We start from the raw sequence: 57,671 nt of genomic DNA, 5'->3' as shown, positions 1-57,671 counted from the left end.
TAAGGCGCATATCCAGTGGTCCAGCACACTGGAAAATACGCCAAAGGTTGAACGCGTTAAGAGTTTGGTCGTTGCGACATGTGTGAGCTTTCGGCCTGTACGCCAGCATTTCTGCGCCTGCCAGCAGGATAATTGAGAGCCACTGCGTCGCATAAGTCAATATGATGGAAAAACTGGGCCAGTCATAAATGGCGGACAAGCGCTAACATCAAGCATCCCGGATTATTAACAGGGCAGGGATATGCGTTTTTTCCGGGAGATAAAAATTTTCAGGTTTTCCTGAAAAAACAGCATGTCCGATCGTCTTTAAGGATAAGGGGCATAGTGCGGCGTATCGCTCATCGGGCGCAGGGGCCGACATGCTCATTTTTTTCGATATATTCGAAGGCAGCGGCATGATGGACCCGGTTGACGATGATCCGAAAAAAAGTTGCGACTCACTCTTACACGCAGTGGCAAGAACTCTGCTTCCACCGGTTTTCGTCCTGCCAGCCACACTGTCTCACACCCTTTCTCCCGGCTTGCTCTGGTTGTGGCCGGGTACCATGGGGGTGCTGACCCTTTTCGGATTGCTGTCCGCTCTTTTAGGCCAGCAGGGTCTGTGGCTGGTTCTGTCATGGGGCAGCTTGGCCATTCCTCTTATCACCACGGCCGCTTGCCTTGTTCGGGCATGGAGCAGACCGTCTTCCAAAGGAGGTCTTTCATGACCGAACTTGTTCCTGTTTCGTTTTCTCCATGGGAAATGTTTCTCGGTGCCGGCCCGGTTGTGCGGTGTGTCATGCTTTTGCTGTCCGTAGCCAGCCTGCTGACATGGACGATTTTTATAGCCAAATCTGTCGAACTGCTGCGCATAAAGAACAAGCTAGGAAAAGCTGAAACAGCGCTTGAAGACGCCAGTAATCTTGAACTTGCCGAGGAATGGACACGTGGAAACATGTCCATAGCCCATGCACTGGTTATGGCGGCAGGCACAGAACGCACCCGGTCGCAAGATATTCCCGGCGACAATGAGGGGATTAAGGAGCGTATTGTCCTGCATCTGGAGCGGCTGGAAGCCGCCGAAGGCCGCAGGCTTATGCGTGGCACCGGCGTGCTGGCCACTATCGGGGCGACATCACCCTTTATCGGCCTGTTCGGCACGGTCTGGGGTATTATGACAGCGTTCACCGGCATTGCCGCCAGCAAGGCAACCAGTCTGGCTGTGGTGGCACCCGGTATTGCTGAAGCACTGCTAGCAACTGCGCTCGGTCTGGTCGCGGCTATTCCGGCGGTGGTGATTTATAACCATCTCGCCCGCCAGACGGCGGCGTGCCGCGCGCAGGTGGCAGACCTGACTTCGCTGGTGTTGCGCCTTATATCGCGGGATCTTGGGCGCATGCAGGCACATGGCGCGAGCACGCAGGTCGTGCGGCTTAGCTCTTCACGGATTGCGGGGGAGTAGCGGCATGATCCGCATACGCCATACCGATGAAAACCCGCATGAAGCGAGTGAGATCAACGTCACGCCCTTTATTGACGTAATGCTGGTGCTGCTGGTGATCTTTATGGTTACCGCACCGCTTACTACGGTCAATGTGCCGGTTGACCTGCCATCCTCAACCGAAAAACCGACCCCACGCCCGGATGATCCCGTGTTCCTGACCGTCAAGGCTGACCATGGCCTTGCACTGGGTGAGGAGGATATCAGCACAGATACCCTGCCAAGCGCACTGGAGACAGCAACCAAAGGCAACAAGGATGAGCGTATTTTCCTACGGGCCGACAGGAGCGTGGATTACGGTACGCTCATGGGGGTTATGGATAAGCTGCGGTCTTCCGGTTATCTCAAGGTCGCACTGGTTAACCTGCAGGGGCAGGAAGAGGGTAGCGAGGCCGGGACGGCCCCCGCAGCTAATGTAGGTGAGACGTCTTCAGCCGGTTCTTCCAGGTCGAGCGCTGTACCGTGAGCCACGCAACCGAGATGGTGCCACAAAGTGGTGATGCTTATGCATCTTCCTTCGCTGGCTCCTTTGCCGACTGGCGGCGTGAGCAGTTACGCCGCGCCCGACAGGAGGAGGCCGTACGCTGGGGCGTATCCTTCCTGGCTGTGCTGGCACTCAGTGGTGGCGCTTTGTGGTGGGGGTTGCACCTGCCGACCCAGCCTGTGGCAGTGCCCGAGCCACCACCGGCTGCAATTGCCATCGATATGGCACCGGAGCCCGTTTCCACGCCCACACCACCTACCGATGTGCCGCCGGGTCCACAACAGACCCGTTCCATCCCTGACCCAACACCGGTAGAGCCACCCAAAATTACGGCCCCGCCTTCACCTGCCATCAATCCGCCGGTGCCTGTTCCAGCACCGGACAAGGCGCGTAAAATCGTTAAAAAACACAAACCGGTGCCAGTACACACGCAGCAGAAACCCGATCTGACACCGCCAGCAGATGCCACAACCGCACCGCCATCATCAGAAGCGCCGCCCGCGCCTGAGCAGGCGGCACCGGCTTCGGGGTCTTCTTCATCAAAGGCCTCGCACGATCCGGTTACGTGGCAGGGAGCCCTTCTGGCGCAGCTTGAAAAATACAAACGCTATCCGGCTGATGCCATGGCGGACCATCAGGAGGGAGTGCCAACTGTAACCTTCTCCATGGACCGCAAAGGGCATGTTCTGTCAGTTACGCTGGCCAGCAGTTCCGGCCACCCGTTGCTGGATCAGGAGGCCGTGGCCCTGCCGCAGAGAGCACAACCCCTTCCGGTGCCTCCGGATAGCGTTGCGGGGGATCCCATTACGCTAACAGTTCCTGTTGAATTCTACATTCATCAGAATTAACCGCATTTTTCCCAGTTTCTGACAGGGTTTTTGCATGACAGCTTTTTCTGAACACCGTCGCTCGCCTCCTGCACTTAATCAGATCCGTCCGGGTATGGGGGGAGACTGCCATGCGGTGCACGAACTGGAGCGCCGTTGCCTGGATGCCGGTATTAAAATGACTGATCTGCGCCGCGTGCTGATTCATGGGATTGTGGAAGCCGGACCACGAGTGAGTGCCGTGGAAATCTGGAAGACTCTGGGCAGTATGCTGCATGATGGCCATGCCCCTAGTCAGGGTTCAATCCAGCGTAACCTAAACCTGCTCGTGGAACGCAATATCCTACGGCGCGATGTTTCGCCTGACAGGCAATGGCACTACCGTATAGCACCAGAACGCAAGGCGGCTCTCACCATTACCTTTGTGGAGGCCGGAACCGGCCGAAAAATTGCCTGTGATTCACCAGAAATTGCTAATCTTCTACGCCGTGTCGCAGCTGAGCACGGGCTGGCCGTGCAGGGGGCATTCATTACCGTCAGCGCTGAGCATTAATGGCAAGCACATGCGCTTGGGAAAGGTGTATTCTGGCTAGACTGTCACGGCTTTCGTATGCTGTAACAATCGTGGAAAAACCGGCGGTATGGATGGAGGTCATCATGCAGCATTTCCCTCTCAACCGGGCTTTTACGCTGCTGGAGCCGGGGCCGGTCACGCTTGTTACTACGCATGACGGGCAGCGCGACAATGTCATGACCATTACATGGACCATGGTTCTGGACTTTGAGGCCCGCTTTGCCCTGTCTACAGGGCCGTGGAACTATTCGTGGCAGGCGCTTGTCAACACGCGGGAATGTGTGGTGGCCATTCCATCAGCCGAGATGCTTGATACTGTCGTGGGAATTGGCCTGTGTTCGGGCAGAGATACAGACAAGTTTGAAAAATTCGGCCTGTCCCGGCACAAGGCAGGCAAGGTAAAAGCGCCGTTGCTGAGTGCCTGCCTAGCCAATATCGAATGTCGTGTAGTCGAGGTCATAGAACAGTATGGGATTGTTGTTCTCGAAGGGGTCGCGGCTCATGCAGGCCCTCATCGTGAACAGCGCTCCCCACTGCACGCCATAGGCGACGGCACATTCGTAACAGATGGCCGTGTGCTCGACCGCCGTGTGATGATGCGACCCAAACTACCGCCCAGTGTGCTCTGATCAATTTGCTGCCGGTGGGGCAATCGGCATGCGGGCAATCGGCATGCGGGCGATCAGGTAAGGAGGGCGGCGCAGGTCCTGCCCGTTATGAAAAAGTGGCAGGCGGCTCCACTGCCCCAGAACGACATAAACATAATGGGCATTGGCAAAAATGCCGTCTGGCCAGACAAAGCGTGGGTCAGCAGCAATCAGGTCAAACGATCCATCAGTATTGCGGCGGAAAACCGCATCATGGTCGGCGGCCGTAGTGTAAATACGGTTCCATGGGTCGGTTGCCAGACCGTCAGCGGCCCCTTTTTCACCCTCATCAGTCACGAGATGCGCCAGTTCATCCGATGTGACGGAAAAATCTGCCAGCCGATCAGTTGGTAGGCTGTAGAGGCGACGGCTGGCCAATGGTGCATAGTAAAGCCGGGTTGAATCAGCCGAAAGGGTAAGGCCATCTGCCCCGCTGGCGGGGAAAGCGGGCTTTTGGGTATCCATATGCAGCACACGGCCATCAAGCACGGTCTGATAGCCATGGTCGGGCAGGATCGAGACCGTGTTTTCCAGCACACGGCGCTGGCGACCCGATGCCAGATCGACCACAACCAGAGCCGGATGTCCATCGAACGAACTGTCCGTGACATAGGCGGTGCCCTTGGCACCATGGGTCAGGTCGATCCGCAGGTCGTTCATATGGCTGCCGGGGCGCAGAGCCTCCTTAAGTGGCACCGAGGCAATCTGCTCCCCTGTACGTGGATCAAAGCCAACAATTTTTGCCCCACCTTCGGGAATGGCGTGGCCCTTGATCTTGCCATCATCAATAATCCACAGCTTACCACTGCTATCCGCTGTCATGCCATGGGGGGAAATAAGGGACTTCTGCGCGGCGGTGGATGGGAACGGTACAAGCTGGTTATTTTTCCATTCCCCCAGAACCGGGCCGGTGTGATCGCCATCATGTTTGGGGAAGGTAAGAAACAGCCGCCCGTCAATAACCGCGATCCCCGAAGGGTCAGGCTGTGGGATACGCGCGATGATTTCGACCTGCCCCTGAGCACCAAACCCGGGATCGAGATTATCCTCGACCACAGGGGCAGCAAGAGCGGGGGAGGAGAGAGCCACAAACGAGAGCAGCAGAGTAGAAAAACGTAAGTTCATGGTCAGTTCCCGTTATGTGACAGCGGGCCGGGAACGGATGTGCCGTTTTCCCATGTTTCAACAATCCTGTCCGCATCGCGGATGTCAGATGCAGGATTGCCTTCAACCACCAGCAGGTCAGCCCGCAGCCCCGGTGCTATGCGTCCGCGGTCGGTCAGTCCCATCAGGTCAGCAGCATTACCCGTTGCCAGTTTGATGGTTTCCAAGGGGGAGAGGCCCGCCTGCACGGACAGGGCCAGTTCCCGATGTTCCGCAATGCCGGGAACGCGCAGCGGCATGGCACCACTATCCGTGCCGAAACCGATCTTTACTCCTGCATCATGCAATGTTTTCAGGTTTTGCAGGTTGATGGCCAAAGAATCCCGCGCGAAACGCGCCTGTTTGCCGCTGGCATGCTGCTGGCGCCATGCGGGGTCAGTAATCTGCTGCTGCAAGGCGGTGGACAGACCCGCACGGGTAAAGGCAGTGCGCGTCCATGGGGCTTCATCCGCCCATGCGGTAGACGCCTCGTCCAGTTCGAGGGTCGGTATATACCAGATACCCTTTGTCCTGAGCGTATCGACAAAGGCGGGTGGCACGGGTTTGTCCCGCACGCCATGGGCCAGAATATTCACACCGGCCGCCACAACACGTTGTGCGTCCGCAAGGTCATGAATATGGGCTGCGACCCGTAGCCCCCGCCGGTGAGATTCCTCCACCACAGCGGTAATAATTGCCGGTTTCATTTTCACGGGCAGGCTGTGGTCAAAATCATCAACCCAGATTTTAACCAGATCCGTGCCATGTGCGGCCATTACGCCCACGGCTTCGCGGGCTTCGGTTGGTGTTCGTGGCCTGATAAGCTGGTCTGGCGCGACATTGACTGGTGGAGCGCCCCTTGGCACGCCAATACCCGCATCAACCCCAAACAGATCTGCGGGGAGCTGCCTTGCATGGGCCTCCTGTCGCAGGGTGTCAAAAAGGATGGGGGCGTTATTACCCAGAGCGGTCACGGTGGTTACGCCGTAACGGCGATACTGCCCGAGTTCGGCCGTTATGGTATCCCGGGTATAGAATTGTGGCCCAGTAGTGGTACCCCCGACCTGCCCAACATGACTGTGATCAGAAATAAGCCCGGGCATGACTGTATCGCCCGTTCTGTCCAGAACCTGCGTGCCGGGTGGCAAGGTCAGATTCTGCCCTACAGCGCGGATTATGGGGCCGTCAATCAATATGGTCATGTCTTCGGTCGGAGGGGAGCCGGTGCCATCGATCAGGCGCACATGGGTAAGCGCTACAGGATTGGCAATTGCGGGAGATGCGCCAAGCAGGGCAATAAAAACTGCGGCAAAAGCGGGTTTCATGGGGGCCTCCATAAAACGGGACACCGCATCATCAGGATCCGGCACAAAGGGGCAGAGCTGTTCAGCCTGCCTGTGGTGGCGGCATTATTACCGAGATGTCATGCAGGGGAAAGCACCAATTCCTGAACATAAAGTGAAAGCACAAAACACGCGGTCAGACGTAGGGAGACTGTACAGGGAATATGTCGCGTATTTGAAAGCGCAGGTAGTTCCGTTATGGTGCCAACAAAAGAGGGTAAGGAGCGGTTATGGATCTGCTGGCACGACTGGGCATGACAGTGCCTCTTGTTCAGGCCCCTATGGCCGGTGTTTCCACTCCCTCGCTGGCTGCAGCAGTTTCCAATGCCGGTGGGCTTGGTTCGATCGGATTGGGGGCGTCCAATACCGCCACCGCGCAGGAGATGATTCACGCAGTGCGTGCTCAGACCGAGCGCCCTTTTAACGTCAATCTGTTCGTGCATGCCACGCCCGTGCTCTCGCCAGAGAGGGATGCCGCATGGTTGAACTGGCTGGCGCCATTGTTTGCCGAATTTGGTGAGGCACCTCCCACACAGCTCAATACGCTTTACACCAGTTTTAATGATGACCCTGACATGCTGGACATGCTGCTGCATGTCAGACCGCCCGTTATCAGCTTCCATTTCGGTCTACCACCTGCCCAAACGGTTTTGGCTCTGAAAGCGACAGGCGCTGTTCTGCTGGCATCCGTCACCAGTCTGGATGAGGCCCGCGCGGCTGAAACCGCAGGTATGGATGCGGTGGTAGCGCAGGGGATTGAAGCAGGAGGACACCGAGGGATTTTTAACCCGGAGGGGGAGGATAATGCTTTAGGCATCATGCCACTCACCCGCCTGCTGGTAAAACAGGGGCGGCTACCCGTTATCGCGGCTGGTGGTATTATGGATGGAGCGGGCATTGCGGCTGCACTGGCGCTGGGCGCCTGTGCAGCGCAAATGGGCACAGCTTTTATTCTGTGTCCTGAATCCAGTGCGGATACAGGCTACAGACAAACCCTGTCTGGCCCGGCGGCATTTCATACCAGATTGACCTCCCTTGTTTCCGGCCGCCCCGCGCGCTGCCTTGGCAACAGATTTACCGCACTGGAAGCCATAGCCGACAAGCCCGTAACTCCGGCCTATCCTGTGACATATGATGCAGGCAAGGCGCTCCATAAAGCCGCCATGAAGCAAGGTGACTATGGCTATGGAGCATACTGGGCAGGGCAGGGGGCTCCATTGGCTCGGGCCATGCCTGCTCAGGAACTGGTTATGAAGCTGGTGGACGAACTGAAACAGGCCCGTGCTGAAAAATAGGCTGAAAACGCTGGCGGCATATCTCTGTTTATTTCAGCTTCTGTATCGCTTTATTGATGGGTCTCTAATACCCAGAAGTTCGCCCAGACGTACCAGATCGGCAAAAGAGCGCGTTTTCATTTTTTTCATGACACTGGCGCGGTGTATTTTAATGGAGACAATGCTCAGGGATAGGTGATCTGCTATCTGCTTGTTCAGCAAACCGGCAATGGCTAGTCCCATAACCTCTTTCTCTCTGCTCGAAAGCGCGGCAAAATTCCTTTTTGCTTCCAGCGCGACCTGTTCCTGCGCCTTATGAGTTTTCCATAAAATCAATGCCTCATTGATAGCCTGTAACAGGGCCTCATGAGAGAAAGGTTTGGCAAGGAAATCAATTGCCCCGGCTTTCATACCCCGAACCGCCATGGGCATGGTGCCATGGCCGGTCATCATAATTACTGGAATACCAAGGTCAGCCCTGTTGATTTCATCTTGAATATCCAGTCCGTTGATATTGCCAAGCTTGACATCCAGCAACAAGGGGTTTTTGGCAAATCCGTTTCCAAAAACATCAACGGATCGGAAAATGAGGATACCACAAACCCTTCGGCCCGTAGCAGACTATCAAGGGAGTTCCTGATCCCCGCATCATCATCGACAATAAGAATATGTCCCGGCACGGTGGTGTCTGACGTCATGACACAACCTGAGCAAGAGGAAGACGAACAGTAATCAATGCGCCAGAAGGCGTTGTGTTTTCCGCCCAGATTGTTCCACCATGAGACTCAACAATCGCCTGACAAATGGAAAGACCCATACCCATGCCGGATTTTTTTGTGGTGCGAAACGCTTCGAAATAAAGACTGGTTTCTGGGTCTTTGAAGCCTGTTCCGTGATCTTTTATGGTGATTTCGGCAAAATATTCTTTTTGGAATATAATCTGCGTCGAAATGACAATAGGTGAGGCGTAGTTTTTTGCCAGTCTGGATGCTTCGATCGCATTCAAAAGCAGATTGATGATCAATTGCTGGATTTCTGTTTTATTGCCATAAATAAAAGGTGGCTTGCCGTTATTTGTTTTTTGAATTTCAATGTTCTCCATAATATCACTGCTTTTCAGGAGGGATATTGCCTCTTGAATAACTTTTCTCAAATCGAGCAGGGTCTCGCGCTCAACCTGTTCGCCATGCATCATATCCCGAACATTGCGGATAATATCAGCCGCACGTCTGGTATTGGCATCAATCTGGTCCAGACAATACAGAGCCTCCTGAATATTCGGGGCGGGACGGCGTAGCCACCGGGCACCAGACTGTGCAAAGGTACCAATGGTTGAAAGTGGCTGGTTCACTTCATGCGCTATGGCAATGCCGATCTGCCCTAATGTTTTTATCCGGTCGGCTCGAGCGAGTATCCGCGCCTGTTTATCCAGCGCTTCGCGAGCTTTTTTGTTGCGTTCGGTAATAATGGTGACAATAAGGTTTGCAGTTACGCCGAGTGCCAGCCGGGCGACCCCTGCGTTAAAAAGGGTGTCGTTATGAACAATAAAGAAAGCGCTACATTCCAGTATCAGGCATCCAGCAGCAACCATGCGGAGCATTTTGATGGTGCATCGCTCGGCAACCAGTACGATAACCAACACGTATAGAACCCCGAAAGCATCATGCGCCGGAATGAGCGTAATCAAAAATACCAGAACGGCCATCCCGGTAGCGGAAAGCCATGTCCAGTAATGCATGAAAGAAACTCCTGAATGTGCTCTATAGAAAATGCCTGACCCTGTACAAACCATGGTTTTATCGAATGTTTGGTGGGCTTTGACTTTACCTAAAAGGGCTATTTTTATCATGGCGGCGCCAGTGAGCGGAACCTATACCAAAGTATATACATAAAAGTCATTGCATGCAATTGTGACTAAATCGCATTTGTGTTTTCTGTGATCCAAATTCCGGTCTGAAAGCACAGAAATGTCACGCCTTCTCACACCTAATAGAGTCCGCTCGACCCCACTTGTTGCAGGGGTAGCCCTGTTATGTTCCGGTCTACATGTTGAAAACACGGAAGCCGCAACGCCTGAAAAACCTGCCAAACCCTCTCAACGGCATAGCGGTACATCCAGCGGCACGAATAAACCCGGAACACATTCCGCAACCGACCATGCCGCTGCCACACATGATACCAGTGCGCAGCCCCTCAACGGGCCTCTTTCTGGTGGGCAGCATGCAGGCGAGCCGGGGGAGGAGCACATTACGGTTGTCGGCAGCCGGATGAATATCCTGCACGAGGATATTGGCCTCAGCCGTATGCCTACCGACGTCATGCACACACCGCAGACCGTAAACGTCGTGCCGCGTGCGTTGATGGAACAGCAAAATGTCAAATCCCTCGATGAGGCCCTGCGTAACGTGCCGGGCATTACAGCCTCGGTAGGTGAGGGCGAGGGCGGGATGTCGGGCGATCAGTTCCTGATCCGTGGTTTTCAGGCCCAGAACGATATTTATGAAAATGGCCTGAGAGATTTTGGCGTATATACACGCGACAGTTTTTATTACGACCATGTTTCCGTCATAAAAGGCCCATCGTCTGAAGTATTCGGGAACGGTACAACAGGCGGGGCGATCAATATCGTTACCAAGGCACCGCATGCTGGCAACTCCTATCAGGGCAGTTTTTCAGGCGGTTCCGGCTCCTATTATCGTGGAACGCTGGATATAAACCAGCAGATCAATGACAGCATTGCGGTGCGTCTTTCCGCCATGGGCAATGAAAATAACGTCGTGGGGCGGAATTACGTTTACTCTCACCGCTGGGGTATAGCGCCATCCATAACTTTTGGCATGAATAAGAAAATTTCCTATACAGTCGACTATTTTCATCAAAATGATAATCGTATTCCCGATTATGGTGTCTGGGTTGTCCAAAAACCGGGCACAGCCATTGCCAAACCCATTACCGAATACGGCGTAAACCGGAACAACTGGTACGGCACCACCTTCGATCAGGATGATATCAGCACCGACATGCTGACCGGACGCCTGACAGCAAAGGTAGCCCCTTGGCTCACACTGTATAACGACACCAAAGGCGGAATTTACCATCGTTATTATTCAGCATCGCAGCCCAATTGTAATGCAACCTGTGTTACCAAATATTTTGCAGGCGACCCCACGGCCTCCATTGTCAGAAACGGCGGTTTAGGTGGGCCTAACCCGTATAGCCAGAGTGACTGGTCCATTCAGAACGTGTTTTCGGGTATCGCGCGCTTCAACACAGGAAAAATCCGTCACGAAGTTATCGGCGGGTTCGATATCGAGCATGTTGAGGATCACAGACAGAATTTCGCGTATAATAAAACCCGTCCAGGCACGAACCTTGTCAACCCGTCCATGGATGTTTCGGGGCTGCAACGGGTAAATTGCTCGGAAAATCCCAATGGTCTGGCCTCTATTCCCAATGGGGTAGGGCGTAAATGCTACAAAGATGGCAGCGCGACAGATATCGGCTTTTTCCTGTCAGATCAGATATGGCTGACCAAATGGTTTGCCATCAAAGGCGGGTTCCGTCTGGATCAGTGGTATAGTTCCTATTCCGCAACCGGTGGTGTGAGCACAACGCCCGACACACATTTCAACCAGAACGAAACGACAGTTAACCCCACGGTTAACCTGATGTATATGCCTAACGATAATCTGATGGTGTATTTCAACTGGGCGGAATCAACCACGCCAACCAGCCTGTACGTAACAAACAGCAATGCGCCCTTTACCACCAGTTCGGGTTACGCGCCGGAGCGAAGCAGGCTGTATGAGGTCGGCGCCAAATATAATGCCTTCAAAGGCCGTATGGGCTTTACGGCGGCATTGTTCCGGCTGGAAAAAAACAACTCCACCATTACAGACCCAACCACGGGCGATGTCTCGGCCTCATCCGACAGTCAGCGCAATCAGGGGCTGGAGCTGAGCGCATCAGGCAACATTACATCTGACTGGAGTGTTATCGGCACCTATGCGTTTTATGATAGCCGGGTAACAGGCTCCCAGACAGCGGCAGATGTCGGAAAGCGTATTCAGTTCGTGCCGCAGAACTCCGCCACTTTGTGGAGCAGCTACAACATTGCTTCAAAAACGCCGTTTAATCTGACAGTAGGCGGAGGCATAACATGGCGGCAGGGCGTATGGCTGGACGCCGCCAATACGGCACGCGTGCCCGCAACTGTTGATTTCGACGCCATGATTTCACACAATTTTGGCAAGCACTGGCGTGTGGCCATGAACGGCTACAACCTCGCAAACCGGCTCAACTACAGCAACCTGTTCCAGAACCGCGTAACACCGGCGATTGGTCGCTCATTCTTGTTCAACCTTTCCGCCAGTTACTAAGCGCATAGGCGGTTACAGGAACACAAAAAAAGCCTGCATGCTCCAGAATTGCTCTGGGGGATGCAGGCTTTCTTGACGCGGTGGCTATTATTGTTTGGGGTAGTTCCTGCGGAACAGAGCCCATTCTTCTTCCACGGTGCCGTCGGGCAGGGTGCAGTATCCTACCTGTCCCTTATCGGTGTTCTTGATCGCGAGCGTTCCGCCGTGCTTGACGCAGTAAAGAGATGCCGGGTTGGGCATATTCAAGGGCCGCATAGGCCTGATCTGCGTTTCATCATGGTGTTCACACCCCGCAATTCCCAACAGGGCCAGCATAAGACCCGGGACCAGTGCAATACGTTTCATGGTGCGCTCCATCGTTATTGTGCGTCAGCATTCTCTCTCTGATAGAAGAGCATACGCGATGGCGTGTTGCCAGACCATGCCCTTCTGGTGTCGGTGGTCTTTATGTCGCAGCCCGAAGCCTTGCAAAAAGTGTGTCCGTGCTCTCTTCTGGCACTTCGCCATACCCATGTGAAATAAGGCTTTGGAGTTCGGGTAAGCCTGCGGTCGAGCGTATGCCTGTGGCTGCATAATTGCCCGGAAAACGAATGCCCGCATTTTCGGCTTTGGCAATAAAATCCGCAACACTGCCATGGTGGCCGGGCATGAACCAGCTTAGACGGGGGGCATGCTCCGTGCCGCAAAATTCCAATCGACCCAAAAAACGCTCCAGCGCAGCCATGAATGCCTCCCTACGCCGCATCATGACAACCCGTGTGCGCCGAAGAGCATTATCCAACTCGCCAGTATCAATCATGCGCGCCAGAGCTTCCTGCTCCAGCCAGGGCAGACCATTGCCTGTCAGCAATTTGGCCTCCAGCACGGCTGGCAACAACGCCCATGGCACGACCAGATAGCCCAGCATAAGCCCTCCCCCAAGGCAGGGCGCAAACAGCCCCGCATGCAGCAGATTGCGCCCTTCGGTTAAGGAAAGAAGCGAGGGCAGTGGCTTTTTTTCCAGCGACAGCAGATCATACATGGACTCCTCAAACACAAGGCAGCGGTCCTGCACGGCTAGGGAGGCGATCTGCTTGCGCCGGGGGAGCGAAAGCGTGACATTGGTGGGAATATGGCACCCCGGATTGACACAGAGCAGCCGAGCCTGTTCTGGCGCAAGCTCGGCCAGTTTCAGTCCTTTGCGGTCAATTGCACCATCTACGATGTGCATGCCGAGTTTTTCGTAAAGCTGGCGTTTGCCGGGGTAGCAGGGGTCTTCAAGAATGACCGAATCCCCTTTTTGCAACAGTGCATGGGCGATGATGGAATGGGCCTGCTGCAACCCGGTAATGACAAGAATCTGCTGTGGGTCGATAGCCACACCGTGACGCAGGTTAAGCCAGCGCGCCAAAGCCGAGCGCAGGAAAGGCAGGCCGGCGTTGGGTTGAAATTCGCCGCCTCGTCGCCAGTTATCTCGCAGGAGTAGGCGCTCGATCGTCTTCTGCCATGCAGGAAAGCGATAAAGTGGCATATCGCTGCCAAAGCCAAGGTTGAAAGCGCCGTCCTGTGTACCGCTATAGCGCGCCGGGTCGCCAATAAACGCCTGATCGGGCCATACTTGCCCCCCGAGTGAGGCGGCCTCCATGCCACGCTCATTACCAAGCATGACAACCGAACTGGTGCTGCATGGAGGTGAGGGATGCACGAACGTCCCGCGTGAAGGGCGTGTCTGCAGATAGCCTTCCGTTTCCAGATATTCAAAAACCAGCACCACGGTATTGCGTGATACGCCCCAGCGCACCGAGGCCTCCCTGATACCGGGGAGGGGTTCATCTGGCCTCAGTGACCCAGCTGCAATAGCCGCGATAATCTGGCGTATTATCTGTTTTTGAAGCCCCTCGCGTGAGGCTCTGTCTAGCTGCGGCATGAACATGCGGGGCCCCTTTCTCTGCATATTACACTATTTATAATAGTTTAAACCGTACCCATAAAATTCATAAAAACCGTCACTGCCGTAAAATTTATCCTAATAATACATATTAAGATAGTAAATGTCACAAACAACGCAGCGTGAAGCATGAACCAGTTTTCCTCTTTCCCGGTCTCCCGGTCTTTCCTCTCCCCGTCCGGGAGAGCCATGGCCTGCCTGTCCTGGCGGAACCGGCTCGCCTGCGCTGCGCTGCCGTCCCTTATGCTGGCATCGGGTGCGGTGGCTTTTGCCTCGACCGCGAGTGCTGAAAGCACGGCCAAGCCACCGAAAACCAAAGCGGTTGTTGCCGCCGAAAAAGCGCATCGTCCGCTCGCATCAGGGGGGCTGGAAACCGTCATGGTTACGGCTAACCGCCGTACGCAGGATATTCAGAAAGTCGCGGCAACGGTTACGGCAATCAGTGCTGCCACCATCGCCCGTCAGCACATGGATAGCGCTGCGGATATTGCTGCCTTTGCGCCCAACGCTCTGGGCTACAATTTCGATGGTCGCCTGCGCCCGCGTTATTACATTCGTGGTGTTGGCAACGGGAATGTGGCCAATAACGCCGTAGGCGCGGTCGCAATCTATGCGGATGATGTCTACCTCAACAGCCTGAGCTTTCAGGGTTTTCCCCTATTTGATCAGGCACAGGTTGCCATTCTCAATGGCCCACAGGGAACTTTGTGGGGCAAGAACGCGACTGCCGGTGCCATCCAGTTTACCTCCAAACGTCCTGAATTCCGCAAGGAAGGTCATGCGCAGGTCGACTTTGGCGATTATGGGCAAAAACGCGGTGAGCTTGTTATCAACACGCCCATTACCGCGCATACGCTGACCACGCGCCTGTCGGTCCGTCAGGAAAACTCGGATGGCTGGGCCAAAAATGCCTATACCAACAAGGATGTCGGCAATTTTGGCGACTTTGCCGCCCGGTTCCAGACTCTCTGGCGGCCATCAGACAGGCTTGAGTTTTTGCTCAATACGCATGTGCGAGACATGCAGAGTTCAAACGTGCCCTATTACAGCGCGCCTGCAACATCGGTTAACACGCCATTGCAGACAGGAAGCCGTGACTGGACAAACTCCAACGTCAACGGACGGCAGGCGCTGGTGTCCGAAGGGGTATCGCTGCACACCACATGGCATCCCGGTCACGGTCTGACATTTACGTCCATAACTGCATTCGAAAACGCGCAACGTCGCCAGAGTGGCGATGGTGATTACACTGCTCTGGAATATAGCCGCGCCTACGACAAACTGCACCCGACACAGGTCAGTCAGGAGTTTCGTCTGGCATCGGACCAGCACCAGAGGATTGCATGGATTGCCGGAGCTTATTATTTCCATGAAAATCTGGATGATCACTACGCAACGGTAACGCTACCCCCCGGGGCACCCACAACGCCCGCCATTATCGGGCAACCCGCTTTTGCCTCAACGCAGTACAGCCAGACAACCGACAGCTTTGCGGTATTCGGCAACACAACCATTCATGTCGTGCCATGGTTCCAGATTGCGGGCGGTGTGCGCTGGACACATGATCACCTGCATCTTGATCTGGATAGTGTTCAGGGCGCGGCCCCGGTCTCGTTTGCGGGGAATGCAACAAACTGGTGGAATGCCCAGAATGTTCTTTCATCCGTGGTCGGCATTGACAGTTATCATGGCGGAAAAAGCTGGTCGAATGTCAGCTTTGATGTAGAGCCGCAGTTTCTGGTTGGAAAAGACCAGATGCTTTATGTGCGTATCGCAGATGGGTACCGCTCCGGGCTGTTTAATACCCAGATTACACCTAACCCCGTTAACCGGGGCGGCACACCGTTGCAAACAGCACAACCCGTTAACCCGGAAACGCTTTTTTCCTACGAAGCAGGGTACAAGGGAAGCTGGTTTGATAAGCATCTAAGCCTGAGTGCGGATGGGTTCTATTCCACTTATGACAATATCCAGACCTCCTGGACCGCCACTGATCCGGCCACCAAATCAACCATTATTTCCCTGACCAACGCGGCGTCCGGTCGTAGCCTTGGTGGGGAATTCGCGTTTCAGGCCCGCCCGCTGGATGATCTGACGGTTTCTGGCAATGTTGGTGTTCTCAGAACAGAATTTACCGACTTCACAGCTCCCACAGGCGCTACCAGCCTGAAAGGGAACGAGTTCGCACGTGCCCCGCATCAGACAGCCAATATCTCCGTAGACTGGAATTTCCATACCGGCATCGGCAATGGCAGCGTGGGTACACACTGGAACTATACCGGCCATTATTTCTACCTGGTTTCAAACGAAAAGGCTTCAGCCCTCCAGCAGTCGGCTGTTTGGCTGGGCGATGTGCATGCCTCTTTCCGGCCGGGTAACAGCCGGTGGGAACTGAGCGGCATTGTCACCAACATTACGGGCAACCGCTATCTGGTTCAGGTGCTGCCGTATTCCGCTACCAGCCAGACCTTCACCTACCAGTACAGCAACCCCCGCATGTTCCTGCTTTCCGCCCGCGTGGACTTTTTCTGAGGACAACACATCATGACGGCTTATAGTTCAGTTATCGATCTGCACACGCACTGGTTTCCGCCCTCCACGCTGGATATTCTTGGCCGCAGGCAGGATGCTCCCCGTATCGGTCGGCAGGGGGATGAATTCGCCATCTGGCGGACAGGGCCGGGGGCTGGCAAAGGCGGTGCATTTCCGCTGGGTCCGCAATGGTATGATATTAAAACCCGTCTGGCACATCTGGATGATGTCGGCATAGCGCACCAGCTTCTGTCATGGCCAACCACGCTGGGGGTGGATGCAGCCCTCCCTTTTGCAGATACACAGGAACTCTGGACGCAATGGAACAACGATACGGCGGCCCTTGTGGCCCAGTATCCCGGCCGGTTCAGCGGGCTTGCCGCACTCAGCACGGATAATCTGGCTTGGTCAGCTCGAGAACTGGAGCGCGGGCATGAAAAACTAGGCTTGATCGGTGGCGTTTTGCCGGTCAACGGTTTTTTCTCACGCCAGTCGGCAGAGGCTTTCAGAGGAATTTTTGAGGTTGCGCAGGCGCATCGCAGCCATATTTATCTGCATACCGGCTTTGCTAGTTCCAAAATTCATGGACAGCCACCCGATATCGCACATGAGGATAACGAGGCCCTGCGCTGGGTTATCGATAATGGCTTCTGCTTTGCCTCGGCTGTCGCCACGCTGGCGTTCACGGATTTTCTGGCACCGTTCCCCGATGTAACACTCCAGATCGCGATGCTGGGCGGCACGGCGCTGGGGGCATTGGCTGCTGAGCAGGCCAAGGTTTCTCCTCGTGTACAGGTCGGGCCACTGAGCGAGCATTTCAAGCAGATCTGGCTTGATACTGGCGCGGCAGGCAGCGGTACTGCCGCTGTTGCGGCAGCGGTGCGGGTGCTGGGTTCCAACCGAATTGTTTTTGGCTCGGACTACGCCCCTGTGCCCGATATCCGGCCCACGCTGGAGCGCGTAAAGGCGGCAACAGCAGGCGACCCCGATGGCCAGAAATCGGTTCTTTCCAATAATGCAAAACAGCTTCTGGCACGCCACTGTGTCCATGTTGCTGGTCAGGAGTAAACAGTCATGACACGTCCGGTCATTCATTATACCCGTTGCCCCGCTGTCCCGACCATTAGTGCTCTGGCGGAAGCATGGGGCACCCTGCGTGCCGAGTTCGCACAGGAAACAGCGGCAGACTTCGTATTTCAGTCCGTGGGCTTTTCGCCAAAAACCGAATACTCTTACGATGAGCGCTTCTGGCTCCGCAATGCCGGGCATGCGCCAGCTATCTGGAAAAAAAGCCATGGGGTGGACTGCAAGGTTGTCGGGCTGGCTTTTCTGGAAGGCCGTTATCCGGTTCTGTCGCTCCATAGTTCAGGTGTGGCGGCACCGGAGGACCTGAAGGGCAGGCGGCTTGCGGTGTTCCATAACCCGGATAGCCCGTTTGACCTCATGATTGCGCAGCAGCTCAAGATTTATCAGACCACGCTGGCCACAGTGGGGCTGAGCCTTGAAGATGTCGAACTGGTACGTCTGCCCCGCACATTCTCTCCACAGGGGGGGCGTGACGGCTTTCTGCTCAGCGGGTTCCGCAGTGCGTTGGCAGCGCTGGAGGAGGGCGTGGTTGATGCCGTGACGGCCTCTATCCCACCTGATGGTGGCCTCTACCCCCGTCTGAACATCCTGTACGATACAAGGCTGTCGGCGGATCCGGTCGCGCGGGTCAATCCTTCCATCCTGCGTGGGCTGGTGGTCAGTACGGCGCTGATTGAAGAACAGCGCGAACTGCTGATCAGAATTGTAGCTACACTGGTTAAAACTGCCGACCGCGCGGCAGCCCAGCCGCTCGAGGCATTGCGGGCTCTGGCCTCTGATCTGGGGCAGGCTCCTGAAAGTCTGGCCTCTGTTTACGAGAATATCGCCCAAGACATCCGTCTTGATCTGAATGACGATTACCTTGCAGCCCTTGAAGCCCAAAAGGCCTTTCTGCTGCGTCAGGGGCTGATCGAACGGGATTTTGACCTGCAAAGCTGGGTCGAGCCTTCAATTCTGACGGAAGCAACAATCCTTGCTCGGCGCAGGGTTGGCAGCCCCGATACCACCTCCCACCCGCATCCACAGCCGGCATGAGGGAAAATCCATGTCCTCCACCGCGACGCCTCTTGCTCCCTCCACACCCGTCATGACGCCATCACCCGGCATTACGAGCCCCGAAGCTGTGGCGACCCGACATACCGCGCTGGCCCTGCTTTTGGCGACAGGAACCGTCTGCGCCATGGATACCATGGTGCTTTCCGGCCTGCTGACACCGATAAAAGCAGACCTGCACCTGTCTGATGCGGCTTTTGGCAGCGTGTCATCGGCGTCTACGCTGGCGGGTATTCTCGGCGCGCCTCTTTTTGCAGTTCTGGCAGCACGGTTCAGCCGCCGTTCGGTTCTGGTTGGCTCTATTGTCCTGTGGAGTCTGGCTTCAGCGGGCAGTGCCCTGTCCACAGGACTTGCCACGCTGGTTCTGTGGCGCACGCTCACCAGCTTTGGCATGGCGGCGTATCAGGGCATTGTACCCGGCTGGCTGGCCGATCTTTATAACCGTAAAGAACGGAATTTCGTCTTTGCGCTGTTCATGCTGCGCAACAAGCTGGGATCGGCTCTGGCTTTTGGTGTCGGCGGCTGGATTGCCGCACATTCCAACTGGCATCAGGCTTTTCTGCTGACAGGCCTGCCGGGGCTGGTGCTGGGTGTTTTGTTGCTGTTCGTACCAGAGCCTGCTCCCGGTCAGTCCGACGGGCATGTCGGGCGATCAGAACTGGTGCTGAACTGGCGGCAGCAGGTATCCGTCTTCCGTATCGCCCCTTACACCACACACCTGATTGCCCTGAGCCTGTTTTTTTCAGGGACCATCACGGCGCAGATGTGGCTTCCAGCCTTTTTGCACCGCGTGCATGGACTTGATAACCTGCATGCCACTGGTTTTGCCTTTACCGCCCTCATGGCCACACTCCCTGCCGGGCCTATCGGCGGCTGGCTGACTGGGCGATACCTTGCCGGCCGAACGGGTGCCATTGCTGTGTCGTTGGCACTCAGTGCTCTGCTGGCGGCATTTTTCTTCCTGATTGCGTTTACAGCGCCCTCTCTGCGGGTTTGCGAACTGTTCGCCCTGCTGGCCATCACCTCATTCGGGGCTACGGCGGGCAGTTTGACAACGCTTCTGGTGGAAACGGTTCCCCCTTCGCTCCGTACCATTTCGGGCTCTTTTGGCGCCATGGTGGCCGGTGGTGTTTCGGGCTTTTTTGCGCCGTGGCTACTGGGGCTGATTTCAGACCATGCCGGTCTCGCACGGGCCATTCTGATCGGGCCTGCCTTTTACGCCGTGTCCTCCATTTTCTGGATATGGCTTGCCATTCATTCGAAGAAAAACTCTCAGGGAAACTGAAACCATGACTGTTCTCGAAAAAAACAGAACCATTCCAGCACCTCGCAACGAACTTGTGCGCGCAACACGCCCGCAACAGATCGCACCTTTCCCACAGGATTGGGTAAAGAGTGCACGAGATCTCGCAAAGGAATTTGCAGCCGATGCCGTGCAGCGTGATCTGGAAGGCGCACGGCCGGTAGATCAGATCCGCCGCCTGCGCGAGACAGGGCTTGTCAGCCTGCTCTATCCTAAATCATTTGGCGGCGGCGGTGGCACTCTGAAGGACGCGGCACAAAGTGTTCTGGAAATTGCCAAAACTGATGGATCGACCGCAGCCCTTTTGGGGTTCAACTATTACAATTCACTCGTACCACTTCTAACCGACTATACAGGCAGCAATGATGCGATTGTACGTCAGGCAACGGAAAATCGTTTTTTCTGGGGGAATGTCACTCAGTACGTAAACAAGGAGTTTGTCGCAGAGCATCACCCTGATGGTGGATTTACCATTACCGGCACGAAAAAATGGAATACAGGCGCGCCTCTCGCTGAAGTAACCACACTGCTCGCCATTCACCCGGATAAGGATCGCTATATTTACGCAGTGATACCAACTGCCCGCGAAGGGCTGGAATTTCATGATGACTGGGACCCTATCGGCCTGCGCGGCACGGATTCAGGTACCATTACGTTCCATAATGTCCGTATCCTGCCAGATGAAGTGCTGCACTGGGGCCACGGCCCTGCCCAGACGGGCCCGCTACCGCTCTGGGCCAGCTTTGGCGCTATTTTCTATACGGCTGTTTTTATCGGGCGCACCCTCGGAGCCCTTGAGCAGGTGCGGGAATGGTCCCTGCATGGACGCCGACAGGGTAGTTATGGGGGCGTGAGTATTTCGGCGGATGATCCGTTCATTCAGGCTGAATTTGCTGAATACTGGGTACAGGTTCAGGCAGCACAGGCTTATTTTGAAAAGGTCATAAAATCCGTTCAGGAACAATGGGAACGCCGCACCTCTCTGACCGATGAGGATTATGGGGCCATAGCGCTGGAAACGCTCTCGCTGCGCACATTTGCTTCGCGCACGGCCTTGCATATAACGCCGCGTATTTTTGAACTATTGGGTGGCCGGGCAACTGGAAGAGAGACGGATTTTGACCAATATTGGCGCGATGTCAGAACCCTGTCTTCTCATGACCCGGAAGTGCTGGCCCGTCGTGTGATCGGGCGGCATGTATTGCATCAGGAACCACTGATTTTCCCCGCGCATTTCAAGCAGAGCAACACCTGAAAATCATCTAACCTGCCCACTGGTTTACTCCAGCGGGCAGGTTTTTGAAATCCAGAGGCAGCTAAACGCTTACCCAGCGATACGGATTGGAGCGGCAGAGGCAACACTCGGCACAACCTTGACCGGAATTGCCTTCGCCGCTGGCGTTCCGCTGGTTTCATCGTGGAAATCGAGAGGCAGAAGCGGGTTGAGCTCGGGATAATACCCTGCAATGGCCCCACGGGGCATCGGGTAGTCAAGAATTCTCAGCCCGTCAACATACCGTCGGTAGCCGTCATCACTATAGGTTTCAAGAGCCACAACAGCCCCATTCTCCAGTCCACGATCCTCGCGATCCTGCTTGTTCATGAAAATAACCAGACGGTTATTATAGACCCCGCGATAGCGGTCATTATTGCTGTAGATTGTGGTGTTGTACTGATCATGCGAACGAATGGTTGCAAGACGCAGCATGGCCGGATCATTAATCACCGCATTCACTTCAAGCCCCTGCATGACAAGAAAATTGGCTTTCCCGCTCGGCGTCATCCAGACCCGGCGTCGGGGCGGAATATCCAGATGGAAACCATGCGGATCTTTCATTTTTTCTGAAAAATCAGCATAGATTGCCGGATAGACTTCGGCGATTTTGTCGCGGATCAGAGAATAGTCGTCTATGTAACGAGCCCACGGCAGCTTTGAATCCGGCAGGGTTGCCATGGCAATCCGGCATACGATTTCTGTTTCCGGCAGCACGCTGGTACTGACAGGCTCAAATACACCACGGGATGCTGTCACGTTCGACATTGCATCCTCAATCGTTACAAATTGTTCGCCCGCGCTGGTTTTGATGATCTCGGAACGTGAGACAACCGGCAGAATAAGGGCATCTTTGCCGTGAACAAGGTGTCCCCGGTTGAGCTTCGTGGCAATGCCTACAGTCAGGAGCAGCTTTTCCATAGCGGCGTAAGAGCGCTCGGTATCCGGGATCGCCCGTGCGAAGTTGCCTCCCATACCGATGAATACCTTGGCATAACCCGCCTCCATAGCTTCAATCGCTTCTACAACATGGTGGCCATGTTCGCGGGGCGGTTCGAAGCCGAAGACATCACGGACACGATCAAGGTAAGCCTGTGTCGGTTTTTCATCGATCCCGACAGTTCGGTCTCCCTGTACATTGGAGTGTCCACGGATTGGAGCAACTCCGGCACCTTTTTTGCCGAAATTGCCTTTCAGCAAGAGCAGATTGGCAATCTGCTGGACAAGGTGCGAGCCTTCCTGATGCTGGGTTATTCCCATCCCATAACAGATAATCGTTGCTTTTGATTTGATGTAGATCTGAGCAATACGGCGGATCTGCTCCTCTGAAATCCCCGATATGCGGGTAATATCCGCCCATGACTGCGACATTACATCTGCACGCAGGGCGTCCAGTCCGGCCGTATGGTCTTTGATGAAGTCCCGATCCAGAACGTCCTCACCGCGTGCTTCAGCTTCAAAAAGCACACGCATCATGCCCTTGAGGATTGCCAGATCCCCGCCAATCCGCACATGAACGAACTCGCTGGAAATGGCCGTAGAGCCAAATGTGCTCATTTGCACAATATCCTGCGGCTCCGTAAAGCGGATCAATGCCCGTTCCGGCATGGGGTTGATCAGGACAATCGGAATACCCCGTTTGCGCGCCTCTACGAGGTTCGTCATCATACGCGGTGAGTTGGTTCCGGTGTTCTGGCCTATAATAAAAATCGCTTCGGCATGTTCGAAATCGGCCATGACAATCGTGCCTTTGCCAATGCCGATCGATGCCGGAAGCCCGCGTGATGTGGGTTCATGGCACATATTCGAACAATCGGGAAAATTGTTAGTCCCGAATTCACGCACAAAAATCGAGTAAAGAAATGCTGTTTCGTTCGCTGTACGACCAGAGGTATAGAACTCGGCTTGGTGGGGGCTCTCCAGCGACCTGAGATGTTGGCCGATAAGCGTAAAGGCATCGTCCCATGCTATGGGCAGGTATTTGTCTGTCGCTGGGTCGTAACACATTGGCTCGGTCAGGCGTCCCTGCATTTCCAGCCAGTAATCGCTCTGTTCCATTAACTCAGTGACGGTATGTTGGGCAAAAAACTCACGTGTAAGGCGCGCCTTGGTTGCCTCATGTGCCAGCGCTTTTGCCCCGTTCTCGCAAAATTCGAGTTTCTTTCGATGGTCAGGATCAGGGAATGCGCAACTCGGGCACTTGAAGCCACCCGGCTGATTCATCGCAAGCAATCCGCGGGAACCTTTAACGAGAACACTCTGCTCCATGAGTACTTTAGCCGTGGCACCAGCCGCCCCCCATCCACCTGCGGGATGATGATAGGGTTTGAACTCGGACTCATTTTTCTTGCTCATGGGGGCATACCTTCTTTTGGAGAACGTCGGAACAGGTTCAACGCCGCTACAGTCGCTTCGTTTACATGCTTTGATCTGCAGAAAACGGTCAATGTGAAATATCGGTCATGTGAGTTTTCACAGCATGTTGAAAATTTCAAAACTCTGTAAATTAGGATGTTGATATCTCACTGAAGCGTTTCTGATTTAAATGCGCAAGTAACAGACCACACTTGAGTGTGGCCCTTGTCTGCCTTCCTCAAGTGAGCACAAGCCTGCCGGAGCCCTTCTGCTCGCCGATGGTGGAGACCCTATGCAGGTGCCAGGATGACGCTGGACAGGCTGAATCCTGCAAAGAGATCATGTTGTGCCCGTTATCTAACGATAGGCAGCTACTCATTGCGTAAAGCCCATCTGGTCAAACGGGGAGCCGTAGAGTATGCCCTGCCTATGCACGCACGAGTGAACAGCCTGACTGAACTGGTGGTCTTCTGGCCACTGGTTATGCTTGCTCTGCTCCTGCGTTTGACATTCGGGGGGATGGTGGTACCGTCGTCCGTGCTGGCGGATCAGGTCGGAGACCTGACCAAGCTAAGTATTCTTTGCGACGACACGCCATTACCACTCCAGCAGGATGGGCATCATCATGGCACGAATAACCATGATGACAGCCTACTCCTTTCTGATGCCCTTGAGCTTTTCCTGCCGACCAACGCAGATATTCCTGTCATAGGGCGGCTTTTGCCGTGTATTGCCCAGCGGGTCTGGATATTTGCTCCTATCCGTGGGCCGCCCTTGCCGGAGCGCGCGGCACTCTGCCCACAGGGCCCTCCTGCCTGATCTGACCTTCTGCCGCCGCCCATGCCTGAAAACGCATGGGCTTTCAGCGCTGTTTGTTCAGGTTCAGAGATATGTCCTACCCGTATGGCAATGCACGCCGTTTTTCTGGCATGGCATTTGGCTTTGTTATGTTGTCCTGCGCTCTGGCTTATGGAGCCGAGGGAAAGGAAACCGTATCCTCCCTCAAAGACGATCACCCCGATAGAAAATTAGTCAAACCTGTTTTTCACCGGGGAGAAACGGAGCAGATTACCGTTACAGGCAATAGCCGCGCACCCGCGACTGTGCGGCCAGCCGGACAGACAACTTTTAGTTCCGACCGGAGCAACTATGCCAGTCAGGTCGCCCAGAGCGTAGCCGACATGGTTGTGACTATTCCCGGCGTCAGCTTTACGCAGGGCAATGGCCCGCGGGACACAGTTGTTTCCGTTCGTGGGTCTGGTGATCGCCAGTCCTATGGGCTCAAGAACCTACAGGTGCTTGAAGATGGTTTCCCCATGACACAACCAGATGGTACAGCCAGAGCCGACCTGATTGACCCGCATGCTTATGAAGGGGTTGATGTGTTTGAAGGCCCAGCCTCAACCGTTTACGGTAACTACGCCATGAATGGTGCAATCAATTTTCGTACCCGCAAAGGCGCGGATATTCACGGTGCGGAACTGGGGGCTGATTTTGGCAGTTTCGGGTTGTTCAACACCTATGCAACCCTTGGTTTTGGCAACCGGCGTTACGACCTCATGATCTTCGGTAGCGATGTCTGGGGAAAAGGTTTTATTGCCAATAGCCGCTACAATACCTCGACAGAGAACATGCGCCTGCGCGTGAACCTGACAGACACCGATCGGCTCGTTTTTAAGGTGGTCAATAACCAGACAAATGCCTACCTGCCTGTTCGTCTGTCGCTGAACCAGTATCAGACCAACCCCTATCAACAGGGCTGTTATTCTGCGGCCAGCACTGCCGCGGGATGTGCCTCTGTCTCTCTGCTCAAAAACGGGCGGTATGGTGACAAGGAGGCCATCAGCCCCGAAGCCGCCGGGTTGGGACGATTTGATAGGCGCACCATTGTCGGACTGCGGTGGGAGCATGATTTCAACCCCCATACGACATGGCGCAACCAGTTCACCTATGATCAACGTCATGTGAACCAGCCGACTTCTCCAACAACCTTTGTCGGTCCTTATAACTCCTATGCTGTCAGTAGCGATGTAATGAGCCGGGCTTTGATCGGGCACTCTCCGCTTGAGACATTTGGCGGTATCAGTTTCGACTATCTCGATTACGGTTATCAGACCTACAACGTCATGCCACTGGGCGGCGCAAGCCGGGGAGCGATGACGACTGAATCATACGGTCATCAATGGAATCTTGGAGCACGTTTTCAGGAAGACTGGCATTTTGCACCCAAATGGCATGTCGTTATCGGGCTGGGCGGGACTTATTCTGATATCGGGGCAACAGAAACACTCTATGGCTATTCCGCTGCTGGCATGACCCGACGCTATGTGACAGCCAACCGTTTCTTTTTTAACCTCGCCCCTGAAGGTGCGCTGATTTATGCTCCGTCCAAAGCCTGGACGTTCCATACACGGGTTGGCACGGCCTATGGCACGCCCTCAGCATCCAATCTGTTCATTACGCCACAGGGGCAATATGGCAACAATACGCAGATAGAAAGCCAGAGCAGCGTGGGGGTAGACCTCGGTGCTGACTGGCACCCGGATGATACGCTGCGTATTCAGGCCACAGGGTTTTACGAATTTTACAATAACGAGCTTGTAAGCCAGTCTGCGGGCGTTAATACGGTTGGCACCTACACTTTCAATGCCCCGGCTTCGCAGCATCGTGGCATCGTGCTGGGTGTAGACTGGCGGCCATTACCAAAAACACTTCCCGGCGGCCGAATTAAACTAAGCTATACTTACGACAATCAGATATACACTAATTATACCGAAGTTCTTTCCAACAGCACGCTTTCGCGTTCATTCAGCCGCAATGGCAATGCCATTCCCGGTGTTATTCCGAATTTTCTCAATGCCCGCTTCCTGTATGATCAACCAGATGGCCCGGCAGAAGGGCTGGGAGGCTACGCCGAAGTCACATGGCGTGATTCATACTGGCTGGACAATGCCAACCAACTGAAAGCGCCCGGTTACGCGCTGCTCAATCTTGAAGTGCATTATAACCCGCCAGCCCGGTTTGGCTGGGCGCATCGACTGCACTGGTATTGCGAGGTGCAGAATGTCGCCAATCAGACCTATATCGCGGGAGCTACAAATATCAGCGATATGTTGCTGAGTAATGGCCAGCAGGCGGGCGCTGGCACACTGGCAAATAGCACAGGGTCTATTTATGCCGGTTCACCGCGGGCATATTTTGGTGGTGTGCGGCTCAGCCTATAAGGGCAGGGATCTGGTCTCTCAGTTTTTATGCAGAATACGGGCCAGATCAAGCGCCATCTGTTCGGCGCTATCATCAATCGGGATCATCCCCGCCAGATGATTTTGTCCATCCATGACATAGAGAATGGATGTATGATCAATCAGGTAGTCAACGGCCTTGGCATAATGGCGACGCACCGTAACATGAAAGGCATCCAGAACGGGCTTTAACTGTTCTGGAGAGCCACTCAGCCCGACAATCCGGGGTGAAAAACGTGCGATATAATTCTGCATGACTGCCGGTGTATCCCGCTGGGGGTCAACCGAAATAAAAACCGGAACAATATTCTGCCCTTCAGGCCCCATACGTTCGAGTGCAGCAGAGATCGTATCAAGCGTGAGAGGGCATATGTCGATGCAGTGTGTGTAGCCAAAGTAAAGAGCCGTGTAGCGGCCGCGGAAATTATCCTGCGTGACTTTCTGCCCCTGTGTGTCGAACAGCGTATAGGCCCCACCAATATTTTCATGATGCGCACTAAGCAGCATACGAAAACCGATAGCACCACCGAGTAATAGCAGAGTCACCATTGTCAGGATAACCAGGGTTTTCTGGTCAGGGCCAGCATCCTTATTGGCAGAGAGGCTACGTTTCTTTTTTATGGCGGGAGACTTCATGGACAGATCATACAGGAAATTTTGTGTCGTGAGTGGGTTTTTATAAAAAGTTCACTTCGTACGCTGCGCTATTTTCCTTCGTCAAACTTGATGTCCTGATTATTAATTGTTGAAGGAACGCTTTTTTCTGGTTCACAGGGGAAAGAGGGTATAGCGGGCGCTTCAGAATCCTCACCCTCGGGGTGGAGGGGGTCATTGTTGCCCATGCCATGGGTATGATCCATACCAACACGGTTCATGGCCTGTTGCATGCCCATGCCAGCAATTCCGCCGCCTATTCCATTCATGCCGGGTATGGCAGAGAGCGCCATCGGTGCCATATGGCCCAGCCCATTTCCAACACTCGTCATGATATGGCCATGCATACCATTACGGGGAGCATTGGGTTGCTGTCCGCAGGTTGCGTTAGCATCCTTGGGTAGAGAGTGAGAGCACCCCATAGTGAAAGCGCACCCCAACATGCAGCCTGCAAGCTTGCGTCTGATATGGCTCATGGTTTCAATAACCTCTAGTTTTCCGGTAAGAATAGCCGAACAATCCAGAGGACTGCCGAGCGATTATTGAACGAAATATAGACTGCGATCGGGTGAGGTAATATGCCGAGGGCAGCAAGGCTTTTCGTATGAACAAAGCTCCATAATGGACTGATATAATTGGGAAAACTGGCATAGTTATATCAGTCAACCTTCTCGCCAATAGCTTTGTAACGCCGGCAGCCGACAGGAAAGGCATCGCCTACCATAGCGGTTCAGACTATGCACTCTTTCACTATTTATTAACCTTTGCAATCAGGAAGTGCAGCTACTCTTTCGTGTTGGTTTTTGTGGGCTGTTAAGCCGGGCAAGGTCAATAAACACCATATTCTGCATATGCTTGAGCCGGCAAAATCTGTCCACGAGCGCGGCGCCCTGCAACGGGGCAACACTCTGTTCGGGCTGACCTAAAACCATGAGCTAGGCCGTCGCTATCCACAAAATTTGTAGCCGTGTAGGGACTACATGGCGATGAAAGCAGCAAGGTAACCCAGAACGACGCAGCAAATTTCTGCCCCGCGTTCCGGGAAATGAAGGCTATCTACAGAATCAGGCCAGTTCGAGCTCAGCCTCGACGGGAACCGTCCGGAAAGGTGGTATTTTCCAATACCCCTGATCAATATTGGTGATTTCGCGATCAATCTCTTCAACGACCTGTCGCGCGAATGGACCAAGGTGTAAATATAAAGCACTTGTCATGACAACATAGGGCAGTGCTTTGGAGTTATGCAGGGCGCAATCCAAAAGCATGCGCCAGAATTGCCGGGCGGTTCCCGGGCCTGCACTATGAATCCTGAAAAGTAACCTTACAAAACTGCGAAGATCCCCTTTTATCATCCGGTGGCCGCGCGTTCGTTTAAGCATACGCCCCAACCGGCGGACGCGATCAAAATAAGCCCCGGGCGCATAGATGGTCCTGAGCACCGTCCTGTAATCATCCAGCACATCGCGACGGGGGCGTTTTGTCTCGAAATTCAATCCGGCAGTGCACTGGTCACCTGATTGCGTCTGCCCGTCATCGACGAAAAGCCGTCCTTCACTGAGCAGCCGTTTGGTCAGCTGTGTTGTGGGCAGGGCATAAAGCAGACCAACCATGCAGACAGGAATGGCCGTATCTTCGATACATTCGACCATACCTGCGGCGACGCTACCTTTTTCACTATCAAAACCGACAATGAAACCCGCATTCACAAAAATACCGGCCCTGTGAATTGTTTCGATACTCTGTTGCAGACTGCGGCGTGTATTCTGCTTTTTCTGCGTCATAACCAGAGTGTCCGTATCCGGACTTTCGATCCCGATAAAAACAGCGAAAAAATTGCTCTGGGAAAGATCGCGCAACAGATCGGCATCGTCTGCCAGATTGATCGATGCTTCAGTGGAAAATTCGAAAGGAAAGTTCTTTTTGTTCTGCCACGCTTTCAGATCAGGCAGAAATTTCCTGAGCGCCTTCTTGTTGCCAATCAGGTTGTCATCGACAAAATCGACATGCCCGCGATAACCGAGTGCATACAGGGCATCAAGTTCCGCCAGTACCTGCTCATTCGTTTTTGTGCGCGGCGTCCGGCCATAGAGTTCGATAATATCGCAAAATTCGCAACTGAACGGGCATCCACGGGAGAACTGAACCCCGACATGCAGGTACTGATCAAGCTTCAGCAGGTCAAAACGCGGTGTCGGGCTCAAGGTGACATCGGTCTTGCCCATGGGAGCCTTGAAAACACCCTCTGTATCCCCGCGCTGCCATGCCGCAATAAAGTCGGTCATGATCTCCTCGGCTTCTCCGAGAACCTGAAAATTGGCAGCGCTATAGACATCAGGGCTGGACGTTACATCAGGGCCACCAATCACGACCGGTTTGCCGTTGGCCCGGCACATATCGATAATATGCAGCGCATCATTACGCTGGGGCAGCATTCCACCTGTCATCACCATATCGGCCCAAGCGAAGTTTTCTTCCGTCAAAAGCTCGGTGTTGCGGTTGATAAGCCTGACTTCCCAGTGCTTCGGGAGCAGCGCAGCAACCGTGATCATGCCGAGCGGCGCCGCCGGGTAGCGTGCGCCTGTCAGATCACAGGTTTCCTTGTAGTTCCAGAACGAACCTGCGTTGAAAAGCGGAAAGATCATCAAGACCTTGCAGCTGTCGGTCATCAGGGAGAAATCCTTTGATAAAACAGCTGATCACGATCAAAGCGGGAGACTGCCCGCTGTCCTTGAAAGCGCGCCGGCCCTTGGGAGGGGCTGTTTCAGTTTTGCTAGTGAACAAGCCGAGAACGCCTTTTCTTATCGGCGCCGGATAAGGAAACTCGGAGTAGCGGAATCCCGGCAAGCGGTCGTCACATGGCCCTTTATTCAAGGGAATAATCATTTGTAAACCAAAGATTCATAAATGGCGATAGAGCAGCCACAACCCGATTTCACATGCTGGCTGTCTGCAAAGCCGATCGGAACCCTGAATGGATAAGGGAAAGGCTTGAGGAATAGATTGTAAAAGAGGCCGTGAGCGTCCCTTTTCAAAGGGAAAAATCAGGTTGGCCGGGAGTGTGTGACACTTTTATGAAGCGTATGGCATAAGCCACTGAAGGCGGTGTTACTGGCTTCTCATGCCTGATCGGCGCCCATACAGGACATGAGAAGCTCTTTCCAGAATGCTTACTCCGCCAGAAGATGTTCAAGCTGTGCTGCAATCTCAAACAGCCTGCTATCCTGCCCGTTCTGGCCCATAACCATAAGCCCGACCGGGGTATCGCCCGGTTTGTGGCATGGCAGGCTGATGGCGCACAGGTCCAGAAAATTGGCAATGGCCGTATTGCGAAGCAGCAGCATATTGGTGGCAACGTATTGTGCGTTGTCATCCATATCACTGATTTTAGGAGCGATAACCGGCACGGTTGGCAGAATGACGGCATCATAATGCACCATGATATCCGCCGCCTGCCTGATCAGCCGGGCGCGGGCTTGCAACAGGGTAATATAGTCAACGGCAGTCTGTTCATGCCCCCGCAGAATACGCTGCAAAACGAACGGATCATAAGTCTGGGCATGTTCCGCCAGCAGGGGGGTATGCCATGCCAGCGCCTCGGCTGCGGGAAAGCCCCCCTTGCTGTTGGCGGTGGGAATATCGAGCAAAGGCGGGCAAGAGAATGTTTCAAGCGCAACGCCTTTGGCGGCAAGGCGGCTGAGGCAGTGTTCCCATGTTTGCGCTACGGTCTGATCCATCCCGTCCATGACCATTGTGCTTAGGATACCGAGGCGAAGGGTGCTACCGGTTCGGCCGTTTGGTGCATCCTGCACATGTAAGGTGCCTGTGGCCATCAGGCTGTCTACAGCCCAGCAGCAGCGAACCGTGCGGCCGATACTGCCGACTGAATCCAACGTCGAAGAGAGGGGAATGGTACCTTGCGTGGAAATACGTCCTGCTGTGGGTTTGAACCCGACTAGCCCGGTCAGAGCCGCCGGTATACGGCACGACCCCCCGGTGTCACTGCCAATACCGGCCAGAGCCATACCGTCCGAAACCGAAATGGCGGCCCCGGAAGAAGATCCGCCGGGAATACGCTGCTCCTGCCTGCGCCACGGATTAGCCGGGGTGCCAAAATGGGGGTTAATGCCCACGCCCGAAAAAGCGAACTCCGTCATGGTCGTGCGCCCCATACTGAGCATGCCTGCCTGCTTAATGTTGCGTATGGCTGGGGCATCCATACTGGCCGGAGCAGCGTTTTCCAGCACCAAGGAGCCTGCTCGGCTGACACAGCCCGCCTCGTCAAACAGGTCCTTAACGGAAACAGGCAGGCCTGCCGCAATAGTGGGGGCGCGCCCCTGCTGACGCAGCGTGTCCATGATGTCTGCCTGCCAGCGGGCTGCATCCGCATGGACTGTCATGAAAACCCGCGCCCCTTCACCCTGCGGGTCATTGATACGCTCAAGAGCCTGTTCGACCAGCGCACGGGCTGTCGTGCGGCCATCCGCCAGTGCCTGTGCTGCAGCAAGCAGGGAAGGGTAGGGAAAAGACGTCATGACGGGTCCTGCTGGTGGGTTATGGTCCATGCGCCCGGACATAGCATAACCCCGCGCTTTTCCGCTGGCACATGAAACCGGCAGCACCGAGTGTATCATGCCTATGATGAAGCGAAAGACGGCCCAGCACCAAGAGGCCGCATGTCATCAGGGAACCACTGAGCCTGTGTGACTGTGCCCTGATGTTATCAGATTGTGCCCGGCTGTCATTAGCTCAGGCGGACAGCAGTCATAACATGACAGATCAACCTGCCCGCGAGGCATGCCCGGCGTGTGGTGGGAATAACGGGGCTTATCCGCAGGATGTGGGTTTTGAGTGGGTGAATTGTTGCGAAATTGTAATGAACTCCGCAGGGAAAAGGCAGAACCCTGATGGTTCCGGGGCATGTCATCACGTTGCGTGGAAAGGGAAAGACTTTGACAAAAGAAAATAGAACAGTCCCGGTTTCGGAGAGCGGGCCTTCAGGGTTGAAGGGAAACCTCGGCGTGGCCTCCATTGTCATGATGGTGGTGGCAGCCGCAGCGCCGCTAACCGTCATGGCAGCCAACAGCCCGCTTATCATCGCCATGGGCAATGGCATTGCGGCTCCACTTGATGCGGCTATCGCCACACTGATCATGTATCTGTTTACCGCCGGTTTTATTGTCATGTCGCGCTATGTGACCAATGCCGGGGCGTTTTACGCCTATATCCAGAAAGGGCTTGGCCGTCAGGTCGGGTTGGCATCGGCTACACTGGCCACGGCTTCATACACATTTATCGTTCTGGCGCTGGAAGCCTATCTTGGCTACACGCTGGCCGAACTGCTGCACAACACCCTGTCCATTTCCGTGCCGTGGTGGGTCATGTCGTTTGTGGTTGTGTTTGTTGCGGGCTTTCTGGGTTACCGGCATATTGAAATGAGCTCGCGCTTTCTTGGCGTAGCCCTAGTGCTGGAAGTCGGGGTTGTTCTGCTGGCGGATCTGGTTGTGCTGGCAACAAAAGGCCCAGCGGTGCTGGACCCGGCCCCTTTCACGCTTTATGCGGCACTGAGTGGGTCGCCCGGTCTGGGGCTGATGTTTGCTATTTACTGCTTCATTGGTTTTGAATCGACCGTCATTTTCCGTGACGAAGCGCGCAACCCTGAAGTGACAATTCCGCGCGCGACCTATATTGCGGTGTTTGGCGTTGGCCTGTTTTACGTCATTTCCATGTGGTGCGAGGTCGCGGGGATCGGTCTTGGCCAGACCGTACAGATGGCCAACGAACACACAGGCGATATGTACTTGATATTTATCAACACTTATATGGGTAAAGTGGCTTCAGATATCGTCAATGTTCTGCTGATAACCAGCCTGTTCGCCTGTATTCTGGCCTTTCATAATGTGGTGGTGCGCTATCAGTTTGTCATGGCACGCTACAACGTGCTGCCTTCGGTTATTTCGCGGGTGCATGACACGCATGAATCTCCCCATATGTCCTCGCTGGTTCAGACTGGCACCTCACTGGTGGGGCTGATCGTGCTTGTTGTGCTGGGTCTTGACCCCGTAACCCAGATTTATGCCTGGGCGGCCACAGCCGGAACACTGGGTTACATAGTTATTCTGTCCATGACCTGCCTGTCCATTCTGGCGTTCTTTAATGTGCGTCGCGCCGGTAAAGGGCATGTCTGGCATACGCTTGTAGCACCTGTTGGGGCGCTGGGCGGGCTGCTGCTCTGTCTGGGGATCGCTATTGCCAATCTACCAACCCTGATCGGGGGAGATAACGCCTCGGTTGCCGCGTGGGGCGTGGGCGTTCTGGTGATTGTATCCTTTGTTGTAGGATACGGCGCAGCAGGACGGTTAAAAATGAAAGACCCAGCGCGCTTTGAAGCGCTCAAGGAACTAGCCTGAAGTGCCCTTTTAGGGGCCGCCAGTCCGGCCCCTAAAAGGGCTACGCATACTTGGGACTTTTGATTGTTTTTCGAACAAAAAAACCGCCTGCCATCATGAGAGGCAGGCGGGTTTTTTAAATCAGGTGGGCCAGAGAAGGCCACCACATAGGATAATTCTATCAGGCGTACAGGCTCAGCCCGGTCTGGTCGCTGCTGTTGCTCTGGTCGGTTGTCTGCGTGCCGCTGACGCTCATGACCGAAACGATATTTCCGCTTGAATCTTTTTCAATAATAACCGGCGTTCCATCAGCACTGGCTGATGTGATCGTAACATTGGAAGAAGACGAGGAAGATGAAGAACTGGTTCCGGTGGAACTGCTCGTATCCGTCGTATCCGTGTCTGAAGTCAGCGTATCGAGCAGGCTGCTGGTCAGGGTAGCTGTGCTCAGTGACGTGGAGGATGACATGGCGTTTTCTTTCCTGCTTTCAGGCACGAGATCGCCTGACGAATGTATCAGCAAATAGTTTCTAGCATGGAATATCCATGCCAGACAATGAAAGCGCACTAACCCAAGGCAGCAAGCGCCAAATCAGACAGATGGCGCTGATACCAGAGGCCGAACCTATCCGAAGCGGAAGCCTGAAAGCGCCTTGCCCATGACAGTATCGCTGTAGGTGCGGGTGCCCACATCATTGCCAGCGGCACCCGCCGCAAACATAAGAGGCAGAAGATGCTCCTCGCGCGGGTGGCAGATGCGCGCCCCGGGAGCATTCTCCCACGCCAGCAGGCGCTGGTTACGTTCTTGAGGCGAGGCTTCGAGCGTGTCGCGCAGCCATGTATCGAACTGCACGGATGTCTCATCCGTTTTGGGGCTACCACTCATGAAGTGCCGCAGGTTATGGTAGCTCATGCCCGTGCCGATAATCAGGATATTTTCATCACGCAGGGGCTCAAGCGCCTGACCAACGCGCATTTCCTGTGCGGCATCCAGTTGCGCACTCATGGAGAGCTCAACAACGGGAATATCGGCATCAGGGAACGCGAGCAAAAACGGGATAAAAACCCCATGGTCGAAGCCACGCTTGGCATCATCCTGACAGGCAAGCCCGTTCTGCTGGAGGAGAGCCTGCACATGGGCCGCCAGTGTGGGTGAACCGGGGGCAGGGTATTGCAACGCGTAAGTATGTTCGGGAAAGCCGTAATAATCATAGATCAGGGGAGGGTGTTCGCCCGTTGTGACTGTCGGCACGGCGGTCTCCCAATGGCCGGACATGACCACAATACCCGAAGGCTTTCTGGGCAGGGTTATGGCCAGCCCTTGCAGATGGGCGGCCAGATTTTCCCACCCCGGCCAGTCCATGAAAAAGCACGGTCCACCACCATGCGGCAGGAAAAGCACGGGCTGACGTGTGGAGGCTGCTGTTTGCACGATATTCGGCCTTTTTCTGGATGTAATCCGCAGCAAGGAGCCTTGCTCCTGTGAACAGATCACGTTTTCTGATGTGTTAAGGCATATATATCACGGGAATTGCGTTTTATTCCTGCCGGGTTGGATGGAATAACCTTCCATTCATCGCTCTTGAACGCATGGGCGTATGATCAACCCTGTGTGAAAAAAGGCCGGGCAGGGCTCATCTGTGCATTAAGCGCGTTACGGATAAGGGGAAAATGTGCAATTTTCCTTATGCTGTTATATCATGACCGGAGCCATTTCAGTGGAAAATGCGGAACAGAGTAATTGGATTCACGATGCTAATCTGGCCGTGCGCGTGGTGGCCATGCGGCGTGACACCAATGCCGCAGGCGATGTGTTTGGCGGGTGGGTTGCCTCGCATATGGATCTGGCGGCCAGCACGGCAGCGGAAGACCGGGCTGGGTGCAAATGCGCCACGGTAGCGGTCGATGGTCTGGTTTTTCATCGTCCCATGGCGGTGGGAGATGAACTGAATGTCTACACACGTATCCTGCGAGTAGGCCGTACATCCATGACAATCGAGGTTGAAGCCATCCGCAGGGTGCGGCGCACAGCAATCCGGCAGAAAGTGACTCAGGCGCGGTTCACGTTTGTGGCCCTCGATCAGGATGGCCGCCCCTGCATGGTCGATCGATAAGCCGTATTTTTTCCCGCTGGACAATCAGCCACACAAAAGCACAGACAGGTCAGCACAACCCTGCTGCCTGTTGTTTCATGCGCGAAAGCAGCCGGCAGGGTAGAGCCGTATGAAACGCAGTGGGGCAGGTGTGACAGATATGAACAAAGTGCGGGCGGATATTATCGATGGCAAGGCGTTTGCTGCAACCCTGAGGCAGAAAGTAGCCACGCAGGTTACGCGGCTGAAGGCCGAATATGGCATTGTGCCGGGGCTGGCGGTTGTCATGGTGGGAGAGGACCCCGCCTCTACGGTCTATGTGCGCAACAAGGAGCGCATGACGGCCGAAGTGGGCATGAATGGGCACGCTTTTCGGTTGCCCGCCGATGCCTCGGAGACTGAACTGCTGAACCTGATCGGGCGGCTGAATGCCGATACCGCCATTCATGGCATTCTGGTGCAGTTGCCTCTGCCCGCGCATATGGATGCACGCAAGGTTATCAATACCATCACCCCCGAAAAAGATGTCGATGGCTTTCATGTAGTCAATGCCGGGCTGCTCGCTACCGGGCAGGAGGCCATGGTGCCCTGCACACCCCTTGGCTGCCTCATGCTGCTACGCGACAGGCTGGGCAGTCTGGCTGGTTACAAGGCTTTGGTCGTGGGGGCATCCAATATTGTGGGCAAACCCATGGCGCAGCTTCTTCTGGCTGAAAAATGCACGGTCAGTATCGCGCATTCGAGAACACGGGACCTGGAGGCGGAAGTCAGACAGGCCGAAATTCTGGTCGTGGCCGCAGGGCGTGCCGAGCTCATTCCGGGTAAATGGATCAGGCCGGGTGCCGTTGTTATCGATGTCGGGATCAATCGTATCGAACGTGACGGCAAGGCGGTTCTGGTAGGCGATGTGGCCTTTGAGGGCGCTGCCAAAGTGGCCGGAGCTATCACGCCCGTACCCGGCGGTGTTGGCCCCATGACCATAGCCTGCCTGCTGGCCAATACCCTGACCGCCTGCTGCCGCGCGATAGGCGCGTCCGAGCCCGCGGAACTCGTTGCCTGAAACAAAAAAAACACCTGCACGCGCCGTAAGCGCGCCACCCTGCTGGGGTGGGCATGGCCGGGCGGGCAGGTCTGTACGGTGGAGACAGACATGATCTGTTTTGATTTTGATGGCGTTATTTCAGACTCTCTGCACATGTGGGGCGGCGTTCTGAACAAGACCGCAGCACGGTTCGGGATCGACCTGCCGGACGATGTACGCCCCTTCCAGCGCCTGCGGCCCCTTACCTTTGAAACACTGGGTAAGGCACTCGGGGTCGATCCAGTAGCGTTTAGTGACGCCATGGCCGCAGAAGCCGCCAGCAATGCTGCCATACCACCACTGGTCCAAGGCATGCGCGGTGTTCTGGACAGTCTGGCAGGGCAGGAGCCTCTTGTTATCGTCAGTTCAAGCCGCCGGGCAGTTATTGAGCGCTTTTTGGTGGAACATGATCTGAGCCACGCCTTTAGCGATGTAATCGGGAGTGATGTCTACCCCACCAAAGTCGAGGTTCTGCGCACATTGTTGCCCGCAGGAGCCAGAATCATGGTGGGAGACGCCGCCAGTGACATGGAAGCCGCACGCGCAGTCGGCATAGAGGCCATAGGCGTCCTGTGGGGCTGGCAGGACGCAGACATGCTGGTTGATGCACACCAACTGGTACAAACTCCGGCAGATTTGCTGGGTGTGCTGAGAGCAAGTGAAGGACTTTCACTGCATACCCACTGAAAACAACATATTATGTGGTTTTAATGTTGACTTGGATGGGAAAAGCCGCACACTGAACCCCTGAGACGAAAAGCACAGTCCGGGAAAGTCTTTCCGGCCGCACGGAGCAAGGTTCATGTCGGAGTTTCCCACACAAGCGCGTGTTGTCATTATTGGCGGGGGCATCATGGGAGCCTCGACCGCGTATCATCTGGCCAAGCTGGGCTGGAAGGATACGATCGTCATTGAACGACATAAGCTGACATCGGGCACCACATTCCATGCGGCGGGGCTGGTGGGGCAGTTGCGCTCCAATGCGAATATCACCCAGTTACTGGGTGAATCCGTCAAGCTGTACAAAACCCTTGAACAGGAAACCGGTCTGGCCACGGGCTGGAAAATGAATGGGGGTCTCAGGCTAGCCTGCAACGAGGAACGCTGGACCGAGGTGCGGCGGCAGGCCACCACGGCCCGCTCCTTCGGGCTGGAAATGCACCTGCTGACACCCAGAGAAGCCCTCGACCTGTGGCCGCTTATGGATATTTCGGACCTTGTCGGCGCGGCCTTCCTGCCGACTGATGGACAGGCCAACCCGTCCGATATTACCGCCTCGCTCGCCAAGGGTGCGCGCATGCACGGTGCGCGGATTTTTGAGGATACCGATGTCACGGGTTTCAAGGTTGAAAACGGCCGCGTGACAGAAGTGCAGACCAGCCGCGGCACAGTGCAGTGCGAGATTGTCGTGAACTGTGCAGGACAATGGGCGCGTGAACTGGGGGCCAAGGTTGGTGTGAATGTGCCGCTGGTCTCGGTCGAGCACCAGTACATGATTACCGAACAGATTGCAGGCGTTACCTCCAGCCTGCCCACCCTGCGCGACCCTGACCGCCTGACATATTATAAGGAAGAAGTAGGCGGGCTGGTCATGGGCGGGTATGAGCCTAACCCCATAGCCTGGGCTGCGGATGGTTTTCCCGACAAGTTCAATTTCCAGCTTCTGGGTTCGAATTTCGATCATTTCGAGCAGTTGACAGAGCTGGCTCTGGGCCGCGTGCCTGCACTAGCTACTGCCGGAGTGAAAGAATTGATCAACGGGCCAGAAAGCTTTACGCCCGATGGCAACTTCATTCTCGGGCTGGCACCGGAACTGGACAATTATTATCTGGGTTGCGGCTTTAACGCCTTTGGCATTGCAGCCGGGGGCGGTGCAGGCAAGGTTCTGGCTGAATGGATCGTGGGGGGAGAGCCCCCTTATGATCTGTCCCCGGTGGATATTCTGCGCTTCGGACGCAATCATCAGGATGTCAACTGGGTGCGCAGCCGCACGCTGGAAGCCTATGCTAAACACTACACGATTGCATGGCCCAGCGAGGAATATAAGAGCGGGCGCCCCCTGCGGCGTTCTCCGCTTTATGACCGCCTTAAGGCTCAGGGCGCGGTGTTTGGCGAAAAACTGGGCTGGGAACGTCCAAACTGGTTTGCCGAAGCGGGTGAAGACGCGGCGGATCACTACACCTTCAATCGTCCGAACTGGTTTGGAGCCGTTGCGCGGGAGCATGCCGCTACGCGCGATGCGGTGAGCGTGTTCGACCAGACATCTTTCGCCAAATTCGCGCTGGTCGGGCGGGATGCCGCCGATGCTTTATCCATTATCAGCGCGGCCAATGTGCACAAGCCGGTTGGTAGCCTGATCTATTCATTGATGCTGAACACACATGGCGGCATTGAATCGGACTTTACCGCCGCCCGGATCGCGCAGGATGAGTATTACCTTGTGTGCGGCACAGGGGCTGCAACGCGTGATTTCGACTGGCTCAGGCGGCATATTCCCGATGGTATGGATGCACGCCTGCTCGATGTGTCCTCCATGTATTCCACCCTGTCGCTCATGGGGCCTGAGGCCCGGCATGTGCTGGAAAAACTGACGCGTGATGATGTTTCCAACGCAGCTTTCCCATTTGGCACATGGCGTACACTGCATATAGCAGGCGCTCCAGTGCGTGCATTGCGCGTGACCTATGTTGGAGAGTTGGGCTGGGAGTTGCATATTCCGGTTGAGTTTGCTGCAACTGTTTATGATGCGCTCATGCAGGCGGGGCAGGCTTTTGGCATCCGCAATGCTGGATATCGCGCCATTGAAACCCTGCGACTGGAAAAAGGGTACAGGGCTTTCGGTTCAGATATCGGGCCGGATCATACCCCATATGAAGCCGGGCTGGGCTGGCTGCTCAAGATGAAAAGCGGACTGCCGTTCATCGGGCGTGAGGCGCTGGAAAAACGGCGTGATGCGCCGCTGCGCAAGAAACTGGTCTGCTTTACGGTAGATGACCCATCAGTGGTTCTGCTGGGACGTGAAACCATTTACCGAAATGGTGAGCGCGTAGGCTGGGTTGGCTCGGCCGGGTTCGGGCATACGATCGGCAAGCCCATTGCTTATGGCTATGTCAGACAGCCCGAAGGGGACGTAACGGATGAGTTCGTGTTGTCTGGTGCCTATGAGCTGGATGTCGCAACAACCCGTGTGCCGGCAAAAGCCCATCTGAAACCACTTTACGATGAGCAGCGCACCCGTATTCTGGGGTAAGGGGCAGCAGGCAGAGAAGCGGGCCTGGACGGCCCGCAGTTTCGTATGACAGGATACCGGGGTACGGTTCATGACACACACACTGCATGATCGGCTGAGGGCGCTGCCATGCTGGACGGCCCCGGTTGACCCTCGCCCGCTGGGGGGCGGCATTACAAACAGCAATTTTGTGGTGGAGGATGGCTCCCGCCGCTATGTCGTGCGCGTGGGCCAGGATATCCCGCTGCATAATGTCATGCGCTTTAATGAGCAGGCGGCCTCTTACGCGGCGGCTCTGGCCGGTATTTCACCACCTGTGCGCTATGCGGAAGCAGACCTTCTGGTTATTGATTTCATCGAAGGGAAGACGCTCGATGCGGCTGGGGTGCGTGCGCGCCTTCCGGCTGTGGTGGAACTTGTGCGGCGCATGCATACGGGCCTGCGCGAACATCTTGCAGGGCCAGCCCTGAGTTTCTGGATTTTTCATGTGCTGCGTAACTATCTGAGGGTGTTACGTCAGAAAGGCGCGCGACCGATTACACAGCTTGAGCGGCTGGAACGAATAACGCAGGAACTGGAGCAGGGTCTGGGACCGACGGAAACGCTTTTTGCCCATAATGACCTGCTGCCCGCGAACTTTCTCGATGATGGCGAGCGGTTATGGCTGATTGACTGGGACTATGGCGGCTTTAATGCTCCACTGTTCGACCTAGGCAATCTGGCTTCGAACAATGCTTTCGACCCAGAACAGCGCGAGACCATGCTGACACTTTATTATGGTCACCCGCCAGATGGGGCCCTGCGCTACCGTTTGCAGGTCATGGCCGTTGCTTCTCTGCTGCGCGAAGGCCTGTGGAGCATGGTTTCAGAAACGGAATCCACAATCGATTTTGATTACCGGGACTACACCCGCATGAACATGAGCGTGTTTGAGCAGGAGTTGCAGACACTCATAAGCATGCGGGGCTGAAAACTATTGCCCTTAGGGGGTCAGAACAACACGGCCGGGCAGGCCACCCTTGCGGGTTTGCGCAAGGGCGGTTTCAAATGCCTCCAGCGGCAGGGTCTGGGCAACAGGCACACGCAGGATGCCCCGCGCCAGCAGGTCTATGGCTTCGTGCAGGTCCGACAGCGTCGCGCCGACAGAGCCGATAAACGAGACTTCCCGCACAATCAGGTCAATCGGGTGAGTCTGGAACGTGTCCTGCGTATAACCGATCAACACCAGCCGCCCCCGGCGGCGCAGCATGTCCATACCTGAACGGATGCTGGCGGCCGTGCCAACCAGTTCAAAAACGACATCAGCCCCTTCACCTGTGATTTCCCTGACACGAGCGGCAATATCAGGCTCATGCGTGGCATCTATGGTGTGCTCGGCCCCGTTTTCATGAGCGAGGGTTTCCCGCGCTCCGCCACGGCCAATGGCAATTACCCGCGCTCCGGCATTTTTGGCATATTGCAGCAGGGCCAGCCCTACGCCACCCATGCCGTAAACCACTACCCACTCTCCGGGCCTGATAGTAGCCAAACGCCCCGCATGCACGGCTGTTGAACCCGCACAGCCCATGATAGCAGCTTCGGCTGTGGAAACATGATCGGGCAGGGGAACGCAGTTGCGCACCGGCACGCACACATATTCCGCAAAACCACCATCCGCGTTGAAACCGGGCTGCGCACGTGGTGTGGGGCAGAGGTGCTCGTCTCCTTTCAGGCAGTAGCCGCAGTGGCCACATCCTTCGTAATAATAAACAGCGGCCCGCAGTCCCAGCCATGAATCCGCCACACCTGCACCGCACTGGGTAATGGTGCCTGCAATTTCATGGCCCACGGCAAAGTTTCGCCCACCCAAATCAAGCAGCCCATCAAGGATGTGCAGGTCCGTCCGGCAGACACCACAGGCATTGATCCGCACCAGAACCTCGCCCTGAGCGGGTGAGGGAATGGATACTGCACGCAGGGCAAAAGGCTTGCCAGGTTCTATGAGTTGCACCGAACGCATGGTGGTCGATTCTGTCATGATATGGTTCCTGCGTTCTGGTATCGAAATGGTTTGTGCGGGGCATGATAGGGAAAGCGGAAAGACCCGGCAACCGCTGAAAAACGGCACGGAATGCCACTTTTTGAGGGTTACCCAGAGCGATATTAATTTGTTTTTTATATCAATAAAATTTTTTGTAACAGATTTTTGAATAAAAAATTTCTAACTTCAGGCCGATCCCGACCACAATCCATCGAGAACTGGGAAGGCATGAATGCAATCGTCATAACCGCATTGAAACGGCCCTACACCTTTGTGGTCCTTTCAATGCTCATTCTCGCGTTTGGCGTGCTATCTGTTATGCGCGCGCCAACCGATGTGTTTCCCAATATCAAGCTGCCCGTGGTGTCCGTTGTGTGGACATACGGCGGCATGCTGCCAGAGGAATTCGCAGGACGCATAACCTACAACTACGAACTGGCCGTGACCTCCACTGTGGAGGGCATCGAGCATATGGAAAGCAGCTCGTATTACGGCCGCAGCATCGTCAATATCTACTTCCAGCCCGGAACGGATATCGGTGAAGCTGAAGCCGAAGTTACGGCTATTTCCCAGACCGTTATCAAGCAGTTGCCTGATAACATTCCAGCGCCCATGGTCATGCGTCTGGATGCGTCCTCGGTGCCGGTTCTGGCGCTGCAGGTAACGTCTGACAAGCAGACCCCGTCAGATCTGTTCAAGATCGCGATGACGCGCATCCGCCCCATTCTCGTGACCGTGCCGGGTTCTGTTCTGCCGCAGGCTTACGGCGGTATGGACAGCTTCATCATGGTTGCTCTCAACCAGAAGCAGCTTCAGGCGCATCATCTCTCCGCCATGGACGTGCAGAACGCCCTGCGTACGCAGAACATCGTGCTGCCCGCAGGCGATCAGAAAATCAACCGCACGGACTGGATGGTGCAGACCAACGCTACCCCACGCTCCATGCAGGAACTGGGCGATATTCCCGTCAAGCGCGTGGGTAACTCCGTTATTTATGTGCATGACGTAGCCAACGTGTACCGTGGCGGACACCCGCAGACCAACCTTGTGCTGGTTCAAGGCAAGCAGGGCGTCATGATCGTCGTCATGAAAAGTGGCGAGGCCTCGACCCTTGATGTCGTGTCCAGAACCAAGGAACTGCTACCTCGTGTCCGGCAGCTTGTACCGCCGGATGTCCATATTTCGGTGCTGAGCGATGCCTCGGTATTCGTTAAGGACGCCATCAAGGATGTGGTGCGCGAAATGCTGACAGCCGCAGTGCTGACAGGTCTTGTCGTGCTGCTGTTCCTCGGCTCCTGGCGCTCCACCATCATTATTGCCACGTCTATTCCGCTGTGCATTCTGGCAGCCATCATCTGCCTGTTGTGGGCGGGGCAGACCATCAACGTCATGACACTGGGTGGCTTGGCGCTGGCAGTTGGTATTCTGGTGGATGACGCAACCGTCATGATCGAGAATATCGATACCCATCTTGAAATGGGCAAGGATCTGGAAACCGCCATTATCGATGCGGCCAACCAGATCGTTATTCCCACACTGGTTTCCACCCTGTGCATCTGCATTGTGTGGACACCGCTGTTCCGCCTGAGCGGTGTGGCGGGCTGGCTGTTCATGCCTATGGCCGAAGCGATTGTTTTCGCCATGCTGGCATCGTTCATCCTCTCTCGCACACTCGTGCCTACCATGGCCAAATATCTGCTCGCAGGGCAGGTGCATCCCGGCCTGCATGGTGATGAACATGAAGCCCTGCCCAAAGGGTTCTTCGGGCGGTTCCAAAACAAGTTCGAGCATGCCTTCCACGCTTTCAAGCTCCGCTATGGGCGGGTACTGGAACGCGCGGTTAACAAACGCCGCAAGTTTGTCGCGGTGTTTCTGGGGCTGTCCGTGCTCTCTCTCGCCCTGTTCGCAGTGGTGGGGCAGGACTTCTTCCCCGAGGTCAAATCAGGTGCGCTACAGATGCATATGCGTGCCCCTCTGGGTACCCGTATTGAAACTACGGGCCGGATCGTCAGTCTGGTTGACAACCGTATTGAGGCTCTTTTGCCGGGCAAGGTAGAAGGGATCATCAACAATTGCGGTCTGCCTGAAGGTCCACATAACCAGGCGTTCATTCCCACGCCTACAATTGGCACGCAGGATTGCGACCTGAGCATTACCCTCAAGGACGAGGCTTCTCCCGTATGGGATTACCGCGCCCTGCTTCGGCGCAAGCTTTCGGCCAGCTTCCCCGGCACGGTCTTTACCTTCCAGCCCGCGGATCTGACCGAGAAAATCCTCAACTTCGGTTCACCTGCACCGGTTGATATCCAGATCTCCGGGCCTGATATTCGCGATAACTATCGCTATGCCCGCCTGCTGGTTAATCGCCTGCGCAGCATACATGGTGCCGTGGATACCGTTATCCAGCAGACCATGAACACACCAACACTGTTCGTGCAGGGCAACCGCACATTCAGTCAGGCCACGGGCATGACGGAAGGTGATATTGCCAACAACGAACTGATGACCCTTTCGGGCAGTCAGACAGTGGACCCGCAATACTGGCTTGACCCCAAGACCGGCATTACGTTCCCGCTGAATGTCTATGTCTCCCAGGATCAGCTCACACACTACAACAACCTGCTGACCATCCCTGTAGACAAGGGAGATGGCGATCCCAACGGCAAAGACATGCAGCTTCTGGGTAGCATCAGCACGATCAAAGCTATCGGTACACCGGGTCAGGTGTCTCACTACAACTCCATGCCCGATATCGATATCTACGTTTCCACCGAGTTTACCGATCTCGGGTCTGTTCTGGCTCAGGTCAAACGTGAGATTGCGGCATCAAAAGGCGATCTGCCGCGTGGTGTTGCGGTGGATATCCGTGGTCAGGCCACAACCATGCACAGCGCTTATGTGGAGCTGATTGCAGGGCTCGTGGTTTCGGTAGTGCTGATCTACATGCTGATTGTGATCAACTTCCAGTCCTGGATTGATCCTTTCATCATCATCTCCGCACTGCCGGGTGCTCTGGCCGGTATTGCATGGAGCCTGTTCCTGACCCAGACACGCCTTTCCGTGCCTGCGTTGACGGGGGCTATCATGTGCATGGGAACGGCTACGGCCAATTCCATTCTGGTGGTGTCCTTCGCCAAGGAACGCTTTGCCATGCACCGCAGTGCCGTGGCGGCTGCGGTCGAGGCAGGGATAGGCCGTATCCGTCCGGTTATCATGACGGCTTCGGCCATGATTATCGGCATGGTGCCCATGGCCATAAGCAATTCGCAAAATGCGCCACTGGGTAAGGCGGTTATTGGCGGGCTGATCGTGGCCACCATTTCCACCCTACTTTTTGTCCCCTGTGTTTATGTAATTTTCCATCATCGTCCGGAAAAGCCATCCAGCACGGATACGGCCCACCGGCAGGAGGCTGTCTGATGTCTGTTTCCCGCAAAGGCAGAATCTTCATCATTCTTCTTGTGGTTGTCATAGTGGCGGATATTACGCACCTGCTGCTCCAGCGCGCCAGCAATGGCGTTCGCATTCAGCAGGATGCGGCTTATAGCCGGGTGCCGGATGTGGCTCTGGTGCAGCCCAAGCCGGCACCGCCAACCATGTCCATGACCCTGCCGGGTACAATCAGCGCATGGTACGAGGCGCCCATTTATGCGCAGGTCTCGGGCTACGTGAAAATGTGGTACCAGGATTACGGTGCGGTCGTGAAAAAAGGCGATCTTCTGGCCGAGATCAATACGCCCAGACTGGATGCCGAATACGCTCAGGCCCAGGCGGATCTCAAGGTTGCGCAGGCCAAATACGGCCTCGCTTCCATAACCGCCACACGCTGGCGGTCCATGGGGCAGTCACAGGCGGTGTCTGGCCAGTCTGTCTCGGTGCAGAATGCCAACGAGCAGTCAGCCAAGGCAGAGCTTGAAGCAGCCGAGCACAAGGTCGCCCAGTATCAGGCCATGATCCACTTCAAGAGCATTGAAGCACCGTTTGATGGGGTGGTGATCGCGCGTAACATCAACGTGGGTGACTATGTTGGGGCCGGTAGCGGCAACATGAACGCGAATGGCACGGCCAGCGAACTGTTTACCGTGGCCGATACCCACGCCATGCGACTGTTCGTGTCTGTGCCGGAAACATTCTCTTCCATCCTGCGGCCGGGGCTGGTGGCCAAGGTGACTGTGCCGCAGTTTCCCAACAAGGTGTTCGAAGCCAAGTTCCTGACCATCGCCAAGGGGTTTGATCCCAACACGCGCACGGTTATCACGGAATTTTCGATCGACAATGCGGAGCAGAAACTGTGGCCGGGCAGCTTTGCCTCCGTCACACTCACGGCTCCGGCTGATAAGGGGGTCTATACTATCCCCACCGGCGCTCTGGTGTTTCAGGAACACGGCATGCAGGTGGCGACCGTCGATGCCAACGAAACCACCCACTACCACAACATAACCGTAGGCCGCATGTCTGATGCGTATACGGAGGTCAGTGCTGGGCTTTCTCCCGATGACCGGATCATCAACAACCCGCCAGCCGACCTGATGGAAGGCGGCAAGGTCAGGCCGGTTGATCCGGAAAAAGGCTATCTCAGCACAGCGTCAGCCGCTGCGGCGGCAGGGGAGGAGGATGACGAATGAAACAGACCCTCTCGCGTTTTGGCACCGTGCGTGCGCGCCGCCTGACGGCGCGGGCAGGCCTGCTGCTTTCCCTGACTGTGCTAAGTGCCTGCGATCTGGCACCGCATTATGATCCGCCCCATTATGTGGTGCCGGCATCATGGCACGGGCAGGGACCATTCAAGGATGCGGTGCCTAGCACCGTAGCCCTGAAGCCTGACTGGTGGACGCTGTTTGCCGACACCACGCTGAACGGGCTGGAGCAGGAAGCGCTTGCAAACAATGCTGACCTTCAGGCAGCAGCTGAGCGCTTTTCGCAGTCGCGCGCCATTGTCATGGAGGCGCGCTCCGATCTGCTGCCGCATCTGGGCATGGCGTTTGGCGCGAGCGACAACAAAAGCTCGGCGGATCGCCTGTTCCGCTACAAAGGCCCTATAACGGCCACGGATGAGTCCTATTCCGGTCTGGCAAGCTGGGAGCCGGATATCTGGTCGGCTATCCGCAACAAGGTGCGGGTGCAGAAATACTTTGCACAGGAACAGGCGGCTGAATATGCCGCCGCACGGCTCAGCCTACAGGCGGAACTGGCGACAGATTACTTTACCCTGCGCGGGCTGGATGCTGAGCGCGCAATCTATACCCAGTCCATTGCATATTATCAGCAGGCTCTGCACGTAACGCAGACCCGGCTTGATAATCAGGATGCAACGGGTATCGATGTCGCGCGTGCGCAAAACCAGCTTTATATGACACAAGCACACCTGCTCGATGTTCAGGCCCAGCGTGAGGTGCTGGAGCACGGCATTGCCGTGCTGGTGAATGAACAGCCCTCCACCTTCCATATCGCACCAGTCGATACCCTGACGAATGTGGAACCGATCGTGCCCACCGGCCTGCCGTCTGACCTGCTGGAACGCAGGCCTGATATTGCCGCCTCGGAACGGAGCATGGCGGAAGCCAACCGGGCTATCGGCATTGCCCGGGCAGCGTTCTACCCGCATGTGTTTTTCAGCGCCAATGGCGGGTTTGATTCCAATGGCTTCAACCTTGCCAATCTGGCTAACAGCATGTGGACTTACGGGGCATCGGTTTCCATGCCCGTATTCGAAGGCGGGCTGCGTCGCGCGCAGTTGCAGCACTCGTGGTCTGTCTATCGCGAAACGCTGGATCACTACCGCATGACGGTTCTCACCGCGTTCGGGGATGTGGAAAACGGCCTGTCGCTGACAAACCGCCTGCGGGCGGAAACGGAGCGTCTGGGGCAGGCGGTGCAAACGGCTGAGAAGGCGCAGACCCTGACAATGACCCTGTATAAAGGCGGTGCTGACAGCTATCTGGATGCACTGATCGCGCAGGTGAATACGCTTGATGCACGCATTGACCGTGTGCAGGTGCAGGCCCGCGCCCTGCAAAGCACGGTCGGCCTGATCCGTGCTCTGGGTGGGGGCTGGCGCCAGAGCGATCTGCCTACACCTGACGACACCATGTCATTCGGTGTCATGCAGTATTCAGGCCTGCAAACGCCGGCTGATTCCATGAAGCAGCTTAACAAACAGTAACGGCTGCTTCGGGCTGCGTTTTCATGGACTTTCCCTGGTCTGGCGGGCTTCTTTCAGCGCCAGGGAAAGGCTCAGCCCAAAACCGCCACAGGCGGCTAGCGCTCCGACCAGAAACACTACGTTCTCGCCCATTCTATCAGCCAGCAGGCCTGTCAGGGGGCCGGTGGCGCCATAGGCAAGATCCTGAAAAGCGGCAAAGCCGCCCATGGCCGTACCCCGCATATGCGGAGAAACACGGCGCACGACTTCCATACCCATGGCAGGAAAAATCATGGAGCAGCCAGCGCCTGTCAGCGCTGCTCCCACAAGGGCAAGACCCGGTGCCGTGGCACTCCACAGCAGGAGCTGTCCGCAGGTTTCCACCCCCATGGACAGCACGGCAACGCGCGCTCCCCCGATTTTATCAGGCAGGTGGCCGCACAGTACGCGCACCAGCACAAAAGCACCGCCAAAAAATGTCAGGCCCAAACTGGCATGCGGCCAATGCTGATGCAGAAAAATCAGCGGCATGAAGGCACCGATCGCCGCAAAACCGATACCTTGCAGGAACACGATAAAACCAAGATCACGGATACGGGCAATAACCGATGTCAGCGGCTGGCGCTCACCGGGGTGGAGGGCAACCGGAACAACCGGCACTACCATGGCCAGACCGGCCAGAGGGGCCACAAGACACGCAAGGCCAACCCCCAGATATCCGGCGTGGTCGTAAATGGCCAGTCCAAGCGGGCTACCAGCGGCCAGCGAGCCATACATGCCCATACCCACCACGGACAAAACCCGCCCGGAGCGATGGTGCCCCATCAACCCGATGCTCCACGCCAGCAGCCCAACCACTGTCAGGCTTTCGCCCAAGCCCAGTACAAGGCGGCCCAGAATCAGCACGAGAAAACCCGGTACGGCAGCCTGAATCCACGTAGCCCCAATGCAGATAAGGCTGCTCAGCGCGTACAGTATAAGCCCCAGCACCATGCAGTGCCGTCCACCTTTCTGGTCGGCCAGCCGACCGGCAAAACCCCGTGTCAGGATCGTGGAAGCAAAAGCAACACCCACGGCAAGCCCCGCCATGGCGTTGCCCATATGCAGTTTTGTGGCAACCTGAATGGCCGTTGTTGGCATGGACATGGCCACACACAGGTAAGACAGGAACAATGCCCCCACCAGCCAGTATAATACGCTCATGGGCGTTTGCGGGGTGGAGGCGGTAGCAGGCGGGGTGGTGGGAGACATGAAACGGCTTCCTTTTATCCGCAAAAGCGGCGTGCCTTTACCACAGCCGTATTTCGGACAAAGGCACGCATGCGTATGGTCTCATACAGGTCTGTGTTTATGCGGTATGAAACCAACGCTGTTAAGAGTTGATATTACAGAGCGGCAATCACCTTCAGGCCAGCCAGCACGGCATTGGGAATAACCGAGGTTTCGCCCGGGCGCATCATGTATTCAAATTCTGGTGTCACAACCAGACCGGGGGTTACAGGAATACCGTAATAAGCTTCTAGTATGGCGGAATGGGTCTGTGGGGCGTTGACATAAGCCCCCATGGACATGCCCGCAGCTTCGCGCAACTCCTGCCCATAGGTCAGGCGGGGGCTGAGCTGGTAATAGGAATACATGATCCCCACCCTGTCCCGTGGGCGACCGGGCACCAGCCCCAGCAGCGATGTGCCAAAATAGAACTCATTGGAAAAGGTGGAGTTACTGGGGGTGTTATGGACAAACCCCGCCAGAACATAACCGCCCGCCATCTGGTGTTCCCCATTGGCGCGGTAAACCATTTGGTCCGCCTCAATGTAGAACGTATCGCGTGCCTTTTCTGCATGGCGTGCCACGGACCCGGCGTAAGCCGCCGGTATAACACCAATTAGATCAGGGTAGGGGGAGGTATCATGCCCATAGCCAAGCTTGTAATGGCCGGGGAGCTTCTGGGGCCCGATAAAGGGTTCCCATGTCAGTTCGACGGGGGTTTGTATACCGGTCGCGGTTTCGCTCCCCCACGCCCAGCCGGTATTGTCCTGCACCTTGGGGCCAATACGATAAATGCCTGTGCGGAGCGTCAGGTCGCGCGTCGGGCGAAAACGCAGCGTACCGCCCCATGAGGTTTTGGGGTAAACGCTCCAGCCTGCCGGTTCGCGTATGGCCATGGGGGCCGAGCACATGGTCATGAAAGTGCACAGCAGAACTGATGTCGCATAGGTGTGGGTAATAGCGATACGGCCCACATTGATGTTGATACGGTTGTTGAGGAAGGATTTTTCCAGATACAGGTCCGCAAGTCTCGCTGCCGCCGGACCATGAATGCTCCAGACTTCGGTCAGAAGCACATTGCGCTCTCCCACATGGTCCCAACCGACCTGACGCCCTTCACGGTTCATGACGATACCATGCAGGTACCAGCCTTCGAGCGGATGCCAGTCTGTCAGCCTGCCAAGATCGAACAGCATGCTGGCACGCACCTCGTGGGTATAATCCATACCCTTTGAAATACCGCCGGCGATATTGCCCATGCCTTCGCCCTTATAGGTAAATTCGAAGCTGAACCCCTTGTCGCGCAGGCGCTCACGCCAGGGCTTGAGGGCGGGAACAAGGTTGCCCCCCGCCTGTTCAGACACGAAATACCCCGCACTGACATCCTGCCTGCGCAGCGCATCGGCATTATGGCTGAGCAGGTAGGACAGGCTGACCGTCTGGAACCATGAATCCAGATGTTCTTCGGCAATGGGCCGCTTGGGTTTGGCGTGAGGCCTGACGGTTGCCGGTGCTGCAACCGGGCTGGAGGAAACCGTAGAAGGCCCCGTAATCTGTGAGGAAGCACTGGAGACTGGTTCAGCCGCATGAGCCCTCAAGGGCTCGCCAGACAGGCCAGCCCCCATGAGGGCGGTAAGCGCCAGCGTGTATGAGTTCCTGTTCCAACAGGAAAAACGACGTGAGTAATGGCGCGACCCGTGACAGGCAGCCGCGTGCGGAAGCATTGCTGTTTGCATGACGATAATCCACAAACCGATTGCAGGCCGATACCGCCGCCGCAAGAGCAGGCGTACGGATACAGGCCGCAGAAGCAGCAAATGGCGGGCCGCAGACGAACACACGCAATGCGTGCCGAACCGAGGTCTCGTTACAATGGATGTGGGCGTAGGCCCCGCCGGTTTATCGCTGCGCTATCAGGCGTTCCGGCATAGCGGCCTATAAGCCGCTATGCGGGTCTGTGGGCAGGGCGGGGCAAGGGCTGAATATCTGATCATTGGTTTTTCTTTTTCTTATTATTGTTCAATGATTCCTACCGTGCCCTGTCCATGCAGGGCATCGTGCAGTTTCTTGTCATCCAGCGCGTTTTCCCAGCGCGAGATCACAATTGCGGCGACCGCGTTGCCGATCAGGTTGGTCAGAGACCGGCATTCGGACATAAAGCGGTCGATACCCAGAATAAGCGCCATGCCACCAACAGGCACGCTGGGGACGACGGAAAGCGTTGCGGCCAGAGTAATGAACCCGGCTCCCGTTACCCCGGCAGCGCCCTTGGAACTGACCATGGCGACAAGCAGCAGGGCAATCTGTTCGCTGAAAGACAGGTGAATATCCGTTGCCTGTGCAATGAACAGGGCTGACAGGGTCATGTAGATATTCGTGCCATCAAGGTTGAAGGAGTAGCCCATCGGCACCACAAGCCCTACAATACCTTGGTTGCAGCCCGCCTGTTCAAGCTTGGCGATAAGGCCGGGTAGGGCGGATTCAGACGAACTCGTGCCCAGCACGATCAGCAGTTCTTCCTTGATGAAAACCAGCAGGCGGATAATGCTGAAACCAGCCAGACGCGCGACCAGCCCCAGCACAAGACCGACAAACAGAATGGCGGTGAGGTAAAACGCCAGAACAAGGCCGATCAGGTGCAAAACGGTACCGATACCGAACTTACCGATCGTGAAAGCCATGGCCCCGAAAGCCCCTACCGGGGCGAGATACATGACCAGCCGCACTACGCCAAAAATCATTTCCGTCAGGCTACGGAACAGGTTCAGCACGCTTTCCCCCGCCGTGCCCATACGGGCAAGGCTTATGCCGAACAGAATAGCCACCAGCAACACCTGCAGGATTTCACCCGATGTAAAGGCCCCTGCCGTGGTGGGGGGGATAATCTGGAGCAGAAAATCCGAGAAGCTGTGATGCTCCTGTGCGGCGGCAATAAACTGGCTGACCGAATGCGTATCCAGACTATCAGCCCGAATATGCATCCCCGCACCGGGCCGCACGACATTGGCCACAACCATGCCAATCACAAGTGCGAGTGTTGAAAAAAACAGGAAGTAGAGCATCGCCTTGCCCGCGATCCGGCCGGTCTGCTTCAGGTCGGCCATACCGGCAATGCCGGTGCACACGGTCAGAAAAATAACCGGCGCGATCACCATCTTGATCAGCTTGACGAAGCCATCTCCAAGCGGCTTGAGCGACGCGCCGAAAGACGGAAACAGAACGCCAACAACAACACCGGCAATAACCGCGATGATCACCTGAAGATAAAGAAAACGCTGATGAGACCCGGCGAGGGGCGAAGGGGAAGGAAGCACTCTGCTACTCTTTCTGTTTTTGTTTTTAGCGACGTATGTGCTTCTGGAATTTCCTTGTTATAGCGGAAACCGTGCCCAGAGTTTCGCAAGTTAACCTGTATTTACCCTCTTTGCAAAGAGGCGGACTGCTTTAACCGTTCTGCGCCATACGCAATTCTACGGATACGCGACACTGGGAAAGGGATTGAACCGGCAGGTTTTTTGCGCCATCGTCATAATCACATCATAGCAACAGACAGTGCGGAAACGGGAAAAAACAGGTGAGTAGCCTCCAGCGCGCGCAGGGACGCTTCGGCCTGACCGTCCAGAACAAAGAAGGCCGGACCCGTTGTGCTGATCTGGCGCAGGGGGGATGCTGCCGCCTGCTGTTTCCACGTGTAGCCCGTACGGGGCTGGAAGCCGTCACGGTCAATATTTCGGGCGGCATTGTCGCAGGTGACCGGATCGACGGGCACATACACTGCCGTGCAGGGACCGAACTGGTCGTAACCTCTCAGGCGGCGGAACGGATCTACCGGGCAAGGCCGGGTGAGCAGGCTGCGTGTATCAATGTGTCATGCACAATCGAACCCGATGCCACACTGGAATGGCTGCCCCACGGGACCATTTTTTTCGACCACAGCCACCTTGAACGGCGGATGAACGTTGAAATGGCCGGGTCATCACGGTTTCTCTACCTTGAAAACAGGATTTTTGGCCGCTCTGCCTCTGGCGAAGTGCTCAAACAGCTTAGCCTGCGTGACACCCTATCGATCAGGCGGGAGGGCCGCCCTCTGCTGGAAGACCGTCTGGCAATCGAAGGTGACGATATGGCCACGTTTTTTGGCCGGGCTGCGGTAGCCGCCGGGCAGATGGCAGTGGCGACCCTCGTTTTGGTAGCGCCCGAGGCCGAAGCACAACTGGCGGAGATACGCGCCCTGTGTTGCCAGTATGATGCCGTTGATCTGGCAGCCTCAGCTTGGAACGGTATGCTGGTGGTACGGGGACTGGCAACCAGTAGCTGGCGGCTTGAGCAGGCCTGCCATAGTCTTGTGGCGCATCTGCGCACCGAAAAAGCTGCGCCTGTGACCTGGCGCACATAAATCAATTTCATCAGGGAACAAGGACCGGACAGGACGATGAATCTGCTCCCGCGCGAGAAAGACAAGCTGCTTGTCGCCATGGCCGCCATGGTGGCGCGTCGCAGGCTGGAAAGAGGGGTTCTGCTGAACTACCCCGAGGCCGTGGCGCTGATTACGGATCATGTAGTGGAAGGTGCGCGCGACGGGCGCAGCGTGGCTGATCTGATGGAAAGTGGTGGGCATGTGCTCACGCGCGATCAGGTTATGCGTGGCGTGCCGGAAATGATCCATGATGTTCAGGTGGAAGCAACCTTTCCCGATGGCACAAAGCTGGTGACAGTCCATGACCCGATACGATGATCCGCTGCCCCCCGGTGCCGTGCCGGGAGAATTTCTCGTGGGCGAGGGCGATATCGCCCTCAATGAAGGCCAGCCCCGCATGGTGGTGTCCGTAACCAATACGGGAGACAGGCCCGTGCAGGTGGGGAGCCATTATCATTTTGCGGAGGTCAATCCCGCACTGGTGTTCGATCGCCTGCGCACACGGGGCTGGCGACTGGACGTGCCATCCGGCGGGGCCCTGCGGTTTGAACCGGGGCAGGAGCGTGAGGTGACACTCGTGCCCCTGCGTGGCAAGCGGCGGGTGATCGGGTTCCGTGGGGAAGTCATGGGGAGACTGGGAGCATGACACGTCTTTCACGTTTCGAATACGCAGCCCAGTTTGGCCCCACCGTGGGTGACCGGGTGCGTCTGGCCGATACCGCCCTGCTGGTCGAGGTGGAGAAAGACTACACCATCTACGGCGAGGAAGTACGCTTTGGCGGCGGCAAGACCATCCGTGACGGCATGGGCCAGTCACAGGTCTCGCGGGCCGAAGGAGCGGCTGATACGGTTATCACCAACGCGCTGATTATTGACTACTGGGGCATTGTCAAAGCCGATGTAGCCCTGCGTGACGGGCGCATTGCGGCCATTGGCAAGGCAGGCAATCCAGATATCCAGCCCGGTGTCGATATTATCGTGGGGCCGGGGACAGAAATCATTGCGGGGGAAGGTAAAATCCTGACCGCGGGCGGGGTGGACAGCCATATCCATTTCATCTGTCCCCAGCAGGTTGAAGAGGCTCTGGCCTCGGGTATCACCACCATGGTCGGCGGCGGCACAGGCCCGGCTACGGGCACGGCAGCCACAACCTGCACGCCCGGCCCGTGGCATCTGTCACGCATGATTCAGGCGGCGGAAGATTTCCCCGTCAATCTGGCCTTTGCAGGCAAAGGCAATGCCTCCCGCCCCGAGGCGCTGGAGGAAATGGTGCGGGCCGGGGCGTCATGCCTGAAACTGCATGAAGACTGGGGCTCAACCCCCGCCGCCATCAACTGTTGCCTTGACGTGGCTGACCGTATGGACGTGCAGGTTATGATCCATACCGACACGCTCAATGAAAGCGGCTTTGTGGAAGACACCATAGCCGCGTTTGAAGGCCGCACCATCCACGCCTTCCATACCGAAGGGGCAGGGGGCGGGCACGCGCCCGATATCATCCGTGTGGCGGGGTTGCCCAATGTGCTGCCGTCTTCCACCAACCCGACACGCCCGTATACCCGCAACACGCTCGACGAGCATCTGGACATGCTGATGGTCTGCCACCATCTCGATGCCCGCGTGCCCGAAGATATTGCTTTTGCGGAAAGTCGTATCCGGCGCGAGACCATTGCGGCCGAGGATATTTTTCACGACATGGGTGCCCTGTCGATGATGTCTTCCGACAGTCAGGCCATGGGCCGTGTGGGCGAGGTGCCGCTACGCACATGGCAGACCGCCCACAAGATGAAAGTGCAGCGTGGCGCACTGCCGGGCGATGGAGAGGCGGACAACAACCGCGTCAAGCGCTATATTGCCAAATACACCATCAACCCCGCTATCGCCCATGGTCTGGCGCATGAAGTGGGGTCGGTTGAAGCGGGCAAGCTGGCTGATCTGGTCTTGTGGACCCCGGCCTTTTTTGGTGTCAAACCTGATATGATCATCAAGGGTGGGGCTATTGCCTACGCCATGATGGGAGACCCCAATGCCTCCATTCCCACGCCTCAGCCGGTTTATGGGCGGATGATGTTCGGGGCTTATGGCGGCGCTCGCCTGCACACGAGCCTGACCTTTGTTTCCAAAGCAGCGCTTGAAAACAACATTGCACGCTCTCTGGGGCTGCGCAGGCCGCTGTCGGCCGTGTGCAATACGCGCGGGGGCATTGGCAAGCGCAGTATGATCCACAATAGCGCCACACCACATATCGAAGTGGATTCCGAAACCTATGAAGTTCGGGCCGATGGCGTGCTGCTAACCTGCGAGGCGGCGGACGTTCTACCCATGGCCCAGAGGTATTTCCTGTTCTGATGCGTTATATTGTCGATATTCTGGCTGCGGGAAGCTGGAGCAAGGAAACGGCGGTGGACAGTTTCACCGCTGATTATGAAGGACGGCACCGCAGGCGCGCGAGCCTTGCCCTGCAATCTGGCGAGCGGGTCATGCTGGAACTGGAGCACCCGCGCCTGCTGCGTGAGGGAGATGGCCTGAAGCTGGATGATGGACGCCTGATATGCGTGCATGCCTTGCCAGAGCAATTGATGGAAATCACGGCCCATACGCCGTTGCATCTTCTGCAACTGGCTTGGCATATCGGCAACCGCCATCTGCCCGCAGCCATAGAGGCCGGGCGTATTCTGGTGCGTGAAGACCATGTCATTGCTGAAATGCTCCGTGGATTAGGGGCGCATGTGCACCACATAGAAGCGGCGTTCGACCCCGAAGGTGGGGCCTATGCCCAGCGCCATCATGACCATGGGCACTAAGGCGGCCCCTGATCCGCTTACACAGCCCGAGAGCATGGTAGAAAGCAACGGCAACGGGCAGGATTTCCTGCGCCTGCTTTCGTGGGTTTCTCCGGCGTTTCCAACCGGCGGCTTTGCCTACAGCCATGCGCTGGAATGGGCAGTGGAAACGGGAGACATCACGGCACTCGATAGTCTGGTGGACTGGATCAGCGCTTTGCTGGCTTATGGCAGTTTGCGGGTGGACATGATTTTCGTCCGCCATGCTTGGCTGGCTGGGCAGGATATCCGGCAGTTGGAAGAAATTGCCGCATATGCCTGCGCCTGTGCCTCCTCACGTGAGCGGTATGAGGAAACGGTTTATCAGGGCGAGGCTTTTCTCAAGGCCGCATCAGTATGGGATGACAGCCTTGTGCTGGCGCGTAACCCTGCCACGCGCTGGCCGCTACCTGTTGCACAGGGGGCTGTTTTTCGCCGGGGTGGTGCGCATGCCCAGCAGGCGGTACAGGCCGCAGGACATATGGCGGTTGCGGCTTTGGTCTCTGCCGCTGTCAGGCTTGTGCCGCTTGGCCAGACTGACGGCCGGCGCGCGCCGGCCCCGGGGGTGGGGGCCCTAAAGGTGGCGGGCCGGCCGACGGCCCCATTTGGGGGGGGTGTTGTGGGGGCGGCGGTGTT

General features: G+C 56.0%; 46 protein-coding genes. 29 read left to right on the top strand and 17 right to left on the bottom strand.

Annotated features, from left to right (window positions below; genetic code table 11):
• Positions 1–703 precede the first annotated feature (703 nt).
• The 5 genes from exbB to ABF757_RS01310 all read left to right on the top strand — a co-directional run bounded on the left by exbB (position 704) and on the right by ABF757_RS01310 (position 3,994).
• On the top strand, positions 704–1,441 hold the full coding sequence (gene exbB / locus ABF757_RS01330) for a tonB-system energizer ExbB (RefSeq protein ID WP_415480606.1): 738 nt from the start codon (positions 704–706) through the stop codon (positions 1,439–1,441).
• Positions 1,442–1,445: 4 nt separating this feature from the next.
• The gene (exbD, locus tag ABF757_RS01325) at positions 1,446–1,946 is read left to right on the top strand and encodes a TonB system transport protein ExbD (RefSeq protein ID WP_415480605.1); all 501 of its coding nucleotides are present in this window, start codon (positions 1,446–1,448) and stop codon (positions 1,944–1,946) included.
• A 14-nt stretch (positions 1,947–1,960) separates the two neighbouring features.
• Positions 1,961–2,812 (top strand): energy transducer TonB family protein, encoded by an 852-nt coding sequence (locus ABF757_RS01320; RefSeq protein ID WP_415480659.1) that lies wholly within the window; start codon positions 1,961–1,963, stop codon positions 2,810–2,812.
• Between the two features lie 34 nt (positions 2,813–2,846).
• Positions 2,847–3,344, top strand: coding sequence for a Fur family transcriptional regulator (locus tag ABF757_RS01315; protein WP_415480604.1), 498 nt, complete (start codon positions 2,847–2,849; stop codon positions 3,342–3,344).
• A gap of 104 nt (positions 3,345–3,448) precedes the next feature.
• The gene (locus tag ABF757_RS01310; RefSeq protein ID WP_415480603.1) at positions 3,449–3,994 is read left to right on the top strand and encodes a flavin reductase family protein; all 546 of its coding nucleotides are present in this window, start codon (positions 3,449–3,451) and stop codon (positions 3,992–3,994) included.
• Here ABF757_RS01310 and ABF757_RS01305 read toward each other — a convergent pair whose 3' ends face one another.
• Entirely contained in the window at positions 3,995–5,137 is a 1,143-nt protein-coding gene (locus ABF757_RS01305) for an L-dopachrome tautomerase-related protein (protein ID WP_415480602.1), read from the bottom strand.
• 2 nt (positions 5,138–5,139) lie between these two features.
• Complete coding sequence (locus ABF757_RS01300) at positions 5,140–6,480, bottom strand: amidohydrolase family protein (protein ID WP_415480601.1); 1,341 nt, start codon at positions 6,478–6,480, stop codon at positions 5,140–5,142.
• Between the two features lie 248 nt (positions 6,481–6,728).
• On the opposite strand from ABF757_RS01300, the gene ABF757_RS01295 reads away from it, so the two are divergent.
• The gene (locus tag ABF757_RS01295; RefSeq protein WP_415480600.1) at positions 6,729–7,793 is read left to right on the top strand and encodes an NAD(P)H-dependent flavin oxidoreductase; all 1,065 of its coding nucleotides are present in this window, start codon (positions 6,729–6,731) and stop codon (positions 7,791–7,793) included.
• 33 nt (positions 7,794–7,826) lie between these two features.
• Here ABF757_RS01295 and ABF757_RS01290 read toward each other — a convergent pair whose 3' ends face one another.
• Both ABF757_RS01290 and ABF757_RS01285 read right to left on the bottom strand, forming a co-directional pair.
• On the bottom strand, positions 7,827–8,312 hold the full coding sequence (locus tag ABF757_RS01290; RefSeq protein WP_415480599.1) for a response regulator transcription factor: 486 nt from the start codon (positions 8,310–8,312) through the stop codon (positions 7,827–7,829).
• A gap of 154 nt (positions 8,313–8,466) precedes the next feature.
• Positions 8,467–9,621: a sensor histidine kinase gene (locus ABF757_RS01285; protein WP_415480598.1), complete on the bottom strand. Its 1,155-nt coding sequence runs from the start codon at positions 9,619–9,621 to the stop codon at positions 8,467–8,469.
• A gap of 118 nt (positions 9,622–9,739) precedes the next feature.
• Here ABF757_RS01285 and ABF757_RS01280 point away from each other — a divergent pair, with 118 nt between their 5' ends.
• Positions 9,740–12,151: a TonB-dependent receptor gene (locus ABF757_RS01280; RefSeq protein WP_415480597.1), complete on the top strand. Its 2,412-nt coding sequence runs from the start codon at positions 9,740–9,742 to the stop codon at positions 12,149–12,151.
• A gap of 87 nt (positions 12,152–12,238) precedes the next feature.
• Here ABF757_RS01280 and ABF757_RS01275 read toward each other — a convergent pair whose 3' ends face one another.
• Together ABF757_RS01275 and ABF757_RS01270 are read right to left on the bottom strand one after the other, a co-directional pair.
• Positions 12,239–12,496, bottom strand: coding sequence for a putative hemolysin (locus ABF757_RS01275; protein WP_025859766.1), 258 nt, complete (start codon positions 12,494–12,496; stop codon positions 12,239–12,241).
• A gap of 100 nt (positions 12,497–12,596) precedes the next feature.
• The gene (locus tag ABF757_RS01270; protein ID WP_415480596.1) at positions 12,597–14,063 is read right to left on the bottom strand and encodes an aminotransferase-like domain-containing protein; all 1,467 of its coding nucleotides are present in this window, start codon (positions 14,061–14,063) and stop codon (positions 12,597–12,599) included.
• 204 nt (positions 14,064–14,267) lie between these two features.
• On the opposite strand from ABF757_RS01270, the gene ABF757_RS01265 reads away from it, so the two are divergent.
• Genes ABF757_RS01265 through ABF757_RS01245 form a run of 5 tightly spaced genes read left to right on the top strand, consistent with a single transcriptional unit; the run spans position 14,268 to position 21,307 of the window.
• Complete coding sequence (locus ABF757_RS01265) at positions 14,268–16,610, top strand: TonB-dependent receptor (protein WP_415480595.1); 2,343 nt, start codon at positions 14,268–14,270, stop codon at positions 16,608–16,610.
• 12 nt (positions 16,611–16,622) lie between these two features.
• Positions 16,623–17,678: an amidohydrolase family protein gene (locus ABF757_RS01260; protein ID WP_415480594.1), complete on the top strand. Its 1,056-nt coding sequence runs from the start codon at positions 16,623–16,625 to the stop codon at positions 17,676–17,678.
• A 6-nt stretch (positions 17,679–17,684) separates the two neighbouring features.
• Positions 17,685–18,731, top strand: coding sequence for an ABC transporter substrate-binding protein (locus ABF757_RS01255; protein WP_415480593.1), 1,047 nt, complete (start codon positions 17,685–17,687; stop codon positions 18,729–18,731).
• Positions 18,732–18,741: 10 nt separating this feature from the next.
• Positions 18,742–20,034, top strand: a complete 1,293-nt coding sequence (locus ABF757_RS01250; RefSeq protein ID WP_415480592.1) for an MFS transporter — start codon at positions 18,742–18,744, stop codon at positions 20,032–20,034.
• A gap of 4 nt (positions 20,035–20,038) precedes the next feature.
• The gene (locus ABF757_RS01245) at positions 20,039–21,307 is read left to right on the top strand and encodes an acyl-CoA dehydrogenase family protein (RefSeq protein WP_415480591.1); all 1,269 of its coding nucleotides are present in this window, start codon (positions 20,039–20,041) and stop codon (positions 21,305–21,307) included.
• Positions 21,308–21,376: 69 nt separating this feature from the next.
• Here ABF757_RS01245 and ABF757_RS01240 read toward each other — a convergent pair whose 3' ends face one another.
• On the bottom strand, positions 21,377–23,680 hold the full coding sequence (locus ABF757_RS01240) for an FdhF/YdeP family oxidoreductase (RefSeq protein WP_415480590.1): 2,304 nt from the start codon (positions 23,678–23,680) through the stop codon (positions 21,377–21,379).
• A gap of 378 nt (positions 23,681–24,058) precedes the next feature.
• Here ABF757_RS01240 and ABF757_RS01235 point away from each other — a divergent pair, with 378 nt between their 5' ends.
• Together ABF757_RS01235 and ABF757_RS01230 are read left to right on the top strand one after the other, a co-directional pair.
• Positions 24,059–24,499, top strand: coding sequence for a hypothetical protein (locus tag ABF757_RS01235; RefSeq protein WP_415480589.1), 441 nt, complete (start codon positions 24,059–24,061; stop codon positions 24,497–24,499).
• A 71-nt stretch (positions 24,500–24,570) separates the two neighbouring features.
• Positions 24,571–26,904 carry a TonB-dependent receptor family protein gene (locus ABF757_RS01230; RefSeq protein WP_415480588.1) on the top strand — a complete coding sequence of 778 codons (2,334 nt, stop codon included), beginning with the start codon at positions 24,571–24,573 and terminating at the stop codon, positions 26,902–26,904.
• An 18-nt stretch (positions 26,905–26,922) separates the two neighbouring features.
• Here the strand turns inward: ABF757_RS01230 and ABF757_RS01225 are convergent, their stop codons facing one another.
• From ABF757_RS01225 to ABF757_RS01210, 4 genes are all read right to left on the bottom strand, one after another.
• A complete protein-coding gene (locus ABF757_RS01225; protein WP_415480587.1) occupies positions 26,923–27,471 on the bottom strand; it encodes an SCO family protein in 549 nt (182 codons plus the stop codon).
• Between the two features lie 155 nt (positions 27,472–27,626).
• A complete protein-coding gene (locus tag ABF757_RS01220) occupies positions 27,627–27,878 on the bottom strand; it encodes a hypothetical protein (RefSeq protein ID WP_415480586.1) in 252 nt (83 codons plus the stop codon).
• A gap of 762 nt (positions 27,879–28,640) precedes the next feature.
• Entirely contained in the window at positions 28,641–30,242 is a 1,602-nt protein-coding gene (locus ABF757_RS01215; RefSeq protein WP_415480585.1) for a B12-binding domain-containing radical SAM protein, read from the bottom strand.
• A 501-nt stretch (positions 30,243–30,743) separates the two neighbouring features.
• On the bottom strand, positions 30,744–32,108 hold the full coding sequence (locus ABF757_RS01210) for an amidase (protein ID WP_415480584.1): 1,365 nt from the start codon (positions 32,106–32,108) through the stop codon (positions 30,744–30,746).
• A 486-nt stretch (positions 32,109–32,594) separates the two neighbouring features.
• Here ABF757_RS01210 and ABF757_RS01205 point away from each other — a divergent pair, with 486 nt between their 5' ends.
• Positions 32,595–33,983 (top strand): APC family permease, encoded by a 1,389-nt coding sequence (locus ABF757_RS01205; RefSeq protein ID WP_415480583.1) that lies wholly within the window; start codon positions 32,595–32,597, stop codon positions 33,981–33,983.
• 160 nt (positions 33,984–34,143) lie between these two features.
• On the opposite strand, the gene ABF757_RS01200 is transcribed toward ABF757_RS01205, so the two are convergent.
• Both ABF757_RS01200 and ABF757_RS01195 read right to left on the bottom strand, forming a co-directional pair.
• The gene (locus ABF757_RS01200) at positions 34,144–34,431 is read right to left on the bottom strand and encodes a hypothetical protein (protein WP_415480582.1); all 288 of its coding nucleotides are present in this window, start codon (positions 34,429–34,431) and stop codon (positions 34,144–34,146) included.
• Positions 34,432–34,587: 156 nt separating this feature from the next.
• Positions 34,588–35,325 (bottom strand): DODA-type extradiol aromatic ring-opening family dioxygenase, encoded by a 738-nt coding sequence (locus ABF757_RS01195; protein WP_462897822.1) that lies wholly within the window; start codon positions 35,323–35,325, stop codon positions 34,588–34,590.
• A 418-nt stretch (positions 35,326–35,743) separates the two neighbouring features.
• On the opposite strand from ABF757_RS01195, the gene ABF757_RS01190 reads away from it, so the two are divergent.
• The 5 genes from ABF757_RS01190 (at position 35,744) to ABF757_RS01170 (ending at position 41,335) form a co-directional block, all read left to right on the top strand.
• Positions 35,744–36,076, top strand: a complete 333-nt coding sequence (locus ABF757_RS01190) for an acyl-CoA thioesterase (protein WP_051543321.1) — start codon at positions 35,744–35,746, stop codon at positions 36,074–36,076.
• Between the two features lie 139 nt (positions 36,077–36,215).
• Positions 36,216–37,115: a bifunctional methylenetetrahydrofolate dehydrogenase/methenyltetrahydrofolate cyclohydrolase FolD gene (gene folD, locus ABF757_RS01185; RefSeq protein WP_415480581.1), complete on the top strand. Its 900-nt coding sequence runs from the start codon at positions 36,216–36,218 to the stop codon at positions 37,113–37,115.
• A gap of 90 nt (positions 37,116–37,205) precedes the next feature.
• Complete coding sequence (locus tag ABF757_RS01180) at positions 37,206–37,823, top strand: HAD family hydrolase (protein WP_415480580.1); 618 nt, start codon at positions 37,206–37,208, stop codon at positions 37,821–37,823.
• A gap of 115 nt (positions 37,824–37,938) precedes the next feature.
• Positions 37,939–40,386 (top strand): GcvT family protein, encoded by a 2,448-nt coding sequence (locus ABF757_RS01175; protein WP_415480579.1) that lies wholly within the window; start codon positions 37,939–37,941, stop codon positions 40,384–40,386.
• A 70-nt stretch (positions 40,387–40,456) separates the two neighbouring features.
• On the top strand, positions 40,457–41,335 hold the full coding sequence (locus ABF757_RS01170; RefSeq protein WP_415480578.1) for a phosphotransferase: 879 nt from the start codon (positions 40,457–40,459) through the stop codon (positions 41,333–41,335).
• Between the two features lie 12 nt (positions 41,336–41,347).
• On the opposite strand, the gene ABF757_RS01165 is transcribed toward ABF757_RS01170, so the two are convergent.
• The gene (locus ABF757_RS01165; RefSeq protein WP_415480576.1) at positions 41,348–42,382 is read right to left on the bottom strand and encodes an alcohol dehydrogenase catalytic domain-containing protein; all 1,035 of its coding nucleotides are present in this window, start codon (positions 42,380–42,382) and stop codon (positions 41,348–41,350) included.
• A gap of 231 nt (positions 42,383–42,613) precedes the next feature.
• Between ABF757_RS01165 and ABF757_RS01160 the strand changes: the two genes are divergently transcribed.
• Genes ABF757_RS01160 through ABF757_RS01150 form a run of 3 tightly spaced genes read left to right on the top strand, consistent with a single transcriptional unit; the run spans position 42,614 to position 48,548 of the window.
• Positions 42,614–45,805, top strand: a complete 3,192-nt coding sequence (locus tag ABF757_RS01160; protein ID WP_415480575.1) for an efflux RND transporter permease subunit — start codon at positions 42,614–42,616, stop codon at positions 45,803–45,805.
• Positions 45,805–47,010: an efflux RND transporter periplasmic adaptor subunit gene (locus tag ABF757_RS01155; RefSeq protein ID WP_415480574.1), complete on the top strand. Its 1,206-nt coding sequence runs from the start codon at positions 45,805–45,807 to the stop codon at positions 47,008–47,010. The genes ABF757_RS01160 and ABF757_RS01155 overlap by 1 nt, the downstream gene beginning before the upstream one ends.
• A complete protein-coding gene (locus tag ABF757_RS01150) occupies positions 47,007–48,548 on the top strand; it encodes an efflux transporter outer membrane subunit (RefSeq protein WP_025859995.1) in 1,542 nt (513 codons plus the stop codon). The genes ABF757_RS01155 and ABF757_RS01150 overlap by 4 nt, the downstream gene beginning before the upstream one ends.
• Before the next feature lie 21 nt (positions 48,549–48,569).
• Here ABF757_RS01150 and ABF757_RS01145 read toward each other — a convergent pair whose 3' ends face one another.
• From ABF757_RS01145 to dctA, 3 genes are all read right to left on the bottom strand, one after another.
• On the bottom strand, positions 48,570–49,778 hold the full coding sequence (locus ABF757_RS01145; protein WP_415480573.1) for an MFS transporter: 1,209 nt from the start codon (positions 49,776–49,778) through the stop codon (positions 48,570–48,572).
• Between the two features lie 134 nt (positions 49,779–49,912).
• Positions 49,913–51,532 carry a carbohydrate porin gene (locus tag ABF757_RS01140; protein ID WP_415480572.1) on the bottom strand — a complete coding sequence of 540 codons (1,620 nt, stop codon included), beginning with the start codon at positions 51,530–51,532 and terminating at the stop codon, positions 49,913–49,915.
• Between the two features lie 276 nt (positions 51,533–51,808).
• Positions 51,809–53,110, bottom strand: coding sequence for a C4-dicarboxylate transporter DctA (gene dctA / locus ABF757_RS01135; RefSeq protein WP_415480571.1), 1,302 nt, complete (start codon positions 53,108–53,110; stop codon positions 51,809–51,811).
• A gap of 260 nt (positions 53,111–53,370) precedes the next feature.
• Here dctA and ABF757_RS01130 point away from each other — a divergent pair, with 260 nt between their 5' ends.
• The 6 genes from ABF757_RS01130 to ABF757_RS01105 all read left to right on the top strand — a co-directional run.
• The gene (locus ABF757_RS01130; protein WP_415480570.1) at positions 53,371–54,192 is read left to right on the top strand and encodes an urease accessory protein UreD; all 822 of its coding nucleotides are present in this window, start codon (positions 53,371–53,373) and stop codon (positions 54,190–54,192) included.
• Positions 54,193–54,228: 36 nt separating this feature from the next.
• On the top strand, positions 54,229–54,531 hold the full coding sequence (locus tag ABF757_RS01125; RefSeq protein WP_415480569.1) for an urease subunit gamma: 303 nt from the start codon (positions 54,229–54,231) through the stop codon (positions 54,529–54,531).
• On the top strand, positions 54,515–54,859 hold the full coding sequence (locus ABF757_RS01120; RefSeq protein ID WP_035370385.1) for an urease subunit beta: 345 nt from the start codon (positions 54,515–54,517) through the stop codon (positions 54,857–54,859). Before ABF757_RS01125 ends, ABF757_RS01120 begins: the two co-directional genes overlap by 17 nt.
• On the top strand, positions 54,856–56,562 hold the full coding sequence (ureC, locus tag ABF757_RS01115; RefSeq protein WP_415480568.1) for an urease subunit alpha: 1,707 nt from the start codon (positions 54,856–54,858) through the stop codon (positions 56,560–56,562). Before ABF757_RS01120 ends, ureC begins: the two co-directional genes overlap by 4 nt.
• Complete coding sequence (locus tag ABF757_RS01110; RefSeq protein WP_415480567.1) at positions 56,562–57,017, top strand: urease accessory protein UreE; 456 nt, start codon at positions 56,562–56,564, stop codon at positions 57,015–57,017. Before ureC ends, ABF757_RS01110 begins: the two co-directional genes overlap by 1 nt.
• The coding region (locus ABF757_RS01105) for an urease accessory protein UreF (protein WP_415480566.1) at positions 56,986–57,671 on the top strand (686 nt) is incomplete at its 3' end. The genes ABF757_RS01110 and ABF757_RS01105, both read left to right, overlap by 32 nt.

Source organism: Acetobacter papayae (genome assembly GCF_047721125.1).
Lineage (GTDB): Bacteria > Pseudomonadota > Alphaproteobacteria > Acetobacterales > Acetobacteraceae > Acetobacter > Acetobacter papayae.
This window is presented reverse-complemented; position numbering and strand designations above follow the sequence as displayed.

Bases quoted from the DNA above. Each gene is read 5' to 3' on its own strand.
- exbB (WP_415480606.1), top strand. From the start codon at position 704: ATGACCGAACTTGTTCCTGTTTCGTTTTCTCCATGGGAAATGTTTCTC.
- exbD (WP_415480605.1), top strand. From the start codon at position 1,446: ATGATCCGCATACGCCATACCGATGAAAACCCGCATGAAGCGAGTGAG.
- ABF757_RS01320 (WP_415480659.1), top strand. From the start codon at position 1,961: ATGGTGCCACAAAGTGGTGATGCTTATGCATCTTCCTTCGCTGGCTCC.
- ABF757_RS01315 (WP_415480604.1), top strand. From the start codon at position 2,847: ATGACAGCTTTTTCTGAACACCGTCGCTCGCCTCCTGCACTTAATCAG.
- ABF757_RS01310 (WP_415480603.1), top strand. From the start codon at position 3,449: ATGCAGCATTTCCCTCTCAACCGGGCTTTTACGCTGCTGGAGCCGGGG.
- ABF757_RS01305 (WP_415480602.1), bottom strand. From the start codon at position 5,137: ATGAACTTACGTTTTTCTACTCTGCTGCTCTCGTTTGTGGCTCTCTCC.
- ABF757_RS01300 (WP_415480601.1), bottom strand. From the start codon at position 6,480: ATGAAACCCGCTTTTGCCGCAGTTTTTATTGCCCTGCTTGGCGCATCT.
- ABF757_RS01295 (WP_415480600.1), top strand. From the start codon at position 6,729: ATGGATCTGCTGGCACGACTGGGCATGACAGTGCCTCTTGTTCAGGCC.
- ABF757_RS01285 (WP_415480598.1), bottom strand. From the start codon at position 9,621: ATGATAAAAATAGCCCTTTTAGGTAAAGTCAAAGCCCACCAAACATTC.
- ABF757_RS01280 (WP_415480597.1), top strand. From the start codon at position 9,740: ATGTCACGCCTTCTCACACCTAATAGAGTCCGCTCGACCCCACTTGTT.
- ABF757_RS01275 (WP_025859766.1), bottom strand. From the start codon at position 12,496: ATGAAACGTATTGCACTGGTCCCGGGTCTTATGCTGGCCCTGTTGGGA.
- ABF757_RS01270 (WP_415480596.1), bottom strand. From the start codon at position 14,063: ATGTTCATGCCGCAGCTAGACAGAGCCTCACGCGAGGGGCTTCAAAAA.
- ABF757_RS01265 (WP_415480595.1), top strand. From the start codon at position 14,268: ATGGCCTGCCTGTCCTGGCGGAACCGGCTCGCCTGCGCTGCGCTGCCG.
- ABF757_RS01260 (WP_415480594.1), top strand. From the start codon at position 16,623: ATGACGGCTTATAGTTCAGTTATCGATCTGCACACGCACTGGTTTCCG.
- ABF757_RS01255 (WP_415480593.1), top strand. From the start codon at position 17,685: ATGACACGTCCGGTCATTCATTATACCCGTTGCCCCGCTGTCCCGACC.
- ABF757_RS01250 (WP_415480592.1), top strand. From the start codon at position 18,742: ATGTCCTCCACCGCGACGCCTCTTGCTCCCTCCACACCCGTCATGACG.
- ABF757_RS01245 (WP_415480591.1), top strand. From the start codon at position 20,039: ATGACTGTTCTCGAAAAAAACAGAACCATTCCAGCACCTCGCAACGAA.
- ABF757_RS01240 (WP_415480590.1), bottom strand. From the start codon at position 23,680: ATGAGCAAGAAAAATGAGTCCGAGTTCAAACCCTATCATCATCCCGCA.
- ABF757_RS01230 (WP_415480588.1), top strand. From the start codon at position 24,571: ATGTCCTACCCGTATGGCAATGCACGCCGTTTTTCTGGCATGGCATTT.
- ABF757_RS01225 (WP_415480587.1), bottom strand. From the start codon at position 27,471: ATGGTGACTCTGCTATTACTCGGTGGTGCTATCGGTTTTCGTATGCTG.
- ABF757_RS01220 (WP_415480586.1), bottom strand. From the start codon at position 27,878: ATGGCACCGATGGCGCTCTCTGCCATACCCGGCATGAATGGAATAGGC.
- ABF757_RS01215 (WP_415480585.1), bottom strand. From the start codon at position 30,242: ATGACCGACAGCTGCAAGGTCTTGATGATCTTTCCGCTTTTCAACGCA.
- ABF757_RS01210 (WP_415480584.1), bottom strand. From the start codon at position 32,108: ATGACGTCTTTTCCCTACCCTTCCCTGCTTGCTGCAGCACAGGCACTG.
- ABF757_RS01200 (WP_415480582.1), bottom strand. From the start codon at position 34,431: ATGTCATCCTCCACGTCACTGAGCACAGCTACCCTGACCAGCAGCCTG.
- ABF757_RS01195 (WP_462897822.1), bottom strand. From the start codon at position 35,325: ATGGACTGGCCGGGGTGGGAAAATCTGGCCGCCCATCTGCAAGGGCTG.
- ABF757_RS01190 (WP_051543321.1), top strand. From the start codon at position 35,744: ATGCGGCGTGACACCAATGCCGCAGGCGATGTGTTTGGCGGGTGGGTT.
- folD (WP_415480581.1), top strand. From the start codon at position 36,216: ATGAACAAAGTGCGGGCGGATATTATCGATGGCAAGGCGTTTGCTGCA.
- ABF757_RS01180 (WP_415480580.1), top strand. From the start codon at position 37,206: ATGATCTGTTTTGATTTTGATGGCGTTATTTCAGACTCTCTGCACATG.
- ABF757_RS01175 (WP_415480579.1), top strand. From the start codon at position 37,939: ATGTCGGAGTTTCCCACACAAGCGCGTGTTGTCATTATTGGCGGGGGC.
- ABF757_RS01170 (WP_415480578.1), top strand. From the start codon at position 40,457: ATGACACACACACTGCATGATCGGCTGAGGGCGCTGCCATGCTGGACG.
- ABF757_RS01165 (WP_415480576.1), bottom strand. From the start codon at position 42,382: ATGACAGAATCGACCACCATGCGTTCGGTGCAACTCATAGAACCTGGC.
- ABF757_RS01160 (WP_415480575.1), top strand. From the start codon at position 42,614: ATGAATGCAATCGTCATAACCGCATTGAAACGGCCCTACACCTTTGTG.
- ABF757_RS01155 (WP_415480574.1), top strand. From the start codon at position 45,805: ATGTCTGTTTCCCGCAAAGGCAGAATCTTCATCATTCTTCTTGTGGTT.
- ABF757_RS01150 (WP_025859995.1), top strand. From the start codon at position 47,007: ATGAAACAGACCCTCTCGCGTTTTGGCACCGTGCGTGCGCGCCGCCTG.
- ABF757_RS01145 (WP_415480573.1), bottom strand. From the start codon at position 49,778: ATGTCTCCCACCACCCCGCCTGCTACCGCCTCCACCCCGCAAACGCCC.
- ABF757_RS01140 (WP_415480572.1), bottom strand. From the start codon at position 51,532: ATGCAAACAGCAATGCTTCCGCACGCGGCTGCCTGTCACGGGTCGCGC.
- ABF757_RS01125 (WP_415480569.1), top strand. From the start codon at position 54,229: ATGAATCTGCTCCCGCGCGAGAAAGACAAGCTGCTTGTCGCCATGGCC.
- ABF757_RS01120 (WP_035370385.1), top strand. From the start codon at position 54,515: ATGACCCGATACGATGATCCGCTGCCCCCCGGTGCCGTGCCGGGAGAA.
- ureC (WP_415480568.1), top strand. From the start codon at position 54,856: ATGACACGTCTTTCACGTTTCGAATACGCAGCCCAGTTTGGCCCCACC.
- ABF757_RS01110 (WP_415480567.1), top strand. From the start codon at position 56,562: ATGCGTTATATTGTCGATATTCTGGCTGCGGGAAGCTGGAGCAAGGAA.